This window comes from Clostridium sp. AF34-10BH, assembly GCF_003478095.1.
GTDB lineage: Bacteria > Bacillota > Clostridia > Lachnospirales > Lachnospiraceae > Acetatifactor > Acetatifactor acetigignens.
This window is the reverse complement of record NZ_QUEC01000022.1, coordinates 1-57,671: the sequence shown is the minus strand read 5'-3', so window position 1 is coordinate 57,671 and position 57,671 is coordinate 1. Positions and strand designations below refer to the sequence as shown.

Here is a 57,671-nt window from a genome sequence, read left to right as displayed (position 1 = left end):
TGATCCTGTGTATGGGCGTGGGACTGAAGCTGGCCACTTCCATCAGCCGGAATATCAAGAAGAGTATCGGTATCATGGGGAAGGTCGCAGAGGGTGATCTGACTGTCTGGGTTGATGACAAGATGTTAAAGAGGAAGGATGAGATCGGAGATCTGTCCCGGGTTACCGTAAAACTGAAGGACACTCTGAAGGGTATCCTGAAGGGAATTTCCCAGAATTCCGAGAGTCTGCTGGAGGCTTCCAGGGCGCTGGGAAATGCGGCAGACACTACCAACAGTACCATGAACGAAGTACAGAACGCTGTAAGTCAGGTGGTAGCAAATTCTACGGAGCAGTCTAGAAATTCCGAGAGTACTTCCGAGAATATGCGGATCATGGGAGAGCATATCACAGAGACATCCACAGAAGTGGATACGTTGAACCAAAATGCAGCTTCCATGCAGAAATCCAGTAAAAAGACCGCAGATACGCTGGCACAGCTGTGCCATATCAATGAAGAAGTGGAGCGGATCATCGGAGAGGTCAAGGAGCAGACAGACAGAACCAATGCCTCCATTCAGAAAATCAATGCAGCGATGGAGTTTATAACATCAATCGCGGAAGAGACGAATCTGTTAAGCCTGAATGCTTCCATCGAGGCGGCAAGAGCCGGAGAGAGCGGAAGAGGATTCGCCGTAGTGGCTGACCAGATCAAGAAGCTGGCCGAACAGTCCAACCAGTCCGGTCACGAGATTGAAGAGACCACGAAAGCATTGATGGAAGATTCCGCCCAGGAAATGGAGATCATGCAGCGGATGCAGGAGATCATTACGGAACAGAGCGGCAGCATGCAGGAGACCAGAACCAATGTATCGGAAGTCTTAAAAGAGATCGAGGATTCCATGCAGAGTATTCTGCAGATCAGAGAGAGTACCGGCAGACTGGCCGAGTCCCGTGGAGAAGTCATGGAGGCTGTGGAGCAGCTTTCGCAGATTGCGCATGACAATGTAGATAGTACGCAGCAGACCTATACCGAGACACAGGAGGTTCTGGATACCTTTAAGCAGGTATATGACAGTGCCGGACAGCTGAAGAAGATTGATGATGAGTTGGCGGAGAGCATGCAGTATTTTAAGATGTAACGACTCAGAGAAAAATAAAAACCAGAGACAGCTGTCGAATGCTTGCATTCGTAAGGCTGCTTCTGGTTTTTTACACAAGTTCGTTGTGCGATTCTTGTCGTTTGGCAGGTGGTTTATTCTTCAGATTCTTCCCTGTCCCCGCTTCCGGCAGCCCGGACGGTGATGCCGTTGACTTCGATATTACCGTCCAGCTCGATAACGAGACACTGTCTGCCGTCGATCAGCTTCGTGTTGACGAGATCCGTGCGCTCGGGATTGACTTTGATGACCACATCTGGCGTCTTTACCTCAAAGCTGCGGGGATTGTAGACATTGGTCATCATGAGGGAGGTGGCTTCACCGGCAGTGGCATCGAAACACTGGTCGAAGACCTCCATGCGGTCATTGGCTACACCACTGCTGGCAAAAATGGTTTTTACTTCATTTTTATCTAATACCACAGGCTCGGGATCTTCTTTATGTTCCTGGGCAATCTCATTCATTTTCTCGTGGATATTTTTCACCGTCTCGATATCACAGCTATCGCCCAGAGTCTCCTCCACCAGTGACTGGAAGGTTTCCTTCTGACCGCCTGCGGACAGAGGAAGAGGACAGCCTAACATCAGATCTACGAAGTTCTCCTTTAATTCCTCCGCATCTTTGGAATAGTACAGAGTGCTGTGCAGGTCCGTGCTGCGGTCATTGAATGCGGGGAACAGGAAGGCTGCATCCGGCATACCTACCACCCAGTCGCGGATACGGTTCTGGAAGGTATTTTCCACAGCGTTATAGCTCAATCCCGGCTTGGACAGATCCACGGGGCAGATGCAGGTAAGGATATAGTCATAGACTTCGTCGGAAGCGTCCTCCATTTCGATGCCGTCTCTGGTACGACCCGGTACATCGTAGGCATCGTGGATCAGCAGGATCAGATAATTGCCCACATATTCATAAGACTCGATGATACGGTCATAGAACTGCTCAAGCAATGCATCGTCCTTCAGCCTGCTGTCTCGCAGACGCAGCAGGAATTCCTGCGTGCCGCCCTCCGTTTCACTCTTTAACGGGAATTCCAGATTCAGCAGATTTTTGCCGATGGTGCCGGACAGACTCTTCCGCAGAATCTCGAAGTACTTGAACATCTCTTCCTCCGGCAGTGCCAGAAAGGCCTGCTTTAATTCTGTCTTTTTATTTTTTTCTCCATCCACATAGCATCCGCAGATTCTTGTGATGGAGCAGTTTTTCGGGGTGAACAGCTTTTTGATCTCGCTGATTTCCTGTTTTGTCATGAGAGTACCTTCTTTCGATTTGATGATATCAGTATAGTATAAAAAACGTGATGGGACAAGTGCTCAAGTTGGAAATATGTTGTATAATGGGGGCAAGAGTGATAAAATAATACTGAACATGGTTCTAGTGGTCTAAGAGTAAGACGTTTATCAGATGATAAAAGATAGTGGTGCAAATCCACTCTAAAAGTTCATAAAGTTTATGGATTTTTAGAATGGATTTGCAAAGAGGAATTAGTAAAAATGACATTAATTGTAGGATGGTTGGCTTGTGATCAGAGAGGCCCATGTTCTGCATATATAGCCAGTGATAGTAGAATTTCTGATAATAGGAACTTTTATGATTATAGCCAAAAGACATTTGCATTAAAAAATACTCCTGATATATTAGGGTATTGTGGAGAAACATTATTTACATATCAGATATTAACTCGCTTAACAAGTATGTGCGATGTGGGAATGCTGTTATCAGCAGATATGGATTATCAAGATAGAAGTGAGATTATTTTTAATGAAATCAAAAGAGCACATTCAGCATACAAACTTAATAATGGAATTATTAAAATATATCATATAGGGCGAAATAAAAAAAGAATATTTGATGCGAACGTATACTTTTGGAATGGAATAATATGGGAGAACATAAAAATACATACTGATTTTAAGAAGTCAAAGAACCTTTTTTCAGATGGAAGTGGGAAAAAAGAATATGATGAGAACTTTTTGAGGTTCAAAAATGGAAATAACGAAAGCACAAGTAGAAATTATTTCCATTGCTTTTGTGATATTGTAAAAAATGTCAAGGACAAGCATACAGGAGGGATTCCGCAACTAGTTGGTCTATATAATGGAAGCAAATTCAATGGCATGTATCATGGAACGATTGTAGATGGACAAGCATATTATCAAGGATTAAAAATGGGAAATGTATATGGAATGTCCAATATAAGATGGTACAATGAAAATTTTGAAATATGTGATTGGAATACGAAACAACGCGAAGCTAATGCGATGGTTCAACCAATATCAAAAAAGGCAACTCCCTGACTCTCCATTCTAAAGAAAAAATACAGTAGGGGGAGAGCGAGGTGCTTTTCAAAGGGAAAATAGACTTCCCTTTTGAAATCAGGGTATCTCCAAAATCAGGATAATATAGATTTTATGGCAACAAATTAGCAACAGAAAATCAGTGAGCCAAAATAATATATGTAACAGAGATAAAATAACGGCAGAAAAGAGATGGAAACTAAACAAATACATTTAGTAATATCTTCGGATTTGCCGAGTTTGAATAACGGATTAAAATGCCGAAAGCCTGTATTTATGCGGGTTTCCGGCATTTGTTTTATCGAATGGCTCTAGGTTGGCTCTATTTGTGGGTGGAGTAATGACTTTCATAAATCAATATATTGCTTTGTTAGGTTGATTAGGAGAAAATATGACAGATAATGAAAAGAGATTTATACAAGGTATATTTTCGGGAGACAGTAGTGGTCATGACTATTATCATACAATACGAGTATATAAACTGGCTACTAAAATCGCAAAACAGGAAAATGCAGATGTTAAAATAGTGCAGTTGGCGGCTCTGTTACATGATGTTGACGATATTAAGCTTTCTCCGGACACTTATGTTACCAAGAAAAATGCAGTTGATTTTATGACAATTAACAAAATAGATGGTAAAAAGATAGAGGCGGTATGCAAAATTATAGATGAGGTTTCATTTGCAGGAACTGATTCAGTCGTACCTGATACCATAGAAGGAAAATGTGTGCAGGATGCAGACCGACTTGATACTATAGGAGCTATTGGAATTGCCAGAACATTCGCATATGGTGGTAGTAGGGGAAGAAAGATTTATGATCCGGAAATAAAACCTAAAATGGGAATGAATAAAGAAGAGTATCGGAATAATCAAGATTCTACAAGCATTAATCATTTCTATGAAAAGTTGCTTTTGTTGAAAGACATGATGAATACGACTGAGGGAAAGAAACTGGCAGAACATAGACTGGTTGTAATGCAGGAATTTCTGTATGAGTTTATGCTGGAATGGGAAGGAAAAATGTGATGGAAGTAAAATTTTATGATACAGTTAATGATGAACTATTGAAATTTGCAGTAATTATCTCACAGAGTAACGGCAAGTGGGTTTTCTGCAAACATAAAGAAAGAGATACATATGAAGTGCCGGGAGGGCATAGAGAAGCTGGGGAGGATATTTTTGAAACAGCAAAAAGGGAGTTGCAGGAAGAGACTGGAGCTATCAAATTTGAGATAAAACCAATATGTGTATATTCGGTGACAGGTAAGACTAGAGTAAATGATACCGGTAAAGAAACATTTGGACTGCTTTGTTTTGCAGAGATAACAGAGTTTGCAACAGAATTACATAGCGAAATGGAGAAAGTTGTGCTTATGGATGATTTGCCTGAGAACTGGACATATCCGTTAATACAGCCGAAATTGATAGAAAAGTATTTACGGGTTAAAAGTAATTCTATAATCGGAGCAACAGTAACTGTCACAGTCGATAGACCATTAGGAAGTTATCATCCTGAATATAAGGATATGTATTATCCAATAAATTATGGTTACATTGAAGGAGTTATGGCACCAGATGGAGAGAAGCAGGATGCCTATATATTAGGTGTAAATGAGCCAGTAGGTAAGTTTACAGGTAAAATTATTGCCATTGTTTATAGAAAAGATGATATAGAAGAAAAGTGGGTAGTTGTGCCTGACGGAGTAACTTTTTCAAAGGAAGAAATCAGGAGACAGATTCATTTTCAGGAACAATATTTCGACAGTGAAATTGTGATGTAATATTAAGGAGATTGCTATGTCATTAGGATTAAAAAGAGGAACAGTGCAGCTTGAACCACATGATAAACAGTGGGATGAGGCTGCCATTCAAACAATCAAAAACCTTAAATCTATATTAGGTGATGATGCTGTTGATATACAACATATTGGAAGTACAGCAATACCAGCAATTAAAGCAAAACCGATTATTGATATTGCTGTTGGGGTAACTGATTTTGAGAAAATAATGTCATATAATGAGCAGTTACAGAAGGATGGAATCTTTTATCGTGGTTCGGATGTGGAAAATCAGATTCTTTATGTAATGGGTGATATGGAAAAGGATATCAGGACACACCATATTCATGTTGTGAAGTGGAAGGGAACTGAGTGGAGGAATTATATTCATTTTAGAGATTGTCTAAATGCTAATGAGAATATGGCTTTGCAGTATCAGAGGGTGAAGGAAGAACTGGAAAGTAAGTATGCTGATAATAGGGGATTGTACACTAAAGGAAAGAAAGATATAATAGATATTATTCTAAATAATTAATAATTTTTATTTTGTATGTCTTGACAAAAAATAATTATGAATCTACTATGTTAAAAAGCGATGAAGAGAGATAGTAAATATTTTGGAAATTACAGAGAGGAGTTGCTTGGTGGAAAACTCTATTGAAGAAATATTGAACCAGTCTTGGAGCCGTGTACCGACTGATTTATTCATTAGGCTACACTGGGAACGCCCATTACAGCGTCAGAGTATCGAAAGAAATTTCCGTACTTGCTAAGGTCTATATTGCGAAATATAGATGAATTAAGGTGGTAACACGAAGCTATCAGCTATCGTCCTTAAAGTTAATTTAAGGAGGGTAGCTTTTTTAATACATAAAATAATAGAATCGGAGGAATTAGTGATGAATTATGTTGTTGACAGTTACGAGAATTACAAAGAGGAAAATCGTTTGACTACAAATAATGCAAGAAGAATTGAATTTGTAACAACTACAAGAGTTTTGGATGAGATTATCGGCACCAATAGTAAAATATTAGATTGTGCAGCAGGAACAGGAATTTATGCTTTCTGGTTTGCAGATAAGGGGCATGATGTAACTGCTACAGATATTACGCCAAGGCATATAGACATTATTAATCGAACTCTTACCAATAAAAATTATCATATGAATACTTCTGTTTTGGATGCTACAGATATGTCCTGTTTCGCAGATGATTCATTTGATATTGTTCTCAATATGGGACCATTTTATCATTTGATTACAGAAGAGCAGAGAGAAAAATGCATGAAGGAATGTCTAAGAGTGTTAAGGAAAGGCGGGCTTTTGGTTACTGCGTACATTCCAAGATACTATGTTTTTCAATATATTGCTACGAGCAATGAAAAATATTTGGATGAACACTTGGCGAAACAACTTATTGAAACTGGTGTGCTGAAGCATGATGATGAGAAATGCTTTTGGACAGATACTTATTACTCATCAAAAGAAGAAATGGAATCAATTTACCAAAGATATAGATTAAAAATTGTAGACCATTTCGCCCAAGATGGTTTAGCTCCTCTTTTATCACAAAAGGTTGACAAATGGGATGAAAAACAGTTCAAAACTTGGTGCGACTATCATTATAGTGTATGCCGTGAACAGTCGGTTTTAGGAGCAAGTAATCATGTTATTATAATTGGGAGAAAATAATAAGATTTTGAAAGATATCGTTGCTAAAATACTCATTGCTTTTTCATTAAGAAAGCATATAATGATTAACAGATAAGGAATTGATTATCGGGAGAGTTCCTGCCATATAAGTGGAAGATTTTAAACTCGGGAGGGCTCCTGCCATATAAGTGGAGAATCTTAAATTCTGAGAGAGCAAATAGTAAAATATTTGCTCTCTTTTTGTTTTATACCGAAGAAAGGAAGTATAATGGAAGAATTCAAATTGTACCGTATTTCGGATGAATATGTGGAATGGCTTCGAGAGGATTTCCCGAATGTATATTCCAACAAAGTGAATACAAGGAGCTAAGCAGAAAGCAATGAATGATATGACTGCGGGATATGTGAAATCGGCATTGGACTACAGGGCATTAGAATACAGATGTGATTTATTTGAGCAAAAGAGTAGCAGGTTATAGAATTTTTAGAAATCCTTCATTTTGTTATAATTGTTTTCTGACAAATAAGGTGCTATCATAACATTATCAAGAAAAGCCAATCACCACAGGCGAAGCAAAGTGGATGATCCGGAGACGATTTTCACCGCCCCCGCGCTGGCAGAAAGAAAGAGGCGCGTGTTTATGGAACAACATGATTTAAGTAAGATCCAAAAATTACAAGAGAAAGGAAAATCCGACAAGATCATCAAATATCTGAGTTCTTCCGATGATACCGTGGTGGTAGCTGCACTGGAAGCTCTGAGCCGGATCAAGGATGAAGACAGTGTCAACAGCATTGCCCACATGATCGACAATCCGGATACGAAGATCCGTGTCGAAGCAGCAAAAGCGTTAGGAAGCATCGGCACCGAATATGCCAAGACCTATCTACTGCACAGACTGAATGCAGAACAGGATGAGACCGTGAAGACAGCCATCAAGGAAGCACTTCACACTCTGGCAGAGCATCATTAATTTAATTTGCTTTACTCGTAGTTTTTCTACTTATACATTTTCCCTCTTATTGGCGTCCGGTTCATTCCGGGCGCCTTTTTTGCGAAATTTGGAAAAATCTTGCGACGGGTTCTGCTTGAAGCTACGATGCATATCTATTTATAATAGAACGGTACGTGAAAAAAGTAGTTTTGTAGTCATGGAGGTAGTTTAATGGAAAAATTAAACATTACAACTACAAAGGATAATGAAAAAGTATACAAAATCCTGGGGGATCTGATGAATGCCAACAAGGAATTCCAAATTATGATCACGGTTCCTTCTACGAAAAACGCCAAAGACAGCACAGTAAAAGCGACAGAAAAAAAGGAACAGACCCAGGAAGTCATCCATGACCTGGAAAAGGATGTCACGGATATGATCCATGAGATCGGAGTGCCGGCACATATCAAAGGGTATCAGTATCTGCGGGAAGCTATCATGATGTCGGTAGAGGATCCGGCAATGATCAGTTCTATCACAAAGATCCTGTATCCGACCATCGCCAAGCGGTTCCAGACCACACCCAGCCGCGTGGAGCGCGCTATTCGCCATGCCATTGAGGTTGCCTGGAGCAGAGGGCGCATGGAGACCCTGGATGCCATGTTCGGTTACACGATCGACACGGGCAAAGGCAAACCTACCAATTCTGAATTCATCGCTCTGATCGCCGACAGAATCCGGCTGTCCTACAGATCATGAGAAATTTGAAACGAAAAGTTAGATGAAAAAGTAAATGATGACTGAATAATAGCAATAATTACTTTGTTTTACTTGTATGGTGAAATAAGTAATTATTGCTATTTTTATATAAACTAACTATATGGAAAAACAACGGGATTCAAAATAAAAGATATTGATAAATGAATTTTAAAATGGTATAATTTGTTAAAAAGATGCCACAAATGACTAAGGAAACAACGCTTAACGAATTTAACGATTCAAACGCTTTAAACGAAATACATGAAGTGGAGGAAAAAATGAAGATATCGACAGCAGAAATTAAGATTTATATTATTGAATGCGTAAAAACATATGGCATGTATACTAATGATGATTTTAAAAAATACATAATTCAAAAAAGTGGGAAAATACCTACGAAAAATCAAATTGCCGGAGCTATTGCACAATTAGTTGACTCAAATGATATTTCAAGAGTTGGGAGAGGCTTATATTCTAAAGATATAGAAAGTACATCTGTTAATACGAAAGCATCTTCTAATAATGCTAAAGAGGATACATTAAAAGCTGAAATTTACAATACTTTGAGTAAGGTGGAAAAAGAATTAGTAAGTGCAATAGGTTCGGTTAATGTTTTTGATTTAAATAGTGAAAACTTTGAGATTATAAAGAAGATACGTGGATTAAAAGACACTATAGAAGAAATAAAGGGTCAATGTAAATAGTTGATGATAATTGTGGAAAAGAGGGAATATGCTTCAGGAAAATAGTCGAACAGAATTTAAATCGGAATTAAATGACAAACTGGAAAAAGAAGTTGTAGCATTTCTGAACAATAAAGAGGGAGGAATACTCTATATCGGTTTAGATGATATAGGGAGCCCTATCGGTGTGCCGGAATTAGATTCTACGCAATTGAAAATAGCAGATCGAATAAAAAATAATATTCTTCCATCAACTATGGGATTATTTGATATTGTAACAGAGGAAATAGATAATATTCCAATCATTAAAATTTTGATTTCCAGTGGACTTGAAAAGCCGTATTATATTAAAAAACAAGGGATGTCGCCGAATGGATGTTTTATGCGGATAGGAACATCTACGCAACCGATGCCGACACCGCTGATAGACAATTATTACAGTAAAAGGCTTCATAATACATTAAGAAATATCACATCCCCCAGACAGGATCTGACATTTGCACAATTAAAAATATATTATCAGGAAAGAGGAATGGAGTTAAATGATAAATTTGTAAATTCGCTGGAACTCCTGACCCCGGATGGAAAATATAATTATGTTGCATATTTATTAGCAGATGAAAACGGCATATCAGTAAAGGTCGCAAAATATGCAGGAAAAGATAAAGTAGATCTGATTGAAAATGAAGAATATGGTTATTGTTCTTTGATTAAAGCAACCTATCAAGTGTTGGAAAAATTAAAGATTGAGAATGTTACGAGAACAAAAGTGACAACTGCGCAGAGAACAGAAACAAATCTGGTTGCACCTATTCCTATGCGAGAGGCTGTAATAAATACAATTGTTCATTCTGATTTTACGAGAGAGATCCCTCCGGTTTTTGAAATTTTTAGTGACAGAATGATTTTTACTTCCTATGGAGGATTGATACCGGGACAGAGTGAAGAGGATTTTTTTAGCTGTAGCAGCATGCCAAGAAATCGTGAATTGATGAGAGTATTTAAAGATGTAGGACTTGTGGAACAGCTGGGGTCAGGAATGAGCAGAATTCTCAAAGTATATGATAAGAGCATCTTTCATATTTCAGAGCATTTTATTAAAGTAGAGATTCCATTTTCAACAGAACAAAAAGAGGATACCAATATCATTGCCAATGGCAATGATGTTGGCAATGATATTGGCAATGAAAAGTCGGAAGAAATGGAAACTTTGGAGATCCTAAAAGAAAATCCATTTGTCACAGCAAAACAAATGGCAAAACAAATGAGCATAAGTCCGAGAAAGGTAGCTCGTCTTATAAAGGTACTGAAAGAAGAGGGAAAAATAGTTAGAGTAGGATCGGATCGAAAGGGTTACTGGGAGATTAAAGATTTGTAAATTGCCTTTGAACTCTTTTCTATGAATCGTAAACATGGTATAATCAATCTATATTTTGAATACAAGCCGTAGCATATGTGGAGGGTTTACATGAAAAAAATTCTTTTTGCCGCATCGGAAGGCGTACCTTTTATCAAGACCGGAGGACTTGCGGATGTCGTAGGATCTTTGCCGAAGTATATTGACAAGGAGTATTTTGATGTAAGAGTGTTTATCCCGAAGTATACCTGTATGAAGCAGGAGATGAAGGATAAGCTCAGGTATGTGACACATTTCTACATGGATTTCAACTGGCAGAATGTGTATGTAGGTGTTCTGGAGGCAGAGGAAGCCGGGGTGCATTATTATTTCATTGATAATGAGAGTTATTTCGGTGGTTTCAAGCCTTATGGGGATGATCCCAGATATGAGATCGAGAAGTATGCATATTTCTGCAAGGCAGTGCTGTCGGCATTACCGCTTTTGAATTTCCAGCCGGATCTGATCCATTGCCATGACTGGCAGACCGGTCTGATCCCGGTATACCTGAAGGAGCGTTTCCATGGCGGAGATTTCTACCGCAACATGAAGTCTGTGATCACCATACATAATCTGAAGTTCCAGGGAAAATGGGATGTGAAGACGGTACAGAGCATTACCGGATTGCCGGAGTATTATTTTACCTCTGACAAGCTGGAGGCTTATAAGGATGCAAATCTGTTAAAGGGCGGTATCGTATTCGCGGATGCAGTGACCACCGTAAGTGATACCTATGCGGAGGAGATCAAGACTCCGTTTTACGGTGAGGGCCTGGACGGATTGCTGCGTGCGAGAAGTCATGATCTGCGCGGTATTGTCAACGGCATCGACTATGGAGAGTTCAATCCGGAGACGGACAAAAATATCGTAAAAGCCTATAATGCAGTGAATTTCCGCAAGGAAAAGGTGAAGAATAAGCGAGCCCTGCAGGAAGAGCTTGGACTTCGCGTAGATGATAAGAAAATGATGATCGGTCTGGTATCCAGACTGACAGACCAGAAGGGTCTGGATCTGATCGCTTATGTAATGGATGAACTGTGCCAGGATGATATCCAGTTCGTGGTACTGGGCACCGGTGAGGAACGTTATGAGAATATGTTCCGTCATTTCGACTGGAAGTATGGAGACAAGGTGTCTGCCAACATTTATTATTCGGATGCACTGTCCCATAAAATCTATGCGGCTTGTGATGCTTATCTGATGCCGTCCCTGTTCGAACCCTGCGGCCTGAGTCAGTTGATCGCGCTGCGTTACGGTACCGTACCCATCGTCAGAGAGACCGGCGGACTGAAGGATACCGTACAGCCCTATAATGAGTATGAGAGCACCGGTACGGGCTTCAGCTTTACGAATTACAATGCACACGAGATGCTGAATACGATCCGCTATGCGGAGCATATTTACTATGACAGGAAGAGAGAGTGGAATAAGATCGTGGATCGTGCCATGGCCACCGACTACTCCTGGAAGGTATCCGCCGGGAAATATCAGGAGATGTATGACTGGCTGATCGGATAAAGAACTGAAATAAGGTAAGATAACATATGGCAGATAAGAACAGTTCCAAGAACAATTTTATCATGCAGGCGGGAATTCTGGCGGCAGCCGGAATCATCAGCAGAATCATAGGGCTCCTTTACAGGGGCCCTTTACAGAGTGTCATCGGGAATCTGGGACTTGGTTATTACCAGTCAGCGTATAACTATTATACGATCATTCTGCTGATCTCCTCTTATAGTATTCCCTCGGCAATTTCCAAAGCTATCGCACAGAAGCTGGGAGAGAAGGAATACCGTAACGCCCACAGACTGTTCCACGGAGCCATGATCTATGTACTGATGGTTGGCGGTATAGCCAGCCTTTTTCTGTTTTTCGGAGCGGGATTATTCGTGTCCGGAGCAGCGGTCACAGTACTGCGCACCTTTGCACCGACGATCTTCGTCTATGGTATCCTGGGAGTTTTACGAGGGTATTTTCAGGCACATAAGAGCATGGCGCAGACCTCCGTATCGCAGATCCTGGAGCAGATCGCCAATGCGGTAGTCAGCGTAGGCGCGGCATACCTTCTGATCCAAATGTTTATGGGAACGATGGAGGTTCCGGCGGATCAGGCAGGGCAGGTGATGAGAGCAACCTACGGTGCAGTGGGAAGTGCACTGGGTACCGGTGTCGGCGTATTAGTGGCGCTGCTTTTTATGGCGGGAGTCTATGCTCTGAATCGTGGAATGATCCTGCGCAGAGTGCAGCGTGACAGGCATGAACATGTGGATTCCTACGGACAGATATTCAAGACGATCACACTGGTGGTGACACCGTTTATTTTGAGTACGGCTGTATATAACTTAAGCAGTACGGTCAACAACAGTATCTACACCAAATGGTATCCGTCTCTTCGCAATCTGGATACGGTATCTATTTATGAAAAATATGGTATTTTCTCCGGACAGTCCCTGACAATGTCCAATATTCCCATAGCCTTTGCATCTGCCATGGCTTCTGCCATGATCCCTTCCGTAGCACAGCTGATGGCAGCCCGGGATGTGAAGGGAGCCAGAGAGAAGATCGGACTGGCAGTGAAGACTACCATGGTGATCTCGATTCCCTGCGCTGTGGGACTTTTTGTACTGGCGAAGCCGGTGATCAGTCTGCTGTTCACGAATAAGACGGCAGAGGAATTGAATCTGGCGGCAGCTCTTTTAATGACATTGTCACTGTCGGTTATCTTTTATGCACTGTCGACTCTGAACAGTTCGATTTTGCAGGGACTTGGCAAAGTCAATACCCCGATCATCAATGCGGGGATCTCGCTGGTGGTGCAGACGGTGGCAGCAGTGCTGCTTCTGATGTTCACAAGACTGGATCTGTACAGCATTGCCATCGCTAATACGCTGTATTCCGGTATGATGTGTGTGCTGAACCAGTGGGCGGTAAGAAGAGCGGTAGGCTACCGGCAGGAGATCGTAAAGACTTTCGTCATTCCGGCGTTCGCCTCCGCGTTTATGGGAGCGGCAGCCTGGGCAATCTACGAGGGTCTGTATATGGTGACGAAGTCCATGCGGATCTCTGTCATTCCTGCGATCGTAATTGCTGCTGTAGTCTATTTTGTCATGCTGATATTGATGCGGGGCATCACGGAGCAGGAGCTTCGCAGCTTCCCGAAGGGATATCTGTTAGTGAAGGTAGCGAAGAAGTGCCGATTATTGAGATAATGAGAAGCGATGACAGCTACGATGCTCTAGGTGAAGAAACAGTGAAGAGAATAAGTACAGAAAGGAGTCTGCCTCATGACAATGTTATTGTCGAAGGCAGATTTTTGCGTACATGGGGCGTAGATATAAGGAGCATGCTGATTAAGCCCCGGGGAGATCGAGAGAGCGGGGCGCAGAGAGGCAAAGAAACAAAATAAGCCCTAGGAAGATTGAGGGAGCGGGGCGCAGAGAGGAAAAGAAGCTGATTAAGCCCCGGGGAGATCGAGAGAGCGGGGCGCAGAGAATCAAAGAAGCTGATTAAGCCCCGGGGAGATCGAGAGAGCGGGGCGCAGAGAGGAAAAGAAGCTAAATAAGCCCCGGGAAGATCGAGAGAGCGGGGCGCAGAGAGGAAAAGAGGCTGATTAAGCCCCGGGGAGATCGAGAGAGCGGGGCGCAGAGAGGAAAAGAAACTAAATAAGCCCCGGGGAGATCGAGAGAGCGGGGCGCAGAGAGGAAAAGAAGCTGATTAAGCCCCCGGGGCATGAAACCACGGGGGCACAAAGTCAAGGTATATCATGGAATAGAAATGAAAAACTTTCAAATGTATCAATTATCTCTTGCAGAACGGATCCCCACCATTCTTGAATAATGTGATCATTTCTTGACCGACACTGATAGTGGAGGGCAGATCCGGGACATCCTCTCTGGAGAACCAGACAGCCTCGCCAAGCTCCGATTCCTGCAAAGTAATAGAAGGATCCCCCTCCAGCTTCGCGAAGAAGCCGATCATGGCGGAATCACTGAAGGACCAGGGCTGGGATTTGTAATAGACCAGATCGCTGACCTTTAAACCGACTTCTTCCATGATTTCCCGGCGGGCAGCACCTTTGAAGGTCTCACCGACTTCCACGAAGCCGGCCACCAGTGCCCAGTGACGATAGGAACCGCCGGCGTAACGGGTCAGCAGGATCTTGTCCCGCTCGGTATCCACGATGGCAATAATGACGGCTGGAGAGATCTTGGGATATTCAATCTGACCGCACTCCGGACAGATGCAGGCCCGTTCCGTAGTGCTGGGAACTGTGGGATGCCCGCAGCGGCCACAGAATTTCCGGTCCAGACGGAAACGATTGATCTGGGTGGCAGTGATTCCAGCAAATGCCAGATATTCCGGCTCAAAATTACGGAACATACCGGAGGCGTAGAGGTCTTCTTCCGGGAGCATGAGAGCACCGGCGTCCTCCGTCGTCTTGCGGAAGAATGCTCGGTCATCAATGGAAAAGAGATATTCACAGTCCAGAAAAAAACGTTCCATAGGCTGACGGATTCCCAAGAGTCCATGGACTTCTTCAAAAGTAGGAAGATATACTTGAGAATGCTCCGAGATGCCGGCACCGGCGGAAGTATCCGTTACATCACTGTTTTCTGTATGGGAGGGCAGATAGACCTTTTCTCCGTCAAATAACAGCAGATAATCGGAAGGCTTTGGCTCCTGATTTCGGAATTCCGGATAGTATTTATGTGGTTCAATTTTATGGATCATCATAGGCATTTCTCCTTTTATGGCTATTTTTCAGAAAGTGTTCATAAGAATATAGTAGTCCACCGTGGGAGAACTGTCAAACGTAACAGTTCAGCCGCGCCGTTCACGGGAGTCGCATTAACACGCTTTTATGTCACTTCGTGACTACCTTTGCTCATAGATTGGCGCTTAGCTCCTGCACATATTTGCCCGCAAAATCATGCAAGCATGATTTCTGCTCCCAGATATGTTCAGAACTGAACTGTTGTGGAAATTATTTGAGATTCCGGGATATTTGTGTTAAAATATTTTGTGACTGTTCTGAGGTGTTCATTTCTCGAATGCCCCTGTGAACAGTCACGGAATTTATCAGAAAATACAGCATGAGAGTACAAAAGTGAGTATCTCATGTGGAAACGAGGGATAGTATGTTACAGATGATCTTGCCGGAGGGAAGCAGTTCTCTCCTTGCTTTTTTTGGAATCCTTTTTGCTTTCGGAGCGACAGTACTGGCGACGGCAAAATTAAGCCCGTATCTGCCGAAGGACGCCGGAAGAGAATTTGCCCATGATGGAAAATTGTCCGCGGGAAAGCCAAGAGGCGCCGGAATCATTTTTGTGCTGGCATTTGTGGCATCTGTTTTACTGTTTGCACCCTTAAGCGCAGAGCTGGTGATCTATCTGCTGCTGATCGTGGTATGCATGATGACCGGTTTTCTGGATGACGCCTCCAAGACTCCCTGGGGTGAATACAAAAAAGGGTTTCTGGATCTGTGCGTGGCGGCACTGGTAGCCATCACCTTCCTGAAATACAACTCCAACGTGGTGGAACTGGCACTGTTCCATGTAAAGTTCACGCTGCCTCCCGTAGTATTCGCAATCCTCACGGTGATCCTGGTATGGACCTCCGTGAACGTGACCAACTGCTCCGATGGTGTGGACGGACTCTCCGGAACCCTGTCGATCATTACGATCATGTCCATCTATATCGTGGACCGTATGAAGGACGTCAATGAGACCTATTCTTTCCTGATCCTGCTGTTTGCCGTATGTATTCTGGGCTATTTGTGGTACAATGCCACACCCAGTAAGCTGATGATGGGGGATGCGGGTTCCCGGGCTATGGGATTGTTCATCAGCATCGCTATTTTGAAGAGCGGCTGCCCGTTCCTGTTCATCCCGCTGGCACTGGTGCTGATCCTGGATGGAGGACTGGGACTTCTTAAGGTGTCTCTGCTTCGTTTCCTGAAGATTCATATTTTGAAAAATGTGCGTACTCCCTTGCATGATCATGTGCGTAAGGTGTGGGACTGGTCCAATACACAGACCGTATTCCGTTTTGCCATTATTCAGATCATTCTGTCTCTGGCGGTAATCTACGCAATGCAGTTGTAGAATGCTGGGCACACCGGGACAGCATAGAGACTGCGACCGGTCATCCTCTGCAAGAAAAGAAGGTTGGCTGCCGGAAGGAAAAAGGTCGGCCGTCAGAAGAAAAGAAAGGCGTCTGCCGAAGGAAAAGAAGGTCGGTCGCCGAAGAAAAAGAAGGACGGCTGTTGGTAGAAAATCAGCGTGCCGAGCCGGGAGAAAAACTGTCAATAAATGATATAAGTAATTGAACAGATAGAAATGGAGAAATTATGTACGATGAATTAACCCCCACTGACATTAAGAAAATGGAAGATGAGATCGAGTATCGTAAGCTGGTGGTGCGTCCCAAGGCACTGGAGGACGTGAAGGAAGCCAGAGCCCACGGAGATCTCAGTGAGAATTTTGAATATTATGCAGCGAAAAAATACAAGAATCAGAACGAGAGCCGGATCCGTTATCTGGAGAGAATGATCAAGACCGCAAAGGTGATCTCCGAGAACTCCGCCGTGGATGAGGTGGGCATCAACAACACTGTTACCGTGGAATTCATCGACGACGGCACGGAAGAGGATTACAAGATCGTGACCACCGTTCGCGGAAACTCACTGGAAGGTCTGATCAGCAACGAATCTCCGCTGGGCAAGGCACTGCTTGGCAAAAAAGTGGGTGATGTGGTCCATGTGCAGGTCAATGCCAATGTGGGCTATGACGTAGAGATCAAGGCGCTGAAAAACACTGAGGATGACGGGGACAAGATCCGCAGCTTCTAATGCTTTGCGGACCCCACAAGCTATAGAAAGAAAGGGTAACTATTCAGAGCCTCATAACAATTACAGAATATTCTTGCGGATCCCGGTATTCAATGAATATTTTGCGATAGTTACAGGGCTTGGAACAGATACAAAAAAAGGAATTATAAGAATGAAAAAATATCTGCTGTTTGATCTGGACGGTACACTGACAGATCCCAAAATTGGAATTACGACCTGCGTGCAGTATGCGCTGCACTCTTTCGGTATTGAGGAACCTGATCTGGACAAGCTGGAGCCTTTTATCGGACCGCCCTTACGGGACAGCTTTATGGAATTCTACGGTTTTACCGCTGAGCAGGCGGAGGAGGCCGTGGCAAAATACAGAGAGCGTTTTCAGAATACGGGTATTTTTGAAAATGAAGTTTATGCCGGTATTCCGGAGATGCTGAAGAACCTGCAATCCAAGGGCTATTTTCTGGCACTGGCTTCCAGCAAACCCCAGATCTATGTAGAACGCATACTGGAGCATTTTGATCTGAAAAAATATTTTGCCGTGGTGGTAGGCAGTGAGCTGGACGGCACCAGAGAGACGAAGGATCAGGTGGTGCAGGAGACCCTGCATCAGCTGTTCAAGGAGAATCCCATAGAGCCGGATCAGGTCTACATGATCGGTGACAGAAAGTTCGATGTGGAAGGAGCCAGAGCGTTGGGCGTGGAGAGCGTGGGCGTGACTTATGGCTACGGAAGCAAGGAAGAGTTAAAGGAAGCAAAAGCGGACTACATCGTACAATCCGTGGAAGAACTGGAAAAATTTCTGCTTCGCGGCAGCGAGGAACTGGTGAACAGCAATCCCGACAATAAAAAGAAAAATCCCATGTACCAGAGAATCTGGACCATGGTGTATTCGTTCCTGATGTTTATCCTGGTGCGCAATGCGGTGCAGTATGCGCTGCTGGCACTGTTGTATCAGCTGGCACAGTCTGGTGCTTCCGGTGGACTGGTAGATCTGCTGATCCTGCGGGATGAGACCGGCGCCTATAACGGCTATTCCGGAGATGTGTCCAGTATCATAGCGGCACTGGGCTTCATCGGCGGAGCACTGGCGGTATGGTCCACGGCAAAGCTTCTGATCACGAAGAACAAAGAGGATATGCATTTAAGCCATCTGAAAAAAGAAGGTAAGGCAAAATATGCCCTGCTGGTGGCAGTCACCATCGGTGCCGTTATCGGTTTCAACCTCCTGTTTGAACTTCTGGGAGTGACCAACAAATCCGAAGCCTATACCGAAGTTGCAGCCCAGCAATATTCCGCACACTTTATCGTAGGAATCCTTGTATTCGGCTTCATCTCCCCCATAGCAGAGGAGCTTCTGTTCCGCGGAGTTATCTACGGATATCTCCGCAGATTCATGGATATCAAACTCGCCATAGCCCTGTCTGCTCTGATCTTTGGCGTTTACCACATGAATTACGTCCAGGGCGTGTACGGCTTCCTCATCGGCTGCCTGATGGCATATGCTTACGAATACTTTGGAGAGTTCAAAATGGCGGTCTTTGTCCATGTGGCATCCAATGTCCTCGCCTACTGCCTCTCCTATACCGCCATCGCCGTCACCGGCTTCGTCAGCTGGCCCGTATGCGTGATTTTCCTGACAGTGGCAGCAGTATCCCTCGGGATGCTCCATAAACAGAAAAATATATTTTAGGCAATAAAAAAGTACATTTGTCACCATCCAAATACTTGATAAGATATACAAAGATGGACAACGTAACCCAGCAGCCGAAAACAGGGTAAGGATAAGCAGGCCGTAAGCAGACGTCGGCACTTAGTGACCGTACTTTGGTCACTTACGTGCCGCTACGCTCTGCGACAGAGTGCGAACGTGCCGCGTTCCTTGCCCTGTTCTCGACTGCGGAGATATTATATCTTAAAAGGAGCAACATATGAAATTCAGCATTATCGTAGTATGCCTGAACCCCGGCACCAAACTGAATCAGACCCTTGACAGTATCCTGGCCCAGACCTGCCCAGACTTCGAAGTCATCGTCAAGGACGGTGGCAGCCGTGACGGATCCATAGAGTCCATGCGCACTGACGGGCGGATCCATTTCTACCAGGAACCGGATCACAGCATCTACGAGGCTATGAACCAGGCGGTCTCTCATGTGACCGGAGATTACATTCTGTTCTTAAACTGCGGTGACCTCTTCTATGACAAGGAAGTTCTGGCACACACCGCACAATTCATGGAACAGCACCCTATGAAACTGCAAGGCATCTATTACGGAGATACCTACAGCGCGAAAACGGACACGAAGATATCATCCCCGCCCCGAATCACCGGCTTTGTCTGCTACCGCAACATTCCCTGCCATCAGTCCTGCTTCTATGCCGCAGACCTGTGCCGACAGAAGCCCTACGAACCAAAATACAAGATCCGCGCAGATTATGAACATTTTCTGTGGTGCTATTACCGGGCGAAGGCTCCCATGCAGTATCTGGGGCTTACCGTATCTTCCTACGAAGGCGGCGGCTACTCCGAGACAAAGGAGAACCTGAAACGCAGTGCCACAGAGCATAAGGAGATCACGACAAAATACATGAAACCCGTAGAACTGTTCCGTTACCGCGCTGTGATGGCACTGACCCTGGCACCTCTCCGGACCGCAATGGCAGAAAGCAGACATTTCTCTGCAATCTATCAGGGACTGGCAAGCAAAGTGTATGGTCGAAGACAGGAAAAATAGGGAAAATCCCCAAAGAGTTGTGCTAAAAGCATGGCTTAAAAAAGAAAATTGACACAATTCACAGACAACAGCCGTGCGAATAACTGAATTGACAAATTATCTGACAATTCAAGGAAAAATCTATATTTACAAATGAGAAAAATAGGTGTATAGTACAGAAAAGGTCGCAATGAGGCGCTCGAAAGAGTCTCATTGCGACCTTTTTTAGTTGCAGGAAAGTGCTGAAAGCACAGTCTTGCAAATGAGGTTATGAATAGTAACAGACAGATGAAAAAGAGAGAAATAGAAACCCGGAAAGGAGAACTATATGTTTGATGTAAAACAGGAGCTGCCCAAGGCACCGTTATATCGGGAAGAATTTGAGCATGATAACTGCGGTATCGGAGCCTGTGTCAATATTCACGGAGAGAAGAGCCGCGCGACCGTAGAGAATGCGCTGAAGATCGTAGAGAATCTGGAGCACAGAGCCGGTAAGGATGCGGAAGGCAAGACCGGTGACGGTGTCGGTATTCTGACCCAGATTCCCCACAAATTTTTTGCCAGAGTGACCAGGGCTCTGGGCATGGACATCGGCGGAGAGAGAGAATACGGTGTCGGCATGTTCTTCTTCCCGCAGGAAGAACTGCGCCGCAATCAGGCCAAGAAGATGTTCGAGATCATTGTGGAAAAAGAAGGAATGGAATTCCTCGGCTGGCGTGAAGTGCCTACCTTCCCCAATGTGCTGGGACATAAGGCCGTAGAGTGCATGCCCTATATCATGCAGGGATTCGTGAAAAAGCCTGCCGATGTGGAAAAAGGACTTCCCTTTGACCGCAGACTTTATATTGCAAGACGTGTCTTCGAGCAGTCTTCCGATGATACCTATGTAGTTTCTCTTTCCAGCAGAACGATCGTATATAAAGGAATGTTCCTGGTAGGCCAGCTGCGTACCTTCTTCGCAGATTTGCAGAGTGAAGATTACGAATCCGCCATTGCCATGGTACACTCCCGTTTCTCCACCAATACCAATCCCAGCTGGGAACGTGCTCATCCGAACCGTCTGATGGTACACAACGGTGAGATTAACACTATCCGCGGCAATGCCGACAAGATGCTGGCCAGGGAGGAGAACATGGAATCCGAGCATCTGAAAGGCCAGCTGCACAAAGTACTGCCTGCCATCAGCAAGACCGGTTCCGACTCCGCTATGCTGGACAACACGCTGGAATTCCTGGTAATGAGCGGCATGGAACTGCCTCTGGCGGTCATGATCGCTATCCCCGAGCCCTGGGCGAACAACAAGGCCATGTCCCAGACCAAGAGAGATTTCTACCAGTATTACGCTACCATGATGGAGCCCTGGGACGGCCCCGCATCCATCCTGTTCTCCGACGGAGATATCATGGGTGCGGTACTGGACAGAAACGGCCTGCGTCCTTCCCGTTATCTGATCACTGACGATGATACCCTGATCCTGTCTTCCGAGGTAGGTGTCCTTCCTGTTGATCCCACGAAGATCAAGTTAAAGGAAAGACTTCGTCCCGGCAAGATGCTCCTGGTCGATACCGTACAGGGCAGAGTCATTGACGATGAGGAGATCAAGGAAAAATATGCTTCCAGACAGCCCTATGGTGAATGGCTAGACAACAACCTGACAGAATTGAAGAGTATTCACATCCCGAACCAGCGTGTCCCTGAGTACACCTACGAAGAGCGTCAGCGGATGCAGAAAGCTTTCGGTTATACCTACGATGAGATGAAACAGAGCATTCTGCCTATGGCAAAGAACGGCAGTGAAGCGATTGCCGCCATGGGTGTGGATACGCCGCTTCCCGTCTTAAGCAAGACGAACCACCCGCTGTTTCATTATTTCAAGCAGCTGTTTGCACAGGTAACCAACCCGCCCATCGATGCGATCCGTGAGGAGATCGTGACTTCCACCACCGTATACATCGGTACCGAGGGCAACATTCTGGAGGAGACCCCGAAGAACTGTAATGTTCTGAAGGTCAACAACCCGATCCTGACCAACACGGATCTGTTGAAGATCAAGAACATGAAGGTAGACGGATTCAAAGTAGAAGTCGTACCTATCGTATATTACAAGAACACCAGCTTAGAGCGTGCCATTGACAGACTGTTCGTGGAAGTGGACAGAGCTTACAGAGACGGCGTGAACATCCTGATCCTGTCCGACAGAGGCGTGGATGAGAACCATGTGCCCATTCCTTCCCTGCTGGCCGTATCCGCACTGAACCAGTATCTGGTACGCACCAAGAAGAGAACCAGAGTCGCACTGATCCTGGAATCCGGCGAACCCAGAGAGGTACACCATTTTGCTACGCTGCTAGGTTACGGTGCCTGCGCCATCAACCCTTATCTGGCACAGGATACCATCAAGGAACTGATCGAGAGCAATATGCTGGATAAGGATTACTATGCAGCAGTGGATGATTACAACAATGCTGTCCTCCACGGCATCGTCAAGATCGCATCCAAGATGGGTATCAGCACCATCCAGTCCTATCAGGGTTCCCAGATCTTCGAGGCTATCGGTATTGCACCGGAAGTGATCAGTAAGTATTTCTCCAACACCGTATGTCGTGTGGGAGGTATTACCTTAAAAGATATTGAGCAGCAGGTAGACGACCTGCACTCTCAGGCATTTGATCCTCTGGGACTGAAAAACGATCTGACCTTAAACAGCCCCGGACATCACAAGATGCGCAGCGGCGGTGACGAGCATCTGTACAATCCCGCTACCATCCATATGTTACAGGAATCCACCAGACGCGGTGATTACCAGATGTTCAAACAGTACACTGCCATGGTAAACGACGAAGATTCCATCAAGAATCTCAGAGGACTGATGGACTTCAATTATCCGAAAAAGGGTGTGCCTATTGAGGAAGTAGAGCCGGTAGAGACCATTGTGACCAGATTCAAGACCGGTGCCATGTCCTACGGTTCCATTTCCAAAGAAGCCCATGAGACCATGGCCATCGCCATGAACCATCTGCACGGCAAGAGCAATTCCGGTGAAGGCGGTGAGGACCTGGATCGTCTGACCGTCGGACCGGACGGACTGAACCGTTGTTCCGCAATCAAGCAGGTAGCCAGTGGACGTTTTGGTGTTACCAGCCGTTACCTGGTAAGTGCACAGGAGATTCAGATCAAGATGGCACAGGGAGCAAAACCCGGTGAGGGCGGACATCTGCCCGGAGGAAAGGTATATCCCTGGATCGCCAAGACCAGACACTCCACACCCGGTGTGTCCCTGATCTCTCCGCCCCCTCATCACGACATTTATTCCATTGAGGATCTGGCGCAGCTGATCTATGATCTGAAAAATGCCAACACCCAGGCAAGAATCTCTGTAAAACTGGTATCCGAAGCCGGTGTGGGAACCGTAGCAGCCGGTGTAGCCAAGGCGGGAGCACAGGTCATCCTGGTATCCGGTTATGACGGCGGTACCGGTGCGGCACCGAGAAACTCCATCCACAATGCCGGACTTCCCTGGGAGCTGGGACTGGCAGAGACTCATCAGACTCTGATCATGAACGGACTGCGTAATAAAGTCCGCATCGAGACCGACGGTAAGCTCATGAGCGGCAGAGATGTAGCCATCGCAGCCATTTTAGGTGCCGAGGAGTTCGGTTTCGCTACCGCTCCATTGGTAACCATGGGTTGTGTCATGATGAGAGTATGTAATCTGGATACCTGTCCGGTAGGTGTGGCTACCCAGAACCCGGAGCTGCGGAAAAACTTCCGCGGTAAGCCGGAATACGTGGAAAACTTTATGAAATTTATCGCGCAGGAGCTGCGGGAATACATGGCAGCCCTGGGCGTGCGTACCGTAGATGAACTGGTGGGCAGAACCGATCTGCTGAAGAGAAAAGAGCATCTGACCGATCGTCAGGAGGAAGTGGATCTGACCCAGATCTTAAGCAACCCTTACGAAGGCAGCAAGCAGAAGGTGACCTTCGATCCCAAGCAGGTCTATGACTTCCAGCTGGAGAAGACGCTGGATGAGAAGGTGCTGTTAAAGCAACTGGGCAAAGCTATTGATGCGGGACAGAAGCGCAGCATTGAAGTGGATGTCAGCAACACCGATCGTGCTTTCGGTACGATCCTCGGAAGTGAGATCACCAGAAAATTGGGCGATGATGTGGAAGAGGATACCTACCATGTACTGTGCAAGGGTGCCGGCGGACAGTCCTTCGGAGCCTTTATCCCCAAGGGCCTGACTCTGGAACTGGTAGGCGACAGCAATGACTACTTCGGTAAGGGCTTATCCGGCGGTAAGCTGGTGGTATATCCTCCTCAGGGCAGCAAGTTCAAGGCGGAGGAAAATATCATCATCGGTAATGTGGCACTGTACGGTGCAACCTCCGGTAAAGCATTCATTAACGGTGTGGCAGGCGAACGTTTCTGCGTACGTAACTCAGGTGCTATCGCAGTCGTCGAAGGTGTAGGTGATCATGGCTGTGAATACATGACCGGCGGTCGTGTGGTAGTTCTCGGTATGACCGGTAAAAATTTCGCAGCCGGTATGAGCGGCGGTATCGCTTATGTACTGGATGAAGGCAACGATCTGTACAAGCGCCTGAATAAGGAAATGGTATCTTCCAGTGAGATCACATCCAAATATGATGTGCTGGAACTGAAATCCATGATCCAGGAGCATGTGGCACTGACCAATTCCGCCAAGGGTAAGGAAGTGCTGGACAACTTTGGAGAGTATCTGCCCAAGTTCAAGAAGATCATCCCTCATGATTATGAGAGAGTCTTAAAGACCATCGTCCAGATGGAGGAAAAAGGACTGAGCGCAGAGCAGGCACAGATCGAAGCATTCTATGCCAACACCAGAAAGTAGGAGGGCAGTGTGAAAAGTAATCTTGATAGATTGCTTTTCACACGACTAATTTGTGCCGCGGGCGCCACAAATTAGTTTATCGCAGAACTAAATATGAAATTTAGTTCGCGATTCTTCCGACGCCGAAGCGTCTGCAGAATGGAGAGAGTCATGGGAAAACCAACGGGATTTATGGAATATAAAAGGGAAGTCAGCGTGGCTGAGGATCCTAAGAAGAGAATACAGCATTTTAACGAATTCCATGAGCATCTGCCGAAGGAAAAGCAGCGCTTACAGGGTGCCAGATGTATGGAATGCGGTGTGCCGTTCTGCCAGTCGGGCATGATGATCTGCGGTATGGCCAGCGGATGTCCCCTGCACAATCTGGTGCCGGAGTGGAACGATCTGGTATATACCGGCAACTGGCAACAGGCTTACAACCGCCTGAAAAAGACCAACAATTTCCCCGAATTCACGTCCAGAGTATGTCCGGCTCTGTGTGAGGCGGCATGTACCTGTGGATTGAATGGGGATCCGGTCTCCACCAAGGAGAACGAATATGCAATTATTGAAAATGCCTACAGCGAGGGTTATGCGGCAGCCAAGCCCCCTGTGGTGCGTACCGGCAAAAAGGTGGCAGTCATCGGCAGCGGTCCTTCCGGACTGGCAGCGGCGGATCTGCTGAACCAGAGAGGACATCAGGTCACAGTATTTGAGCGCTCCGACCGTGTGGGAGGACTGTTGATGTACGGCATCCCTAACATGAAGCTGGAGAAACAGATCATTGACCGTAAGATAGCCATCATGAAGAAAGAGGGCGTCACCTTTGTCACCGGTACGGATATCGGTAAGGACATCAAGGCATCCAAGCTGTTACATGATTTTGACCGTGTCGTACTGGCCTGTGGTGCTTCCAATCCCAGAGACATCAATGCGCCAGGCAGAGATGCCAGGGGAATCTATTTCGCGGTGGATTTTCTGAAAGCCAATACCAAGAGCCTGCTGGATTCGAACTTTGAAGATAAAAAATATGTGGAGACCAAGGGTAAGAACGTGGTCATCATCGGCGGTGGTGATACCGGTAATGACTGTGTGGGAACTTCCATCCGTCACGGTGCCAAGTCTGTAACCCAGATCGAGATGATGCCCAAGGCTCCGGACAAGAGAGCAGAGAACAATCCCTGGCCCGAATGGCCGAAGGTCTGCAAGACCGATTACGGTCAGGAAGAAGCCATTGCAGTCTACGGACATGATCCGAGAATCTATGAATCTACGGTTAAGGAATTTATCAAGGATAAGAACGGCAACCTGAAAGCCGTGAAGATCGTGAAGCTGTCCTGGGAAAAGGATCCTGCTACCGGACGCATGAAGATGCAGGAGATTGCCGGAAGTGAGCAGATCCTGGATGCGGAGATCGTACTGATCGCAGCAGGATTTTTGGGAAGTCAGAAATATATTACCGATGCTTTCGGGGTGGAATTAAATGAACGCACCAACGTAAAAACTGCCCCCGGCAAATACCAGACCAGTGTGGAAAATGTATTCGTCACCGGTGATATGCACAGAGGACAGTCCCTGGTGGTGTGGGCGATCCGTGAAGGCAGAGAAGCCGCACATGCTGTGGATGAGAGCCTGATGGGCTACTCTAATCTGGTGATCCAGTAGAGGTATTATTCTCGTAGATGGATCTCAGACCTTTCATAAGAAGATTCTGATCGATATGGATCTTCGTTTCACAATGTGGAATGACGGTCGTTGCGTACCCTCCGGTGGCAACGACCGTTGCTTTTTGCCCTAACTCTGTCTGGATACGGCGGATCAGTCCGTCGATGGCACAGGCGTTGCCCAAGAGCATTCCCCCGGTGATGCATTCCTGCGTATTCGCACCGATGGTGTGGGCGGGCATATGAATGTCCCCTTTCGGGAGCTGGGCGGTCCTGCCTAAAAGTGCCCTGTGGGCGGTTCCAACGCCGGGAAGGATCAGGCCACCTAAAAAGCGACGGTTCTCATCCAACACGTTAAATGTCGTGGCGGTGCCCAGATCAATGGTGATCAGTGGCAGAGGATAGCGGGAAATGGCTCCGGCGATATCTGCCAGGCGGTCGCAGCCCACCTTTTCCGGAAATTCCGTACAGATCTCATAGCCAAGATCCAGTTCATGGGTAAGAAGCAGAGGCTTCTGCCCCATAAAAGCTTCCAGAGCAGAGGAAAAAACGGCTGTCACCGAAGGCACAACCGAGGAGATCACAGATCCCTCAAAGGCTTCGGCGGACAGACCGTGTTTGTCTAAAATCATATTCAGTTTTTTTCTATATCCGGCATCAGACAGGGGACGGCGGGACGATAGCTTCTCAATAAAGAGCAGCTTATTTCCCTGAAATCCCCCGATGCCGATCGTAGTATTTCCGATGTCGATTGTCAGTACCACGGGTATACTCCTGTTATGCTGCAGACTCTGCTTTCTGATATACAGGAATGACTTTTGCCTTGATCAGTGCCAGCCCTACCGCTCCGGTCAGGAACGTGGATGCACACATCTCGAAGACCGCATTCACACCTACAAAAGAGCAGATGAATAAAATCGCGTTTTTACCACCCATCAGTCCCTGCACATAGGAAGTATTGCCGAACAGCAGTACTAAAAGGGACATGAAAAATGCGGTGTTGAAAAATGCGCTGCAAAATCCGGTGATCATGCAGGCGATTCTGTCTCCTACGGCTTTGCGGCTGTAACGGAAGACATATCCCAACAGAAATCCGTCCAGAAGTCTGGGGATGAAACGCTGGATGAAGGCCAACACAGGGTTGATGCCAAAAAGCATTGCTCCCATGGCGCTGGTGCCTCCCACGCCGATGCATTGCAAAAAGCTGGTCAATCCGAATACTGCTCCCATGGCGGCTCCGCCTACAGGGCCAAGAGTGATTGCAGCCAGTGCAACGGGGATGACATTGAAGGTGATTGCCAGGGGGCCGATGTTCAGGTACCCGAGCGGGGTATAAGCCATCAGCAAAAGTACCGCAGCAAACAATCCCATCAACGTGAGTCGCATTGTCTTACTTTGTTTGTTCATATGAAATTTTCCTCCTTGTTACCATTCTCCCTCTGGGAGATACAATACAAGCTGCCCCGGTGATTCGGGACACTCCTACTGTTTATATCATATCCCGGACAAAAAGAAAAGTGATATTTGCATAAAATATGCACTTATGGTATTTTAGGAGTACAGTTTTGAAGTATTTTTGATAAATCAGGCAAAAGGAGACGACTATGCTGAAGGGAAAGACCGTAGTTCTGGCAATCTCGGGAAGTATTGCTGCATATAAAATGGCCAATGTAGCGCGGATGCTGTTAAAACAGCACTGTGATGTGGAAGTGCTGATGACACAGAATGCCACGCAGTTCATTAACCCCATTACTTTTGAAAGTCTGACGGGACATAAATGTCTGGTGGACACCTTTGACCGCAATTTCCAGTACAGTGTGGAACATGTGGCACTGGCAAAGCGGGCGGATGTGGTTCTGGTGGCACCGGCTTCTGCCAATGTGATCGGCAAGATTGCAAACGGCATCGCAGATGATATGTTGACTACTACGGTCATGGCATGTCCCTGCAAGAAGATTGTGTCCCCTGCCATGAATCATAATATGTATCACAACCCCATCGTGCAGGATAATATCGAAAAATTAAAGCATTTCGGCTATGAGATCATCACTCCGGCCACGGGAATGCTGGCCAACGGCGATATCGGTGACGGCAGAATGCCGGAGGAGTCCGTACTGTTCGAAGCCGTGGTGAAGGAGATCGCCTGCGAGAAGGATCTGGCGGGCAAAAAGGTGCTGATCTCCGCAGGTGCCACCAGAGAACCCATTGACCCGGTGCGTTTTATCACGAATCACTCCAGTGGAAAAATGGGTTATGCCCTGGCGAGAGCTGCAATGCACCGCGGCGCAGAAGTGACGGTGGTGGCAGCCCATACGGATGTGGAGCCGCCTTTGTTTGTAAATGTGGTGCCGGTACAGACGGCAGAAGAGATGTACGATGCAATCGTGTCCAGAGCGCAGGACTATGATTTTGTCATCAAGGCAGCAGCCGTGGCAGACTACACCCCGGCAGTGACAGCAGACAATAAGATTAAGAAAAAAGACGGAGACATGTCGATCCCTCTGGTGCGGACGAAGGATATTTTGAAGACCCTTGGGGAAGACAAGAGACCGGGACAGATTTTGTGTGGATTTTCCATGGAGACGGAAAATGTACTGGAGAATTCCCGGAAGAAGCTGGAGAGCAAGCACTGTGACATGATCTGTGCCAACAGTTTGAAGAGCGCAGGAGCGGGCTTTGGCACGGACACCAATATTGTGACACTGATCACAAAGAATTCCGAGGAGAGCCTGGAACTGATGAGCAAGGAACAGGTGGCACATAAAATTCTGGATAAGTTGCTTGCAATAGTTCAGCCATAGAACAGCAGAACGAATGCGAGGGGGCTTGCACACAAAGCGTTAATTCTGTAGAAAAATCATTTGCTTCTATGCAAAAAGATGGTATGATAGAAGCAATGATGTATAGCCGCGTAGACGGCGGATTGAGAGGACGAAATGGACAAGATTATTTTGACAGGTGACAGACCTACCGGAAGATTACATGTGGGACATTATGTAGGCTCCCTGAGAAGACGTGTAGAGCTGCAGAATTCCGGTGAATATAAGAAAACTTTTATCATGATCGCAGATGCACAGGCACTGACGGACAATATCGAGAATCCCGAGAAGGTGCGTCAGAATATTATCGAAGTGGCGCTGGACTACATGTCCTGCGGACTGGATCCCAGTAAGGCAACAATCTTCATCCAGTCTCAGATTTCCGAGCTGTGTGAACTGACCTTCTATTACATGGATTTGGTAACCGTAGCCAGATTACAGAGAAACCCGACCGTAAAGAGTGAGATTCAGATGCGTAACTTCGAAGCCAGCATCCCTGTGGGATTTTTTACCTATCCCATCAGCCAGGCTTCCGATATTACCGCTTTCAAGGCGACCACCGTTCCCGTAGGTGGTGATCAGCTGCCCATGATCGAACAGACCAGAGAGATCGTACACAAATTCAACACCGTATATGCACCGGTACTGGTAGAGCCCAAGGCATTGTTGCCTGAAAATGAGGCATGTCAGCGACTGCCCGGCATCGATGGCAAGGCGAAAATGAGTAAATCCCTTGGCAACTGCATCTATCTGGCAGACAGCGCAGACGATGTACGCACCAAGATCATGAGTATGTACACCGATCCCGAGCATCTGTTGGTCAGCGATCCCGGACATCTGGAGGGCAACACGGTATTCACTTACCTGGATGCTTTCTGCAAGCCGGAGCACTTCGAGAGATACCTGCCGGATTACGCAAATCTGGACGAGTTAAAGGCGCATTATACCAGAGGCGGTCTGGGTGACGTGAAGGTGAAGAAGTTCCTGAACAACGTAATGCAGGAGACCTTGGAGCCCATCCGTAACCGTAGAAAAGAACTGGAGAAGGATATTCCCGCAGTATATGAGATCCTGAAGAAGGGCAGTGACGAGGCCCGTGAAGTGGCAGCACAGACCCTGTCTGAGGTAAAGAGCGCTATGCGTATCAATTACTTCGACGATGCAGAACTGATCCGTATGCAGAGTGAGAAGTACGAAGGACAATAAGAATAGTAAAAGATAACAAAAGGACGTTTCCGGAAAAACCGGAAGCGTCCTTTTTTGGGGGATTAATTGCTGTAATCTACGTATATGGAATTTTTTCCAAAGTATTGGGCGGTCTTTTTACTGGTGGGATCCTCCGGGTCTCCGGGGAGATCACCGGTATAGATCATGGCAGGCTGATGGATAAACGGCGTCAGAACCACATCCGTAATCTCCGGATTATTCAACAGAAGCAGTCGTTCTTCGTATTCTGCAGCATAGGCAGCGGCTTCCCCGTCTGCCAGCACCTGGATCGCTTTTGCGGCGGAGGTCTCCTGCCATACTCCGGTGAAAAGGATGACGGCCAACAGGACCGTCATGGCGACATAACGGGCAATTTTCAACTTGCCGAGGACCGCCATTTTCTCCGGAGTATTCTGACGCATTCGCAGCTTCCGGACTATATATCCGAGCCAGTAGAAGAACACAGCAAAACTGATCAGCAGAAACGTATAGTAGACAATGGCTACGGCCCGGCCGGGTCCTGTGGAGTTCATGGTATAGAACAGAGGACAGGACATGGAGCAGAACAATCCGTAGGAATATCCGGTAAAAAGGAGGGGATGGGAGAAAAATCCCCAGTTTTTCTTCTGTAAAATGCGCAGGAAGACCGGCAGCAGAAGCAGGGCGGCAAGCAGCCACCACAGTCCGGTCCAGGCGAAGGTATAGCGGACACCCTGCAACAGGCACTTTGCAATGGCTTTCCACGCGGGAATTTTCCACATGCCGTCCTGCCGCACCTGATTGCCGGGGGCCATGGCACTGACGGCAAAAGATAGCAGGAGAACAGCAGAGGTAATTCCGCAGACATAAGTCTTTTTATTTCTCTGCAACAGCAGTAGAAAGGTTACGGTTACCACAAACAGCATGCAGGGGAGAAGGGACACGTAATTGCCACCGCCTAAGAAAATTGCGAACAGGAGAAGCGGAAGCATCAGTATCTTTTTCCCATTGTACAGGTAGCGAAGCAATGTGCCCAGGAAAAACAGGGTCACGGCAAAGAAACCGGTGTAATACATGGAGCCGTTGTACCAGTAAAAGCTGTCGCTCTGAAAGGCCACTGTCTGGATGCACAGGAAACTGAATACTGAGGAAATCGTGATCCATTCCCCACATGTTCCCGGCAGGAAATGGCAGACCAGAGGCCGTAGCAGATAGAAAATGCTGCCGCACAGCAAAAGAAGGATCACAAAAGTCACCAGATGATAGGCGGTATTGGAGAAGGCATTGGGCGCAAGATACATCAGAAACAGCGCTGAATAGGTTCCCTGCCAGATCTGATAGCTTTTGGCGACACCGGCACAGGCGGCGGAAATGGCCTGTGGTATGCTTCCGGTCTGCTGCCAGACCAGATGGGCTTCCGTACCGTAATAATAATCATCCCCGGTGGGATAATTGTAACGCCCCAGCCATACCAGAGGAACCAGGCTGACGAGCAGGACCGCGAGGAAAATATAAGGTTTCCATTTGGCAAATTTATTTTTCATAGAGAATATAACTCCTGAGAGGTTTTTATAATGCTACAGTCAGTATAACATACCTGCAAAGACAGGAAAAGGTACTTGTTTTGCAAAGGAGGGAAGTATATAATCAGCTTAAAGATGGCGGAAGGAGGGCATGCCATGGAAGAAAAGGGTGTCAGAGACCGGAAAAGGGAACCGGAAGAATATAATTTTGACTATGAAGAACTTGCGGATGCAGAGGTGGATTCTGAACAGGCGGGACGACGTGATGATGCTGTATGGGAAACAACCTGTGATACAGAGGATCCGTATACTGTGGAATCGGAGGACTTTACGGAGGATGAGGACTATGGCGAGTACCCGGAAGGGGATGACCTGGATGACTTCGACGAGGGGGACGGGATCGGCTTCCGGTTCCGGCCATGGATGATTCCGGCTTTTGCGGGCATGATGGTTCTGGCGGTCCTGATCTGTATTCCGCTGTGGAAACTGAGCCATCATGACAGAACTACGGAAAATAATGAATTCGCGGCGGTGACAACAGAAGCGCAGAGCTCAGAACAGGCTTCTGCAGAGACCCCGGAGACCGGGATCGCATCGGAAAAGGTGGCAACGGCGGAAGCGGAGACTACACAAATTCCCGAGACGGTTACTCCAGAGCCTGCGGCAGCAGTGACAGAAGCACCGCAACCGACACCTACACAGGCTCCGGAAGCACAGCCGCAGCCGACAGAGGCACCGGTGGCAACCGAAGTCCCCGCTACCAATAATACGGGGGATGCCCTCGCGGAGGGAAATTCCATGACGTTCGGTGATGTGAACGAGACTGTCACTGCCAAGGATGTGAGTAATCTTCGCAGTACACCCTATACCGGAGATGAGGGCAATGTGGTAGGGCAGCTGAAGAACGGAGAGACTCTGGTACGCACCGGAAGGAACGATTCCACCGGATGGTCCAGACTGGAATACAACGGTCAGACGGTTTATGCAGTATCAGCATATCTGACCACGGATCTTACCTATAAGACCCCGGAGAAGCCGACATATCCCAACCGCGTCAGCACCCAGGACGGCAGAGTGATCGTCTTTACGGATTGTGATGATTATATTACCCCCAAAGATCTGATCAATCTGCGGACGGAACCAAGCACCAGCGAGGGAGAGAGCACTGTACGCACCCAGGTGCGGAACGGAACCAATCTGCATCGTACCGGCTACAGTGAAGGATCTGGCTGGTCCAGAGTGGAGTACAACGGTGAGATCCTGTATGCCGTGACCAGCTATGTGATCTCTGGCAGTGCTCCGGAATGACCGACGTATTCGGAAGATAGAATGTAAAAGAAGCTGTACCGTAGGGGGCAGCTTCTTTTACATTAAGATTCTATATAGAGAAAAGTATAAGGGGATGGCAAAAATTATTTCGGTCTTACGGTAAGTCTCTGGATCAGACCGTTTTCATCGGTCTCACGAACCGTGGCGATGGCCATGATGTTGTAGCCTCCGAAGTTGGCAATGAACTCGGCCTGCTCATCATTTACGACCTCAGCATCCAGAATGGAGTAGCGGCGGAAGCCGAATTTGTTACGGAAGAACATATTGATGGCCTCTTTTCCGTAGATATGATATTCCTGCTGGGAAGCGGAGGTGGTACAATAGTCACACAGAATGCCATCAGGGGTGAACAACTCTGCAAGTCCGGCAAAATCTTTATTTTCCATAGCTTCTACATATTTTTCAATGGGTCTCATAGCGTGTTCCTCCTTAATATACCTTTTCAGAATTTAACAGTGCGTCAGTACCGCCGTCTACGAACATGATGTTGCCGTTGACACCTCTGGCGGAATCGGATGCCAGGAATACCATCACCTCAGCGATCTCTTCGGGAGCCATCAGACATTCCTGACCGTACTTGGTGGGAATGGGGAGGGCATTCAGTGCCATTTTCGCTGTGGTGCTCATGGTAGCGGTCATGGCAGTATGTACGTTGCCGGGAGCTACCGCATTGATGCGGACACAGTTGGCAGCCCAGGTAGCGGAGACTCTGCGGACCCATCTGGCCAGAGCATATTTGGTGGATACATAGAGACTGTTGCCCACGGAGAGGTTGGTGGAATCCATGGAGGATACCAGGCTTAATACTCTCTTTTCATCACCGATATTGTTCAGCAGATCTACGATATCTTTACGTCCCGCACCCTGGGAAATGGTGTTGGATATGGTGACTACGCAGCTGCCGTGTTTTTTCTTAAGGAGGTCATAGACGCCCTTTGCAATGGCTACGGTTCCGAAATAGTTCAGGGAAATGATCAGTTCCAGATTGCCGCAGGCACCGGAGACACCGGCATTGCAGATCATGCCGTCCAGACCTTCGGGATGCAGCTCATGCAGCTTGTCTACAGCGGCCTGTCTTCCTTCCGGGGTTGCCAGGTTCACGCAGATATCGCCGTCCTTCAGATCGATATTGATGACTTCGTGTCCTTTTTGAAGTAACAGTTCTTTTGTCTTGGCGCCGATTCCGCTGGATGCGCCGGTGATTGCATATACGCCCATGTTAAATCCTCCCTTGTTTTCCGAAGGAAAATCCTGCTCTTCTTGAGGAGCTGCCCTCTTGAGGAGTCACCCCCTTGGCGGGGGGAGAATCTGTCCTTCCTGCTTGCTTTTACTTTATGAGTTCATTATAATAAAATCTGATATCTTTTAAATAACCAAAATAAGAAAAAAAGAGGATACCAGATGCTGACCTATGATCTGACTGCCCGTGGCAGAAAAACCATGTATGAATACTTATATGAAGCGATGAAAGCTGACATCTTGAGCGGCCGGCTGACTGCCGGTGAGAAGCTTCCTTCGAAGCGGGCGTTTGCCGAGCACTTACAGGTCAGTGTCAAGACCGTGGAGAATACCTATGAACAGCTGCTGCTGGAGGGCTATATCCGGTCGGAGGAAAAGAGAGGGTATTTTGTCAACCGTCTGGAAGTGAAGAACGTCTCCGCCCCAGCCTATGCATCCTTTGTGACCCGTTTCCGGGAGGAAGAATATCTGGCGGATCTGACGGCCAACAATATTCAATATGATAAGTTCCCCTTTGCCACCTGGGCGAAGATCATGCGGCAGACCCTGACGGATTATGATACGTCTCTGCTTAAGACGGTTCCTTTTAACGGAGTGGAAAAACTAAGGGTGGCCATTGCAGAGCATTTGTATCGGTACCGTGGCATGCATGTGTCACCGGATCATATTATTGTGGGAGCGGGAACAGAATATCTCTACAGTCGTCTGCTACAGTTATTGGGCAAAAATGCAAAATTCGGTGTGGAAAATCCTGGGTATCGCAAGATTACGAAACTGTATGATGTGGGCGGTGTGACCTGGGATTATGTGGACATTGACGGTCAGGGAATGAAAGTGGAACAGCTGGATCAAAAGGGTATTACCGTGGCGCATGTATCGCCGGAACATCATTTTCCCATCGGACTGGTCATGCCAGTGGGAAGACGGCAGGAACTGCTTCGCTGGGCGGCGGAGGAACCGGAGCGCTATATCGTGGAGGACGATTTCGATTGTGAATTCCGCATGGTGGGAAAGCCGGTTCCCTCCATGCAGTCCATGGACCGCAACCACAGAGTTATTTACATCAACACTTTTTCCAAGACCATGGTGCCATCCCTGCGTATCGGCTATATGGTGCTGCCGGAGAAATTGATGGAACGCTATATTTCCACTATGAATTTTTATTCCTGCACGGTATCCGGTTTTGAACAGTATGCCATGGCAGCGTTTCTGGAAAAAGGGTATTTTGAACGCCATATCCGGAGACTGCTCAACGATTACAGAGGGCAGCGGGAGCGGATCTGCCGGATGTTTCGGGAGTCACCTTTAAGTCAGATCAGCCAGATCTATCAGGATGATGCCGGGACTCATTTTCTGCTGCATGTGCGGACGGAACTTAGTGATGTGGAGATCAAGTGGGCGGCCAGACAGCGGGGAATTCTCGTGAACTGTCTGTCGGAATATTGCTTTGCGGATGCGCAGAAATATCGGGGAATTCTGGTCATTCACTATTCGGATATGGCGGATGAGATATTACAGAAGGTGATTGGGGCGCTGGAGGAGATATTTTGTAACTATTCAGAGCCATGAAAAACTGCATTCTGCGAATGCTTGCATTCAGGCAGATAAGCAGTTTTATATGGCGAAGTAACCACATGAGCAAAAGGAAAGCTACGAAGTAGCGGTTTTGCGAATGGGGTTCTGAATAGTTACAATTTTTTGTAATTCATAATTCTTCCCTAATGCGGGAACACTGACAAAAAAGAATGCAGTGTTATCGCATGGAAGGAGAAATTATGAATCAGAGAGTGGGAAGAAGCAGTATCCGTCTGGCACAGCCGGTGTGTGTGATCGCCGGTGCCAGTATCGTGGGAAAAAAAGAAGGCGAAGGACCGTTAGGCACCCTGTTCGACATGGTGGGAGAGGATGATCTCTTCGGCTGTAAGACCTGGGAAGAGGCGGAAAGTAATCTCCAGAAGGACGCAGTCTACATGGTCATGGAAAAGGCCGGATGGAAAGCGGAGGATGTGTCGTATCTCTTCGCCGGTGATCTGTTGGGGCAGTGCATTGCCACTTCCTTCGGTATCTCCGCTTACAATATTCCTCTGTTTGGAGTCTACGGTGCCTGCTCTACCTGCGGGGAAGCGCTGACACTGGGAGCTGTGATGACAGCGGGAGGCTATGCGGAGCATGTGGTCTGTGTGACCTCCAGTCATTTTGCCAGTGCGGAGAAGGAGTTCCGTTTTCCGTTAGATTATGGGAGCCAGAGACCTCTGTCTGCCAGCTGGACGGTGACGGGAAGCGGAGCCTTTGCATTGGGACTAAATCAGAAGTGCAGAGCCCACATTACCGGCATGACTCCCGGAAGGATCGTGGATTACGGCCTGAAAGACTCCATGAACATGGGAGCATGCATGGCCCCGGCCGCTGCAGACACCGTTGCCCGTCACATGGAAGATTTTCATGTGACCCCGGAAGAATATGACCGGATCATCACCGGGGATCTGGGAAGCGTGGGACAGACGGTATTGATCGATCTTTTGCGGGAAAAGGGAATTGACATCGCCGACCGGCACATGGACTGCGGTATCGAGATTTTTGACGCAGAAGCCCAGGACACCCACGCCGGAGGCAGCGGCTGTGGATGCAGCGCTGTGACCCTGGCGGCATACATCCTGCCGAAGCTGGAATCCGGCGAGTGGAAAAAAGTCCTCTTTCTACCCACCGGCGCCCTGCTCAGTAAGACCAGTTTCAACGAAGGTAAAAGCGTGCCGGGGATCGCACATGCGGTAGTATTGGAGAGTCCGGCGGTGAAATAGGGAAAAGCAGCAGGTCAGAAATGAAACACACTCTTGCAAGCGCTGTAAGTTACTGGTAAAATAAACCTCAAACGGCGAAAACACATTATGCCGGGAATGGCTGGTGAGTCAAAATGCGCAGGATAGAATTTAAGATGGAGCGGCCGGGACTGTTGGAGGTCGGACAGAAGATCACAGTGACCGAGGGACTTCTGCCCAGTAACTATTATTATACGATAGACCCGTCTCTGGCCATGTCCCCCAATATTCCTTTTCGTTATCGGTTGAAGAATCGCGAAGGAGTTGTGGCGGATATCGTGGAGAATTCCAGAGGATTCTACGTGACGGCGGAATTTGATGAGCCGGAGGTAGATATGACGAAGTAAACGCTATGTGCATGCTGCATCGGATTTTGGATGTGCCAGGATCCGGAGGCATCCTCAGGGCGTAATTATAGGAAGAAGAGGAGAATATTATGTTACAGAAGATTTCAACAGACAAAGCACCCGCAGCAATCGGACCTTATTCCCAGGGAATCGTACTGGGCAATATCTTTTTCGCATCCGGTCAGATCCCTATTGATCCTGCAACCGGAGAGATCCACGGCACCACGATTGAAGAGCAGGCAGAGCAGGTAATGAAGAACATCGGCGAGCTGCTAAAGGCAGCAGGTACCGGCTACACCAGAGTAGCCAAGACCTCCTGCTTCCTAGCAGACATGGGCGATTTCGCAGCTTTCAATCAGGTCTATGCAAAGTACTTTACTGAGAATCCTGCCAGAAGCTGCGTTGCAGTCAAGACCCTTCCCAAGAACGTATTATGTGAAGTGGAAGTCATTGCGGAAGTATAAAGTGTAAGTAACCACCATGAGCAAATAGCATGATGTCGGGGTCAAAATCCCCACAGAGGCAGTTCTGCAAATGGGGCGCTACGAAGGTTATAAAGAAGAACAGGACGGAAGATCGTCGCTTACAGGCGGCGATTTTCTTGTGTATAGGTAAGGTGGACAGAAATTTATGAAAAACAATATTACTCTGATCGGCATGCCGGGTTCGGGAAAAAGTACGGTAGGCGTGGTTCTGGCAAAGCGCCTGGGCAGACGTTTTGTGGATTCGGATCTGGTGATTCAGGAAAGACACGGTAAATTATTGCATGAACTCATCACGGAACACGGCGTGGAGGGCTTCTGGCAGATTGAGAGCAACGTAAATGCCTCTCTGAATCTGGAAAACAGCATCATTGCCACCGGCGGAAGCGCCTGCTACGAGCCGGAGGGTATGCAGCATCTGCGGGATATCAGCACCGTGGTATATTTGAAGCTTCCTTATGAGGAAGTGGAACAGCGGCTGGGAGATCTGAATGCCAGAGGTGTGACCCTGCAGCCCGGTCAGACATTGAGGGACCTGTACGAGGAGAGAACCCCTTTGTATGAAAAATATGCGGATCTGATCATAGACTGTAGCAGAAAAATGCTGCGGGATGTAGTGGCGGAGATTGCTGAGAGATATAAGAAACAGCCCTGACAAGATCACATAACCGTAAAGCAGCATGGAACGAAAAATATAAGGAATGGAAAATACAGCTATGGAAAATACGAGAACAAAAACTACGAGAAACAGCCTGATCCTGCTGTTAACGGCTGCCATCTGGGGCATGGCATTCGTCTCCCAGAGCAAGGGCATGGACTATATGCATCCGTTCACCTTTAACGGTGTCCGTTCCCTGATCGGTGCCGCCAGCATTCTGGTGTATATTCTGATCAGCAGAAAGATTGCAGGGGACAAAGCTGCGCCCCTTGACTGGAAACTGAATGTGAAAGCAGGACTTTTGTGTGGCATTTTCCTAACGATCGCCAGTACCTTGCAGCAGTTCGGTATTAAATACACCAGTGTCGGTAAGGCGGGATTTATCACAACGCTATATATCATTTTTGTCCCCATGTTCGGTATCTTTTTGAAGAAAAAAGTGGCGCCGGTGGTCTGGGTGGCAGCAGTCATGGCAGCCGTGGGCATGTATCTGCTCTGCATGACCGAGTCCCTGCGTCTCGGAGCCGGAGATATCATGGTATTTTTGTGTGCCATTGCATTTGCCATACAGATCATGACCGTTGACCATTATGCAGCAAGAATTGACGGAGCTGTGGTATCCTGTATCCAGTTCACGGTCTGTGGAGTGGTCTGCTGCATCGGAGCACTCATCTGGGGACAGCCCACCTTCGGTCAGCTGCAGGAAGGCCTGGGAGCCCTGTTATATGCCGGTGTTTTAAGCTGTGGTGTGGGTTATACCTTACAGATCGTAGGCCAGAAAGGACTGAATCCTACGGTGGCGGCACTGATCATGAGCCTGGAATCCGTCATTGCCACGATCTCCGGATGGATCGCCTATAAGATCGGATTTCTGACGACTGATCAGACACTGACAGCCAGGCAGATCGCAGGCTGCGTTATCGTATTTGCGGCGGTGATCCTGGTACAGCTTCCGCCGGAATGGTTTCGTTTTGGCAAAAAGAATGCATCAATAAAGAATGCATAATTTTAAGAAAAAGTGCAGAGACTGTCCTTAAACAGATAGTAAGGGGGAAATGCAGAGAATGGATTATATCAATGCTTTCTGGGTGGGCGGTCTGATCTGTGCTGTGGTGCAGATATTAATGGAAAAGACGAAGATGATGCCGGGACGCATCATGGTGCTTCTGGTGGTCACCGGTGCGGTGATCAGTGCACTTGGCTGGTATGAACCGTTTCAGGATTATGCAGGAGCCGGCGCCAGTGTACCGTTGCTTGGATTTGGAAATGTATTAATGAAGGGCGTGAAAGAAGCGGTGCAGGAACAGGGATTCTTAGGACTGTTTGCCGGAGGATTCAAGGCCGGAGCCGTGGGAACCTCCGCAGCGCTGATCTTCGGTTATCTGGCGAGCCTGCTCAGCAAACCGAAGATGAAGGAGTGACCGTCAGGAACCGCTCCTACGAATGATTCGAAGAACTGGGGATACCCCGGAGAGCGGGATCAGAGTTCTTCGTAGGAGATACCCTTCAGATCCAGATATTTTTTTAATGCCTTGTCCCATGCGGTGTCGGCACTTTTATCCATGGTGAAGACCTGGTAGGCACATCCGGTGGTGAGAACGGTTTTTTCCCCGTCGTAGCGGATATTTAATACCAGCGCCCGGATGACGCCCGGATCGACCTGGGCTTTTGTAAGCATGGCGGCGGCTTTATCCGGCTGCATATGAAGCACGAATTTAAAATACAAAGGAGTGTGTTTTCCCTTGATGAGGTCAAAGCACAGTCCTTTTATTTTGCTCCAGGACTGCAGCTCCCAGGGGATACAGTCTGCACTCCGTTCCTCTGCGGGATAGAAGTCCTTGTTGATATGCCCGTCAATGGTAACGGTGAGAGCCGTGCTGACGGTGGCTTCTTCCAACAGGAAAGGATCGAAAGTATCCGCTACCAGCAGGTGGTTCATAAAATTCTTCATGGATGTAATCTGTAATGCGATCATAGGGACTCCTTATATGTTTGTGAGAAGAACTCTGTGAGGAGCTTCGGTCGAAACGGAACAATCCGTAGGCATCAAAGTCGGGGACTTTTGGCCCCGGCATCATAATATGCTGACTATATAGAGATAGTATAAACGAAGTCCGCCGAAAAGGGAATATGAATATTTTGTGTAAAGGCTTTACGAACGGAATGTTTCGTGTTATTATAAGTAGTATTAAAAACTACATAGTATGGTTTTTAAAAAATGAAAATAATTGTAACTATTCAGTGCCCCATTCGCAGAATGACTCTTTGGGAGTTATATTTTTGAATAGCTGCAATCAATAATATGGAGATTAATATGAGTTTTAAAATCGTAGTAGACAGCTGTTGTGAATTGCCGGAAGAATATTTGCAGGATTCCCGGTTCGAGATCGTGCCTTTGGGACTGGAAGTGGGAGATTACCAGATTCAGGATGATGAGAATTTTGATCAGGCGGAATTCCTGAAAAAGGTGGCAGAGTGTCCGAAATGTCCCAAGTCGGCATGCCCTTCCCCAGAGCGTTTCAGGGAAGCCTACCACACAGAAGCAGAGCATGTGTATGTGATCACTTTATCCTCCCACCTCAGCGGAAGCTACAACAGTGCGGTGCTTGGTATGAATCTGTATCGGGAAAAATACGGGAAGAAGCAGATCCACGTCATCGATTCCGAGTCCGCCAGCTGTGGTGAGACCCAGATCGTGAAGAAACTGGTAGAACTGGAAGAGCAGGGCCTTTCCTTCGAAGAAATCGTGAAGCAGATCGAAGAGTTCCGCAGCAATGTGCATACCTATTTTGTACTGGATAATCTGGAGACGCTGCGCAAGAACGGCAGACTGACCGGTGTGAAAGCACTGGTGGCATCCACGCTGAACATCAAGCCGATCATGGCCGGAGACAAGGGCAGTATCGTGCAGAGAGGCCAGAGCGTCGGCATGAAGAAAGCACTCCGAAGAATGGCGGAGATCGTTCTGGAAGAGGCAGGGGATACGAAGGAACGTTTCCTGATGATCACCCACTGCAATGCTCCTGACCGCGCCGAGACCATGAAGAAGCTTCTTATGGAAAAGGCAGAGTTCAAAGGATGCCTGATCATGGACACCCGCGGTGTCAGCAGCATGTACGCCAACGATGGCGGCGTGATCGTGACGGTGTAAAAAGATTAATATCATAGGCAATATAGCTCCGGCGGATTAGCCTGTCATTTTTTGTTTCTGACAGCCTGTTCCGCCTGGGCTTTTGTTTTCCTGAAAACTAGGAAAAACAGGCGATTTCCGAGGAAAAAGCGTTCCGAAAGCGGCCAGAAAAGGTGAGTTTCCTTCAAAAGTGGGTATTTGGTCGGAAAAGGTGGAAAAAATTTCTTCTGGCAAGGAAAAATCCACTATTTTGAGCCTGTTCTATCATTGTAAAAGGAACGGTTTTGTATCAAAAACAGGAAAATGCTGCAAAAAAATACAAAAACACAGGATTTTCAGGAAATTGGAGAAGATATTTTCGTTAAAGATACGTTTTTGGCTGTTTTTGTACAAAAAAGTGGCAGAACAGTGACTTTTTTGTATGAAATCGGTTATTTTATGGGGATTTACGAAAATACCTGATTCTATCGGATTCCCTACGAAGGATCCGATGAGATTGTCTGGCAGAAAAACCGATGTCAAGAGAGTATTGCTACGGATGTAGCAGAAAAAGCAAAAAATGTAAGAGCTTACATCTATGTGAGCCAAACATCCTCATGCATATTCCACAAAAAGATAGATAAAAAATTAACTTTCCTAAAAACTATTGATAGTTTTTATTATTTAGGATACAATTGCACATATACAAAAATCAGTAGCCGACAAGAAACGGCTATTTTTTAAAAAACAAAATGTAAGCGCTTACACGGCGTAACAGGCAGCCAGCTCAGGTGGCCAATGCCATAGTACGTGTCAGTAAAACACCGCGCCCGCAGACGGAGAGCAGCACGCCATAGCCGTTGCCGGCAGCGCCCGTGGCGCAGGGCATAAAAGTAACGCAGGCATCAGCCCGCAGAATGGAGAAGATTATGAGCCGATTGAAGATAGCTACCCCGAATAAAGCACAGCTTACGGTGGAACGCCTGTACAAAGATCTGGAGAGAAGAATTATCGCCAGCCCGCCCGGATTATGTCCGGTGGACCTGCAGCTTTCTTTTCTGAAAATGTGTCATGCCCAGACCTGTGGTAAATGTGTGCCCTGCCGTGTGGGACTGGGGCAGTTGCAGAACCTGATGGAGGATGTATTGGCAGGCAAAGCCACCCTGAAGACACTGGATCTGATCCGGGATACCGCTTCCGACATTGTGGACTCCGCTGACTGTGCCATCGGTTACGAGGCGGCCCATATGGTACTGGCCGGACTGGAAGGCTTCCGTGAGGATTATGTCTACCACATTGAACATGGCGGAAAATGTTCCTGCCATATTACCCAGCCGGTTCCCTGTGTGGCGCTGTGCCCCGCAGGTGTGGATATCCCCGGTTACATAGCACTGGTGAAGGAAGGGCGTTATGCAGATGCCGTGAAGCTGATCCGCAAGGACAATCCTTTCCCCACCGCCTGTGCCCTGATCTGTGAGCATCCCTGTGAGGCAAGATGCCGCCGCAACATGATCGATAGTGCCATCAATATCCGCGGCCTGAAGCGTATGGCAGTGGACAATGCCAGAGCCAACACGGTTCCTGTGCCTGAGAAAGCGGAGAGCACCGGTAAAAAAGTAGCAATCATCGGCGGAGGCCCCGGCGGACTGTCTGCGGCATATTATCTGGAGCTGATGGGACACCATGCCGTGGTATTTGAGGAAAAGAGCAAGCTGGGCGGTATGCTGCGCTACGGAATTCCCAACTATCGTTTCCCAAGAGAACGCTTACAGGAGGATATTGACACTATTCTGTCCACCGGAGTGGAAGTGAAATTGAACACCAGAGTCGGCAACGGCGAAGGTGAGATTTCTTATAATAAGCTGCACGAAGAATACGATGCAGTCTATATTGCCATCGGTGCCCATACGGATAAAAAGATCGGTATCGAGGGAGAGGATGCCAACGGTGTCATGTCTGCAGTGGAAATGCTGCGCCGCATCGGTGACGATGACATGCCGGACTTCAAGGACAAGACCGTAGTCGTAGTCGGCGGCGGTAACGTAGCCATGGACTGTACCCGTTCCGCCATTCGTCTGGGTGCGAAAAAGGTGGGAATTGCCTACCGCAGAAGACAGACCGATATGACGGCGCTTCCTGAAGAAGTGGAAGGCGCCATCGCAGAGGGCGCAGAGCTTTACAGCCTGAAAGCACCTCACAAGATCGAAGCCGACGAGAACGGCAATGTGACGGCTCTGTGGGTAGAAACTCAGATCATCGGCCCAATCGATGCCTGGGGACGAGCCCGTCCGATCCAGGCGGATGTGCCTCTCCTTCGAATCCCCTGTGATATCGTCGTGGTGGCCATCGGTCAGGGTATCGAGACCCGCCATTTCGAGGAGGCGGGTCTCTCCGTAAAACGAGGCACCATTACTGCCATGAGTGACAGTGAAGTCAAGGATGTCCACGGTGTATTTGCCGGTGGTGACTGTGTGACCGGTCCGGCTACCGTCATCCGTGCCATTGCCGCCGGAAAAGTAGCTGCAGCCAATATCGATGAATATCTGGGTTACCACCATGTAGTACCCTGTGATGTGGAGATCCCGCCGGTATCCTACGAGGACAAGGAACCCTGCGGACGGATCCAGCTGAGTGAAAAGGAAGCCGGAGAGCGCAAGACGAATTTCGATGCATTTGAATGCGGCATGACGAAGCAGGAAGCCTGCCAGGAAGCGGGCAGATGCTTACGCTGCGATAAATACGGCTACGGAAGCTTAAAGGGCGGCCGAGCTGCCATCTGGTAAAAAGAGGAGCAAACAATGGGCGAGAAAATGATAAACCTTACAATAGACGGCGTGCAGCTGCAGGTCCCGGAGGGAACCAGCGTCATGAGTGCGGCAGCAGGCGTGGGAATCGAAGTACCGCATCTGTGCTTTTTAAAAGACATCAATGAGATCAGTGCCTGCAAGGTCTGCGTGGTGGAAGTGCAGGGAAAAAGCAAGCTGATCACAGCCTGCAACAGCCCGGTGGAAGAGGGAATGGTAGTGTATACCAATTCTCCGAAGGTACGCCGTGTGCGCAAGACAAATGTGGAACTGATCCTGTCCCAGCATGATTGTCACTGTGCCACCTGTGTCAGAAGCCGTAACTGTAATTTACAGCAGATTTCCAACGATCTGGGAATTCTGGAAGTACCTTTTACCGAGGAGGTTCCCGAGACACCCTGGGATCATTCTTTCCCTCTGATCCGGGATTCCAGAAAATGTATTAAATGTATGCGCTGTGTACAGATCTGCGATAAAGTCCAGGCCATGCATGTCTGGGATGTACAGAACACCGGATCCCGTACCACAGTAGATGTGGCGGATAATAAGACCATCGATTGCTCCGACTGTACACTGTGTGGACAGTGTATTACCCATTGTCCTACCGGAGCATTGCGGGAACGAGACGATACATACAAGGCTTTCGAGGCACTGGCGGATCCCGAGAAGGTCACAGTAGTCCAGGTGGCACCGGCGGTAAGAACCGCATGGGGCGAGGAACTGGGACTGAATGCGGAGGAAGCTTCCGAGGGCAAAATGGTGGCAGCGCTGAAGCGCATCGGTTTTGACTATGTATTTGATACCAACTTCGCAGCGGATCTGACGATTATGGAAGAGGGAAACGAACTGCTGGAGCGGCTGGACAATTCCCGGAAATACGCATGGCCCATGTTTACCTCCTGCTGTCCCGGCTGGGTAAGCTTCGTGTCCAAGAAGTATCCGGAGTATCTGCGGAATTTGTCCACGGCAAAATCCCCCCAGCAGATGTTCGGTGCCATGGCGAAGACTTATTTTGCACAGAAGAAAGGGATTGATCCCAATAATATCTGCTGTATCTCCATCATGCCCTGCGTATCCAAGAAGAGAGAGGCTTCTCTTTCTTATATGAAGAGCGCCGGAGCCGGACAGGATGTGGATATTGTACTGACCACAAGAGAATTCGTGCGGATGATCCGTGCCGAGCATATCAATACCCGGTTCTTAAAGGAGCAGGCTTTTGATTCTCCTCTGGGAGAAAGCACCGGTGCCGGAGTGATCTTCGGCGTCACCGGCGGTGTCATGGAGGCAGCACTTCGTACCGCATATGCAGTAGTGGAAGGCAAGAATCCGGAAGCAGATGCTTTCCGGGCAGTCCGGGGAAGAGACGGCAGAAGAGAAGCAGACTTCACACTGGGAGATCAGACCTTACATACCTGTACTGTCAGCGGACTGGCCAATGCGGAGAAGCTGATGGAGGACATTAAGGCAGGAAGGGTATCCTATGATTTCGTGGAAGTCATGGCATGCCCCGGTGGTTGTGTCGGAGGCGGCGGACAGCCCATCCACGACGGATGCGAATTCGCGGAGCGGCGCGGAGGCACCCTGTACCGTCTGGACAGTGAGAGAAAGCTTCGCTTCTCCCATGAGAACCCCGAGGTACAGAAGGCCTACGAAGAGTTCCTGGGCAAGCCCCTCAGCCGCACCGCCCATAAGCTTTTGCATTCCGAACACGTGAACGAACTGTACTTTGAAACACATAACTACTTGTAATACCAGGTGACCGATTTAGCCGCAGGGCATGCTTGCATGCGCCTGCGGCTGAATCAGGGAACCGCCCAAACATGAGGAAGAAGCGATTTGCGAAGCAAATCAGCGGAATCCGAATGTTTGCAAGACCCTATTGACATTTTTTCACACAGGGTCTATACTGTGTATAGTTTAAAGATGATTACTAGAGTAAGAGTGGACGCGCGCCACTCTTTCTTGTTGTTGTAACGACAGCTCATATCAGTAAAGGAGGGCCTACATGTCCAAACGAGAGGACTACGAAAACAGAACCGAAGAACTGCTGACGCCCATCGCAGAAGTAAGTCAGGTGGAGATCTATGATGTGGAGTATGTAAAAGAAGGCAGTGACTACTATCTGAGAGCTTACATCGACAAGCCGGAAGGTGTGAACATTCTGGATTGCGAGAATGTCAGCAGAGCATTATCCGAAGCTCTGGACAAGGCTGATTTCATTCCGGATGCTTACATTCTGGAAGTCAGCAGCCCGGGACTGGGTAGAACACTGAAAAAGGATAAGCATTTGCAGAAGAGCATCGGTGAAGAAGTAGAGATCAAGCTGTTCAAGCCCATTGACAAATGCAAAGAGTTTTCTGGCATTCTGGAGAGCTTCAATGCAGATAACATTACGATCACGGAAAACGGCAGCCCGAGAACTTTTGCCAGAGCAGACATTGCCCTGATCCGTCTTGCATTAGATTTTTGATACTATTCAGAGCCAAAGGGCGAAGGAATAGTTATAGCTTGTAGAATAAGAAGAAACCATACACTAAGAAAAGGCGAAAGCCGGAATGGAGGAAATAATGAATAAGGAATTAATGGAGGCACTGGACGTTCTGGAGAAGGAGAAGGAGATCAGCAAGGAGACCTTGTTTGAAGCCATCGAGAACTCCCTGATGACAGCCTGCAAGAACCATTTTGGAAAGGCTGACAATGTCCATGTGGAGATTAATAGAGAAACCTGCGATTTTCTGGTATATGCTGAGAAGGAAGTCGTTCCCACGAAGGATGATGTGGAGGATGACTGCCTGCAGATTGCTCTGGAGGATGCACAGGAGATTTCCAAGAGAGCACAGGTGGGCGACATGATCCATGTGGAGATCAAGTCCAAGGAGTTCGGCCGTATCGCTACCCAGAATGCCAAGAACGTGATCTTACAGAAGATCCGTGAGGAAGAGAGAAGCGTGATCTACAACCAGTACTACGAGAAGGAAAAGGATGTTGTGACCGGCGTAGTACAGCGTTATGTAGGCAAGAACATCAGCATCAATCTGGGTAAGGCAGATGCCATGCTGACCGAGAACGAGCAGGTAAAGGGCGAAGTATTCAAGCCCACCGAGCGTATCAAGGTTTACATTGTGGAAGTAAAGAACACCCCGAAGGGACCCCGCATCAATGTCAGCCGTACCCATCCGGAACTGGTAAAGAGACTGTTCGAGTCCGAAGTTACCGAGATCAAGGACGGTACCGTAGAGATCAAGAGCATTGCCAGAGAGGCAGGAAGCCGTACCAAGATCGCTGTATGGAGCAATAACCCCAATGTAGATGCTGTCGGCGCCTGTGTAGGTATGAATGGTGCCCGCGTCAATGCTATCGTGGAAGAGCTGCGCGGTGAGAAGATCGATATCGTGAACTGGGATGAGAACCCCGGTAACCTGATTCAGAATGCACTTTCTCCTGCCAAGATCGTAGCAGTATTTGCAGATCCCGATGAGAAGACCGCAAAGGTAGTCGTACCCGATTATCAGTTGTCTCTGGCTATCGGTAAGGAAGGTCAGAACGCAAGACTGGCAGCAAGACTGACCGGCTACAAGATCGACATCAAGTCCGAGACTCAGGCCAAGGATGCTCCCGGCTTCCGTTATGAGGACTATGTGGATGATTACGAAGATGATACCGTAGACGATTTTGATGGAGAGCAGGAATAATCAATGGCAAAAAAGATTCCACTGAGGCAGTGCGTAGGCTGCGGAGAAATGAAAGGCAAAAAAGAAATGCTGCGTGTCCTGAAAACACCGGAAGATGAGATATGTCTGGATGCAACCGGCAAAAAAAACGGACGTGGTGCATATATATGCAGACAGAAGGAATGTCTGCAGAAAGCCCGGAAGAATAAAGGATTAGAACGTTCTTTCAAGATGAGTATTTCTCCTGAGGTATATGATACACTGGAAAAGGAGTTTGATCAGCTTGAAACAGAATAAGATTTATTCCCTTTTGGGACTTGCGATGAGGGGGCGTAACCTGGTAAGCGGTGAATTCCAGACGGAGGACGCTGTGAAAAAAGGTTCTGCCATGTTGGTGATCGTTGCAGAGGATGCATCGGCCAATACGAAAAAGTTGTTTCACGACAAATGTTCCTATTATGAAGTCCCGGTATATGAATATGGCACGAAGGAAGAACTCGGCTGGGCCATCGGCCGGAACTTAAGATCTTCGGTAGGTGTGTGTGATGCGGGACTGGCAGATGCACTCATCAAGCAATTGGAAGCGAATTTGCCCGGTTAGGCAGAATGGAGGAAAGCATGGCGAAAATCAAAGTACATGAACTCGCAAAAGAATTGGAACTACAGAGTAAGGATATATTAAGTTTTTTACAGGAAAAAGGAATTGAGGCAAAGGCAGCACAGAGCTCGCTGGAAGAGGATGCGGCAGCACTGGTACGCAACAGCCTCGGAAAGAAAAAAGCAGCTGCACCCGCAGCACAGAAAGCTCCGGTAAATACCGAAAACGCAAAGCCTGCTGAGGAAAAGGCTCAGGCACCCGCAGGGGAAGCAAAGGCTCAGGAAACGAAAGTTTCCGAGGAGACCAAATCTACTGAGGAGACGAAAAAGAAGAAAAAGATTATTTTCGTTAGCAACCCTCAGAATTCCAAGATGCCCGGACAGCGTCAGGGTGGTCAGAGTGGACAGGGACAGAGAAATGCAGGCGGACAGCGTCCGAATCAGGGCGGCAGATACCAGAACAATGGTTACCAGAATAATTCCTACGGCAACCGTGTTCAGGCACAGGCTCCCGTACGTCCCATCAAGCCGCTGACCCCTCCGTCTCCCACTCCCAGCGTGGCAATGGTACCCGGCAACCGTGGACAGCAGCCTGCGAAAAAGCCTCAGACACAGGCACCGGTAAAGGAGCAGGCAGTACAGAATACTGCAGCCGCACAGGCACCTCAGGCAGCACAGCCTGCACAGAATGTGGCACAGACCAGACCGGCAGACAGACCTCAGAACGGTAACCGTGACAACCGCGATAACCGTCAGGGCGGTTACGGTCAGAATAATCGTGACAACCGTGGACAGAACGAGCGTGGCCAGGGCGGTTACAACCGTGACAACAGAGACGGCAATCGTGACAATCGTCAGGGTGGCTACGGACAGGGTAACCGTCAGGGCGGACAGAATGGTAACAGAGGAGGTATGGGCAATGGCAGACCTCAGGGAGGCGGATTTAACAGACAGGGTCGTCCGGGTATGGAAGGCGGTCAGGGTGATCGCCGCGGTAACGGCAATGGTGAGCGCGGTTACGGCAATAACGGCCGCGACGGAAGAGGCAATGGCGGATCGGGTAATCGATTCGGAGATAACAGACAGAATAAGGGCTTCGCTCCGGAACCTGCAGGCAAGGATCTTGAGAAGAAGCGCGAAGATGAAAAGAGACGTTTCAGCCAGGAGAAGGACAACAAGCGTTCCAAGAAGGACCATATCTACGAGGACGAGGACGCGCTGAAGAACAAGCCCGGACGTTTCATCAAGCCGGAAAAGAAGAAGGAAGAGGTACAGGAAGAGCAGATCAAGGTGATCGTGCTGCCGGAATCCATTACCATCAAAGAACTGGCTGAGAAGATGAAGTTACAGCCCGCAGCCATCATCAAGAAGCTGTTCCTGGAAGGTAAGATTGTAACCGTGAACCAGGAGATCTCCTATGAAGATGCAGAGAACATTGCCATGGAATATGACATTCTCTGTGAAAAAGAGGTCAAGGTAGATGTCATCGAAGAGCTGTTGAAGGAAGATGAAGAGGACGAGGCAGATCTGGTGGAGAGACCTCCCGTAATCTGTGTTATGGGTCACGTTGACCATGGTAAGACTTCCCTGTTAGACGCTATCCGGAAGACCAACGTAACCGATCGTGAGGCAGGTGGTATCACCCAGCACATCGGTGCTTATACTGTAAATGTGGGAGACCGTAAGATCACCTTCTTAGATACTCCCGGACACGAAGCATTTACCGCCATGCGTATGCGTGGTGCCAATGCGACCGATATCGCTATCCTGGTAGTAGCAGCGGACGACGGCGTAATGCCCCAGACCGTAGAGGCAATCAACCATGCAAAGGCAGCAGGTGTGGAGATCATCGTAGCAGTGAACAAGATCGATAAGCCCTCAGCCAACATTGACCGTGTAAAACAGGAGCTGGCAGAGTACGAGCTGATCCCCGAGGATTGGGGCGGAAGTACCGTCTTTGCACCGGTATCTGCGAAGAGCGGAGAAGGTATCGACCAGCTGCTTGACATGATCCTGCTGACCGCAGATATCATGGAACTCAAGGCCAACCCCAAGAGAAAAGCAAGAGGTCTGGTCATCGAGGCAGAGCTGGATAAGGGACGCGGTCCCGTGGCTACCGTACTGGTACAGAAAGGTACCCTGCATGTGGGAGATTTCATTTCCGCAGGCGTGGCACACGGTAAGGTAAGAGCCATGATCGATGATAAGGGACGCAGAGTAAAAGAAGCAGGACCGTCTACCCCTGTAGAAATCCTGGGCCTCTCCGATGTTCCCAGTGCAGGAGAAGTATTCCTGGCTCATGATAATGATAAGACAGCAAAATCCTATGCGGAGACCTATCTGGCACAGAACAAGGAAAAGATGCTGGAAGAGACCAAGGGCAGAATGTCCCTGGATGATCTGTTCAGCCAGATCCAGGAGGGTAATCTGAAGGAACTGAACCTGATCGTCAAGGCTGACGTACAGGGTAGTGTCGAGGCTGTAAAACAGTCCCTGATGAAGCTGTCCAACGAAGAAGTAGTAGTTAAATGTATCCACGGCGGCGTAGGTGCCATCAATGAGTCCGACGTATCTTTAGCAAGTGCGTCCAACGCGATCATCATCGGATTCAACGTTCGTCCCGATGCGACTGCCAAGGCAACCGCAGAGAGAGAGGGCGTGGATGTACGTCTGTACAAGGTCATCTACCAGGCTATCGAAGATGTGGAAGCTGCCATGAAGGGTATGCTGGATCCCGTATACGAGGAGAAGGTTATCGGTCATGCAGAGGTTCGTCAGATCTTCAAGGCATCCGCTATCGGTAACATCGCAGGTTCCTATGTTCTGGACGGTGTGTTCCAGAGAGGCTGTAAGGTTCGTATCACCCGTGAGGGCGAGCAGATCTTCGAAGGCAACCTGGCTTCCTTGAAGAGATTTAAGGATGATGTGAAGGAAGTTAAGGCCGGATATGAGTGTGGTCTCGTATTCGAAGGCTTTGACAAGATGCAGGAGCTGGATATCGTAGAAGCATATATCATGGTGGAAGTACCACGGTAGGTTACTAGAACGCATCCGTTCGCAGATGCATTCCGCTTACCCACGCTCGCGCTCTGCAAAAAACGTAGCGGACACTAAGAATCTTCCTGCGCTTTGCTTGCAAGATTCAAGTGCCGACGTTTTTCAACGGGGTTACGCGAAACGCATTCTGTTCGCGGATGCTCGCCAAGACGTCTACGATACCCGCAGGAAAGAATTAAGAAGGAATAAGAATGAGAAAGAATAGTGTGAAAAATACCCGTATCAACGGGGAAGTACAGCGCGTTCTGGCAGAGATCATCCGGGGCGGTCTCAAGGACCCCCGGATCAGTCCCTGGACCAGTGTGGTCGCTGTGGAAGTGGCACCGGATCTGAAGAGCTGTAAGGCATGGATCAGCGTGCTGGGAGACGAGGAAGTCAGAAAGTCTACCCTGCAGGGACTGAAGAGCGCCGAAGGCTTTATCCGCAGAGAACTGGCTCGTACCATCAATCTGCGTAATACTCCGGATATCACTTTTGTGATGGATCAGTCCATTGAATACGGTGTCAATATGTCCCACAAGATCGATGAGGTCATTGCAGCGGATGAACAGGCACAGAAGCCGGAAAATGAAGTGGTGGAAGATACGGAAGAAACAGAGGAAGGTGACGAGTAATGGATTTGCGTGAAGAATGTCTGGGTGCGAAAAAGATCGGCATCAGCGGACATATTCGTCCGGATGGAGACTGTGTGGGTGTATGTCTTTCCTTACAGATGTATCTGCGTAAACTCCTTCCCGAAGCGGAAGTTACCGTATATCTGCAGAAGCCGTCCGAAGAGTTTACCTATCTGAAAGGATACGATGAGATTCAGACCGAATGTCCCGTGCAGGAGCCTTTTGATGTGTATTTTGCGCTGGATTGCAGTGGGGATCGTCTGGGAGGTGCGGAGACGTATTTCCAGAATGCGAAAAAGAAGATCAACATTGATCATCACATCAGCAATTCCGGTTGCGGTGATGTGAATCTGGTCCGTCCGGAAGTGGGAAGTGCCTGTGAGGTGCTGTATCACATTATGGATGCGGAACTTATTGACAAGGATATTGCGGAAGCGCTGTATACCGGCATCATCCATGATACCGGTGTATTCCAGTATTCCAATACGACACCGGAGACGTTGCAGGCAGCAGCGTTTCTGATCTCCTTCGGATTCAATTTCCCGAAGCTGATCGAGGAAAGCTTTTACCAGAAGACCTATCTGCAGACCCAGATCATGGGCAGAGCTCTGATGGAGAGCATTCGTTTCATGGACGGACGCTGCATCGTGAGCATGGTGGACCGCAAGACCATGGAATTCTACAATGCGGTACCGGGAGATCTGGACGGCATTGTGAACCAGTTGCGCAATATCAAGGGCGTGGACTGTGCGATTTTCATGTATGAGACCAACGTACTGGAGTACAAGGTCAGCATGCGTTCCAATGAGAAAGTAGATGTGGCGAAGGTGGCATCTTTCTTCGGAGGCGGCGGACATGTACGTGCCGCAGGCTGCACTATGAAGGGAACCTTCCATGATTGTGTCAACAATTTGTCACTGCACATCGACAAACAACTGCGGGGAGAACAGGATTAATGGACGGCATCATCAATGTATATAAGGAAGCGGGCTTTACCTCCCATGATGTGGTAGCCAAGCTTCGCGGGATCTGCCGGCAGAAAAAGATAGGGCACACAGGTACACTGGATCCACAGGCTACCGGTGTGCTTCCTGTATGTCTGGGGAATGCTACCAGAGCATGTGAAATGCTGACGGACAGGACCAAGGAATATGTGGCAGAACTTCTGCTGGGACAGATCACAGATACCCAGGATATCACGGGAACCGTTCTGGAAGAGCGGGAAGTGGCGGTGAGTGAAGCACAGGTACGTGAAGTGATCGCCGGTTTTGTCGGCGGCTATGACCAGATCCCACCCATGTATTCTGCACTGAAGGTCAATGGGAAAAAGCTCTATGAGCTGGCCAGAGCGGGCAAAGAAGTGGAACGGCAGGCAAGACATGTGGATCTGCCGGCAATCGAGATTCTGGAAATAAAGTTTCCCGTGGTAAAATTCCGCGTGGAATGTTCCAAGGGAACCTATATCCGCAGTCTCTGTGCCGATATTGGGGAAAAACTGTGCTGCGGCGGCACCATGCAGAGCCTCGTTCGCACCAGAGTCGGGGAATTCCGGCTGGCAGATGCCCTGACACTTGCACAGCTGCAGGAACTTCGGGACACGGAGAGGCTGGAGGAAGCACTGCTTCCCACAGACCGTATTTTTTCGGATTTTCCCATGTTGCATGTGGAGGAAAAGTGGCGGAAACTGATCGATAACGGGAATGCTTTTTATCCGGGACAGACTGTGGAACAGACCACACATCCGGCAGGAGAGTGGGTGCGCATCTACAGAGAGGATGACAGCTTCGTGGGCATTTATGCGTATGATGAAACGAAGGAATGGTACAAGCCCGTGAAGATCTTCCCAAGTAATACAGAAAGCAGGAAATAGACTTGGAAATCATTGCAGGAACAACAGACTTTTATCTGGAAAAAGATACAGCAGTAGCCATCGGTAAATTTGACGGAGTCCATCTGGGCCACAGGAGACTTTTGGAAGAGATTCTTGGCCGAAAAAAATATGGGCTGGCGGCGTGCGTGTTCACCTTTGACCCTACACCGGCAGTGCTGTTCGGCCTGTCTGACGGTAAAGAACTGACCACCAGAGAGGAAAAAAGACGCCTGTTTGAACGTCTGGGAATCGACACTCTGATCGAGTTTCCTCTTACGAAGGAGACTGCAGCCACAGAGCCAGAGCGTTTTGCAACAGAGATTCTGGCCAAACAGATGAATACCCGGTTTGTGGCGGCAGGCGAGGATCTGTCTTTTGGCAAGAACGGCGCAGGAAATGCCGAACTTCTGGAGAGAATGGCGCCGCATCTGGGCTTTTGCGTCCAGACCATAGAGAAGATCGAAGTGAACGGCATCGAAGTCAGTTCCACTTACATCCGCAAGCTGGTGGAAGAGGGCCGGATGGAAGAGGCCGAAGAGATGCTGGGAATGCCTTATACACTGGTGGGAGCAGTGGAGCATGGCAATCATATCGGACATACCCTGGGATTTCCAACGGTGAATCTGCTGCCTCCCGCAGGCAAACTTCTGCCGCCCAACGGAGTTTACTATGCGGCGGTGCGCCATAATGGAAAGGTCTATAAGGCCATCAGCAATGTGGGAACCAAACCCACGGTTTCTTCTGAAAAAGTGATGGGGGTGGAATCTTATCTGTATGATTTTGACCAGGACATCTACGGGCAGGAGATCGAGGTGGCTTTGAAAAGATTTCGGCGCCCGGAACGCAGATTTGGATCGCTGGAAGAACTTAAGGAGCAGCTGGACCGGGATATTGCGGATGGACGAAATGCGTAGGAAAAACAGCTGTTTTACGCAAACACGGTAGAAATTGCGTAAAGTTTTGTAAAGAAAAGTAAAAGAAAAGTTAAAGAAAAGTAAAATTTACATTGCAAGTTTTTATTCTATCTCGTAAAATATATTTTGGATTGTTTATATAAGAATAAATTTGAAAATTATTGTTTTGGTTTTTCGGAAGAGAATCAAGAGAGATTGAGGGATTAAAAATGAGCTTTGGAACAATATTGACAATGGCAGGAGGTCTGGGACTGTTTTTATTCGGAATGGAACTGATGAGTGATTCCATTGAGAAGGTAGCAGGTGCCAGACTTCGTCGTATTCTGGAAATCTTTACCACGAACCGTTTCATGGGTATGATCGTCGGTATTATTTTTACCGGTATCATCCAGTCCTCTTCGGCATGTACGGTTATGGTCGTCAGCTTCGTTAACTCTGGTCTGATGAATCTGTATCAGGCGGCGGGCGTTATCCTCGGTGCAAACATCGGTACTACCATTACTTCACAGCTGGTATCTTTTAATTTATCCAAAATAGCACCGCTGATCCTGCTGGTGGGTGTGGTCGTGATGATGTTTACGAAGAAGGAAAAGGTCCGTAAGGTGGCGGAAGTGGTCGTTGGTTTCGGTATCCTGTTCGTAGGCCTGAGCACCATGTCCCAGGCTATGGCGAACATGAAGAATGAGCCACAGGTGGTCAATCTGCTGATGTCTCTGAAGAACCCGTTCTTAGCCACATTGATGGGATTTGCTCTGACAGCCATTATCCAGAGTTCGTCCGTAACGGTCAGCATTGTGTTGTTGCTGGCTAATCAGGATCTGCTGCCGTTACCTATTACGCTGTACATTATCCTGGGATGTAATATCGGTGCTTGTGCTACCGCAATGTTAGCTTCCATGACCGGTAAAAAGGACGCAAAGAGAGCAGCACTGATCCATCTGCTGTTCAATATTATCGGTACGGTTATTATCTACATTGCCCTGTTTGTGGCAGGAGACCAGATCGTGGAATTGATCAAGTCCATTTCCGCAGATAACGGTCGATTCGTAGCAAATGCACATACGCTGATCAAGATTGCGCAGGTAATTATGCTGTTCCCGTTCACCGGATGGCTGGTCAAGATGACTTACCTGATCGTACCAGGCGAGGATCAGAAGGTTGGCTACAGAGAGAGCTATCAGTTAAAATACATCGGCGACAAAGTGGTGTTCAACCCTGCTACCGCAGTGGTAGAGGTTATCAAAGAGCTGGAGCGTATGGCTTCTCTGGCAGAGGAGAACTTAAACCGTGCCATGAATGCCCTGATCACGCTGGATGAAGAGGACATTGAGGAAGTCTACGAGGTAGAGAAAAATATCAACTTCCTGAATCATGCCATCACGGATTATCTGGTGAAGATCAACCAGACCACGCTGCCCATCGAAGACTTGAACAGTCTGGGTGCCCTGTTCCATGTGGTGAACGATATCGAGCGTATCGGTGACCATGCGGAGAACGTGGCGGATGCTGCCAGACAGCGTAAGGAAGAAGGCGTTTCCATCAGTAAGGAAGCCCAGAAGGAACTGGGAGATATGTTGGAAATGGTCAACAAGATCATCCGTTATGCTGTAGAAATGTTCGCCAAGAGCGATGAATCCCATATGCAGGAGATCGTTACTCTGGAGGATCAGGTAGACGAGAAGGAACGCGAACTGCAGAAGAAACATGTAGAGCGTCTGACCAAGGGAGAGTGTTCTCCCGAAGCCGGCATGATCTTCTCCGATATCGTATCCGGACTGGAGAGAGTAGCAGACCATGCCACCAATATCGCTTTTGCCATTACCACAGAAGAGGATGCCGAAGACGGCGATATCAAACGGTAATTAACTAGAAAGTTAGCATAGCTACGAGCCATGCAAAAATAGAGTGGAACACCTCGAT

The 57,671-nt window shown here is 47.9% G+C and carries 48 protein-coding genes, 1 pseudogene and 1 other annotated feature (1 of these 50 running past the window's edge); of the genes and pseudogenes, 41 read left to right on the top strand and 8 right to left on the bottom strand.

Annotated features, from left to right (window positions below):
* Nucleotides 1-1,121: the 3' portion of a methyl-accepting chemotaxis protein gene (locus DWZ61_RS13920; protein WP_118539194.1), read on the top strand. The gene continues 577 nt to the left of window position 1, outside the view; 1,121 of the gene's 1,698 nt are visible here — the last part of the coding sequence; its start codon lies off the left edge, out of view; it ends in the stop codon at nt 1,119-1,121.
* 113 nt (nt 1,122-1,234) lie between these two features.
* Here the strand turns inward: DWZ61_RS13920 and DWZ61_RS13915 are convergent, their stop codons facing one another.
* Nucleotides 1,235-2,389 (bottom strand): DUF4317 domain-containing protein, encoded by a 1,155-nt coding sequence (locus tag DWZ61_RS13915; protein ID WP_118539192.1) that lies wholly within the window; start codon nt 2,387-2,389, stop codon nt 1,235-1,237.
* A 243-nt stretch (nt 2,390-2,632) separates the two neighbouring features.
* On the opposite strand from DWZ61_RS13915, the gene DWZ61_RS13910 reads away from it, so the two are divergent.
* From DWZ61_RS13910 to DWZ61_RS13860, 11 genes and pseudogenes are all read left to right on the top strand, one after another.
* Nucleotides 2,633-3,436, top strand: coding sequence for a hypothetical protein (locus DWZ61_RS13910; protein WP_118254306.1), 804 nt, complete (start codon nt 2,633-2,635; stop codon nt 3,434-3,436).
* A 391-nt stretch (nt 3,437-3,827) separates the two neighbouring features.
* Complete coding sequence (locus DWZ61_RS13905; RefSeq protein WP_118539190.1) at nt 3,828-4,463, top strand: HD domain-containing protein; 636 nt, start codon at nt 3,828-3,830, stop codon at nt 4,461-4,463.
* The gene (locus tag DWZ61_RS20470; RefSeq protein ID WP_118539188.1) at nt 4,463-5,218 is read left to right on the top strand and encodes an NUDIX domain-containing protein; all 756 of its coding nucleotides are present in this window, start codon (nt 4,463-4,465) and stop codon (nt 5,216-5,218) included. Before DWZ61_RS13905 ends, DWZ61_RS20470 begins: the two co-directional genes overlap by 1 nt.
* 16 nt (nt 5,219-5,234) lie before the next feature.
* On the top strand, nt 5,235-5,750 hold the full coding sequence (locus tag DWZ61_RS13895) for a GrpB family protein (RefSeq protein ID WP_118539186.1): 516 nt from the start codon (nt 5,235-5,237) through the stop codon (nt 5,748-5,750).
* 51 nt (nt 5,751-5,801) lie between these two features.
* Nucleotides 5,802-6,054 (top strand) — a binding site (T-box leader).
* Between the two features lie 60 nt (nt 6,055-6,114).
* Nucleotides 6,115-6,906, top strand: a complete 792-nt coding sequence (locus tag DWZ61_RS13890; RefSeq protein WP_227733208.1) for a class I SAM-dependent methyltransferase — start codon at nt 6,115-6,117, stop codon at nt 6,904-6,906.
* Between the two features lie 602 nt (nt 6,907-7,508).
* On the top strand, nt 7,509-7,841 hold the full coding sequence (locus DWZ61_RS13885; RefSeq protein ID WP_117466182.1) for a HEAT repeat domain-containing protein: 333 nt from the start codon (nt 7,509-7,511) through the stop codon (nt 7,839-7,841).
* A gap of 375 nt (nt 7,842-8,216) precedes the next feature.
* A pseudogene (locus tag DWZ61_RS13880) lies at nt 8,217-8,561 on the top strand (sporulation initiation factor Spo0A C-terminal domain-containing protein); the annotation flags it as partial.
* Nucleotides 8,562-8,764: 203 nt separating this feature from the next.
* Nucleotides 8,765-9,265 (top strand): hypothetical protein, encoded by a 501-nt coding sequence (locus DWZ61_RS13875; protein WP_227733207.1) that lies wholly within the window; start codon nt 8,765-8,767, stop codon nt 9,263-9,265.
* A gap of 28 nt (nt 9,266-9,293) precedes the next feature.
* Complete coding sequence (locus DWZ61_RS13870; RefSeq protein WP_118539180.1) at nt 9,294-10,622, top strand: RNA-binding domain-containing protein; 1,329 nt, start codon at nt 9,294-9,296, stop codon at nt 10,620-10,622.
* A 90-nt stretch (nt 10,623-10,712) separates the two neighbouring features.
* The gene (glgA, locus tag DWZ61_RS13865; RefSeq protein WP_117466179.1) at nt 10,713-12,158 is read left to right on the top strand and encodes a glycogen synthase GlgA; all 1,446 of its coding nucleotides are present in this window, start codon (nt 10,713-10,715) and stop codon (nt 12,156-12,158) included.
* Nucleotides 12,159-12,184: 26 nt separating this feature from the next.
* On the top strand, nt 12,185-13,849 hold the full coding sequence (locus DWZ61_RS13860; protein WP_118539178.1) for a polysaccharide biosynthesis protein: 1,665 nt from the start codon (nt 12,185-12,187) through the stop codon (nt 13,847-13,849).
* Between the two features lie 589 nt (nt 13,850-14,438).
* Here the strand turns inward: DWZ61_RS13860 and nudC are convergent.
* On the bottom strand, nt 14,439-15,374 hold the full coding sequence (gene nudC / locus DWZ61_RS13850; protein ID WP_347475450.1) for an NAD(+) diphosphatase: 936 nt from the start codon (nt 15,372-15,374) through the stop codon (nt 14,439-14,441).
* Between the two features lie 404 nt (nt 15,375-15,778).
* Between nudC and DWZ61_RS13845 the strand changes: the two genes are divergently transcribed.
* The 6 genes from DWZ61_RS13845 to DWZ61_RS13820 all read left to right on the top strand — a co-directional run bounded on the left by DWZ61_RS13845 (nt 15,779) and on the right by DWZ61_RS13820 (nt 26,718).
* Entirely contained in the window at nt 15,779-16,744 is a 966-nt protein-coding gene (locus DWZ61_RS13845; protein ID WP_118539176.1) for a phospho-N-acetylmuramoyl-pentapeptide-transferase, read from the top strand.
* A gap of 245 nt (nt 16,745-16,989) precedes the next feature.
* Nucleotides 16,990-17,490 carry a transcription elongation factor GreA gene (gene greA / locus DWZ61_RS13840; protein ID WP_118539174.1) on the top strand — a complete coding sequence of 167 codons (501 nt, stop codon included), beginning with the start codon at nt 16,990-16,992 and terminating at the stop codon, nt 17,488-17,490.
* 151 nt (nt 17,491-17,641) lie between these two features.
* Nucleotides 17,642-19,177, top strand: a complete 1,536-nt coding sequence (locus DWZ61_RS20465) for an HAD hydrolase-like protein (protein ID WP_118539172.1) — start codon at nt 17,642-17,644, stop codon at nt 19,175-19,177.
* Nucleotides 19,178-19,415: 238 nt separating this feature from the next.
* Nucleotides 19,416-20,219: a glycosyltransferase gene (locus DWZ61_RS13830; protein ID WP_022313132.1), complete on the top strand. Its 804-nt coding sequence runs from the start codon at nt 19,416-19,418 to the stop codon at nt 20,217-20,219.
* Nucleotides 20,220-20,526: 307 nt separating this feature from the next.
* Nucleotides 20,527-25,074 (top strand): glutamate synthase large subunit, encoded by a 4,548-nt coding sequence (gene gltB / locus DWZ61_RS13825; protein WP_118539170.1) that lies wholly within the window; start codon nt 20,527-20,529, stop codon nt 25,072-25,074.
* A 150-nt stretch (nt 25,075-25,224) separates the two neighbouring features.
* Nucleotides 25,225-26,718, top strand: a complete 1,494-nt coding sequence (locus DWZ61_RS13820; RefSeq protein ID WP_117466172.1) for a glutamate synthase subunit beta — start codon at nt 25,225-25,227, stop codon at nt 26,716-26,718.
* Here DWZ61_RS13820 and DWZ61_RS13815 read toward each other — a convergent pair.
* On the bottom strand, nt 26,699-27,481 hold the full coding sequence (locus DWZ61_RS13815) for a type III pantothenate kinase (RefSeq protein WP_022313409.1): 783 nt from the start codon (nt 27,479-27,481) through the stop codon (nt 26,699-26,701). The two genes, DWZ61_RS13820 and DWZ61_RS13815, sit on opposite strands and share 20 nt — an antisense overlap.
* A 13-nt stretch (nt 27,482-27,494) precedes the next feature.
* Entirely contained in the window at nt 27,495-28,124 is a 630-nt protein-coding gene (locus DWZ61_RS13810) for an ECF transporter S component (protein WP_022313408.1), read from the bottom strand.
* 197 nt (nt 28,125-28,321) lie between these two features.
* Here DWZ61_RS13810 and coaBC point away from each other — a divergent pair, with 197 nt between their 5' ends.
* Nucleotides 28,322-29,518: a bifunctional phosphopantothenoylcysteine decarboxylase/phosphopantothenate--cysteine ligase CoaBC gene (coaBC, locus tag DWZ61_RS13805; protein ID WP_118539168.1), complete on the top strand. Its 1,197-nt coding sequence runs from the start codon at nt 28,322-28,324 to the stop codon at nt 29,516-29,518.
* Nucleotides 29,519-29,653: 135 nt separating this feature from the next.
* Complete coding sequence (trpS, locus tag DWZ61_RS13800; RefSeq protein WP_022313406.1) at nt 29,654-30,742, top strand: tryptophan--tRNA ligase; 1,089 nt, start codon at nt 29,654-29,656, stop codon at nt 30,740-30,742.
* A gap of 62 nt (nt 30,743-30,804) precedes the next feature.
* On the opposite strand, the gene DWZ61_RS13795 is transcribed toward trpS, so the two are convergent.
* Nucleotides 30,805-32,265 carry a DUF6056 family protein gene (locus DWZ61_RS13795; protein WP_118539166.1) on the bottom strand — a complete coding sequence of 487 codons (1,461 nt, stop codon included), beginning with the start codon at nt 32,263-32,265 and terminating at the stop codon, nt 30,805-30,807.
* 135 nt (nt 32,266-32,400) lie between these two features.
* Here DWZ61_RS13795 and DWZ61_RS13790 point away from each other — a divergent pair, with 135 nt between their 5' ends.
* Nucleotides 32,401-33,552, top strand: coding sequence for an SH3 domain-containing protein (locus DWZ61_RS13790; RefSeq protein WP_147354718.1), 1,152 nt, complete (start codon nt 32,401-32,403; stop codon nt 33,550-33,552).
* A gap of 104 nt (nt 33,553-33,656) precedes the next feature.
* On the opposite strand, the gene DWZ61_RS13785 is transcribed toward DWZ61_RS13790, so the two are convergent.
* On the bottom strand, nt 33,657-33,989 hold the full coding sequence (locus DWZ61_RS13785) for a nuclear transport factor 2 family protein (RefSeq protein WP_118539162.1): 333 nt from the start codon (nt 33,987-33,989) through the stop codon (nt 33,657-33,659).
* 13 nt (nt 33,990-34,002) lie between these two features.
* On the bottom strand, nt 34,003-34,791 hold the full coding sequence (locus tag DWZ61_RS13780; protein ID WP_118539160.1) for an SDR family oxidoreductase: 789 nt from the start codon (nt 34,789-34,791) through the stop codon (nt 34,003-34,005).
* Between the two features lie 183 nt (nt 34,792-34,974).
* Here DWZ61_RS13780 and DWZ61_RS13775 point away from each other — a divergent pair, with 183 nt between their 5' ends.
* The 7 genes from DWZ61_RS13775 to DWZ61_RS13745 all read left to right on the top strand — a co-directional run bounded on the left by DWZ61_RS13775 (nt 34,975) and on the right by DWZ61_RS13745 (nt 40,536).
* Nucleotides 34,975-36,381: a PLP-dependent aminotransferase family protein gene (locus tag DWZ61_RS13775; RefSeq protein ID WP_227733197.1), complete on the top strand. Its 1,407-nt coding sequence runs from the start codon at nt 34,975-34,977 to the stop codon at nt 36,379-36,381.
* A 206-nt stretch (nt 36,382-36,587) separates the two neighbouring features.
* Entirely contained in the window at nt 36,588-37,610 is a 1,023-nt protein-coding gene (locus DWZ61_RS13770; protein WP_118505145.1) for a stage V sporulation protein AD, read from the top strand.
* Nucleotides 37,611-37,723: 113 nt separating this feature from the next.
* Complete coding sequence (locus DWZ61_RS13765; protein ID WP_022153424.1) at nt 37,724-37,975, top strand: hypothetical protein; 252 nt, start codon at nt 37,724-37,726, stop codon at nt 37,973-37,975.
* A gap of 89 nt (nt 37,976-38,064) precedes the next feature.
* Nucleotides 38,065-38,439, top strand: coding sequence for a RidA family protein (locus DWZ61_RS13760; RefSeq protein ID WP_022312675.1), 375 nt, complete (start codon nt 38,065-38,067; stop codon nt 38,437-38,439).
* Between the two features lie 166 nt (nt 38,440-38,605).
* Nucleotides 38,606-39,112: a shikimate kinase gene (locus DWZ61_RS13755; protein WP_022313590.1), complete on the top strand. Its 507-nt coding sequence runs from the start codon at nt 38,606-38,608 to the stop codon at nt 39,110-39,112.
* Nucleotides 39,113-39,173: 61 nt separating this feature from the next.
* Nucleotides 39,174-40,121, top strand: coding sequence for a DMT family transporter (locus DWZ61_RS13750; RefSeq protein WP_118505149.1), 948 nt, complete (start codon nt 39,174-39,176; stop codon nt 40,119-40,121).
* Between the two features lie 58 nt (nt 40,122-40,179).
* Nucleotides 40,180-40,536, top strand: coding sequence for a SpoVA/SpoVAEb family sporulation membrane protein (locus tag DWZ61_RS13745; RefSeq protein WP_118505151.1), 357 nt, complete (start codon nt 40,180-40,182; stop codon nt 40,534-40,536).
* Between the two features lie 59 nt (nt 40,537-40,595).
* Here the strand turns inward: DWZ61_RS13745 and DWZ61_RS13740 are convergent, their stop codons facing one another.
* Nucleotides 40,596-41,090 carry a DUF5721 family protein gene (locus DWZ61_RS13740; protein WP_118505153.1) on the bottom strand — a complete coding sequence of 165 codons (495 nt, stop codon included), beginning with the start codon at nt 41,088-41,090 and terminating at the stop codon, nt 40,596-40,598.
* 339 nt (nt 41,091-41,429) lie between these two features.
* On the opposite strand from DWZ61_RS13740, the gene DWZ61_RS13735 reads away from it, so the two are divergent.
* From DWZ61_RS13735 to DWZ61_RS13675, 13 genes are all read left to right on the top strand, one after another.
* Entirely contained in the window at nt 41,430-42,266 is an 837-nt protein-coding gene (locus DWZ61_RS13735; RefSeq protein ID WP_022313022.1) for a DegV family protein, read from the top strand.
* Nucleotides 42,267-43,153: 887 nt separating this feature from the next.
* Entirely contained in the window at nt 43,154-45,007 is a 1,854-nt protein-coding gene (locus DWZ61_RS13730) for an NAD(P)-binding protein (protein WP_118539216.1), read from the top strand.
* Nucleotides 45,008-45,034: 27 nt separating this feature from the next.
* Nucleotides 45,035-46,777: an NADH-dependent [FeFe] hydrogenase, group A6 gene (locus tag DWZ61_RS13725; RefSeq protein WP_118539214.1), complete on the top strand. Its 1,743-nt coding sequence runs from the start codon at nt 45,035-45,037 to the stop codon at nt 46,775-46,777.
* A 256-nt stretch (nt 46,778-47,033) separates the two neighbouring features.
* On the top strand, nt 47,034-47,498 hold the full coding sequence (gene rimP, locus DWZ61_RS13720; protein ID WP_117466160.1) for a ribosome maturation factor RimP: 465 nt from the start codon (nt 47,034-47,036) through the stop codon (nt 47,496-47,498).
* Between the two features lie 97 nt (nt 47,499-47,595).
* On the top strand, nt 47,596-48,720 hold the full coding sequence (gene nusA / locus DWZ61_RS13715; RefSeq protein ID WP_022313423.1) for a transcription termination factor NusA: 1,125 nt from the start codon (nt 47,596-47,598) through the stop codon (nt 48,718-48,720).
* Between the two features lie 3 nt (nt 48,721-48,723).
* Nucleotides 48,724-48,996, top strand: a complete 273-nt coding sequence (locus DWZ61_RS13710) for a YlxR family protein (protein WP_022313422.1) — start codon at nt 48,724-48,726, stop codon at nt 48,994-48,996.
* Nucleotides 48,983-49,300, top strand: coding sequence for a ribosomal L7Ae/L30e/S12e/Gadd45 family protein (locus DWZ61_RS13705; RefSeq protein ID WP_022154232.1), 318 nt, complete (start codon nt 48,983-48,985; stop codon nt 49,298-49,300). The genes DWZ61_RS13710 and DWZ61_RS13705 overlap by 14 nt, the downstream gene beginning before the upstream one ends.
* 17 nt (nt 49,301-49,317) lie before the next feature.
* Nucleotides 49,318-52,332, top strand: a complete 3,015-nt coding sequence (gene infB / locus DWZ61_RS13700) for a translation initiation factor IF-2 (protein WP_118539158.1) — start codon at nt 49,318-49,320, stop codon at nt 52,330-52,332.
* Nucleotides 52,333-52,544: 212 nt separating this feature from the next.
* Entirely contained in the window at nt 52,545-52,967 is a 423-nt protein-coding gene (gene rbfA, locus DWZ61_RS13695) for a 30S ribosome-binding factor RbfA (RefSeq protein WP_117466158.1), read from the top strand.
* Nucleotides 52,967-53,923 (top strand): bifunctional oligoribonuclease/PAP phosphatase NrnA, encoded by a 957-nt coding sequence (locus DWZ61_RS13690; protein ID WP_118539156.1) that lies wholly within the window; start codon nt 52,967-52,969, stop codon nt 53,921-53,923. The genes rbfA and DWZ61_RS13690 overlap by 1 nt, the downstream gene beginning before the upstream one ends.
* Nucleotides 53,923-54,837, top strand: a complete 915-nt coding sequence (gene truB, locus DWZ61_RS13685) for a tRNA pseudouridine(55) synthase TruB (RefSeq protein ID WP_117569056.1) — start codon at nt 53,923-53,925, stop codon at nt 54,835-54,837. Before DWZ61_RS13690 ends, truB begins: the two co-directional genes overlap by 1 nt.
* A 2-nt stretch (nt 54,838-54,839) precedes the next feature.
* Entirely contained in the window at nt 54,840-55,751 is a 912-nt protein-coding gene (locus tag DWZ61_RS13680) for a bifunctional riboflavin kinase/FAD synthetase (protein WP_118539154.1), read from the top strand.
* A gap of 209 nt (nt 55,752-55,960) precedes the next feature.
* Nucleotides 55,961-57,613 carry a Na/Pi cotransporter family protein gene (locus DWZ61_RS13675; RefSeq protein WP_117569054.1) on the top strand — a complete coding sequence of 551 codons (1,653 nt, stop codon included), beginning with the start codon at nt 55,961-55,963 and terminating at the stop codon, nt 57,611-57,613.
* Nucleotides 57,614-57,671: the final 58 nt, after the last annotated feature.

What these genes read in the sequence shown, in the direction of transcription:
- DWZ61_RS13915 (WP_118539192.1), bottom strand. Translation starts at nt 2,389, where the DNA reads ATGACAAAACAGGAAATCAGCGAGATCAAAAAGCTGTTCACCCCGAAA.
- DWZ61_RS13910 (WP_118254306.1), top strand. Translation starts at nt 2,633, where the DNA reads ATGACATTAATTGTAGGATGGTTGGCTTGTGATCAGAGAGGCCCATGT.
- DWZ61_RS13905 (WP_118539190.1), top strand. Translation starts at nt 3,828, where the DNA reads ATGACAGATAATGAAAAGAGATTTATACAAGGTATATTTTCGGGAGAC.
- DWZ61_RS20470 (WP_118539188.1), top strand. Translation starts at nt 4,463, where the DNA reads ATGGAAGTAAAATTTTATGATACAGTTAATGATGAACTATTGAAATTT.
- DWZ61_RS13895 (WP_118539186.1), top strand. Translation starts at nt 5,235, where the DNA reads ATGTCATTAGGATTAAAAAGAGGAACAGTGCAGCTTGAACCACATGAT.
- DWZ61_RS13890 (WP_227733208.1), top strand. Translation starts at nt 6,115, where the DNA reads ATGAATTATGTTGTTGACAGTTACGAGAATTACAAAGAGGAAAATCGT.
- DWZ61_RS13885 (WP_117466182.1), top strand. Translation starts at nt 7,509, where the DNA reads ATGGAACAACATGATTTAAGTAAGATCCAAAAATTACAAGAGAAAGGA.
- DWZ61_RS13875 (WP_227733207.1), top strand. Translation starts at nt 8,765, where the DNA reads ATGACTAAGGAAACAACGCTTAACGAATTTAACGATTCAAACGCTTTA.
- DWZ61_RS13870 (WP_118539180.1), top strand. Translation starts at nt 9,294, where the DNA reads ATGCTTCAGGAAAATAGTCGAACAGAATTTAAATCGGAATTAAATGAC.
- glgA (WP_117466179.1), top strand. Translation starts at nt 10,713, where the DNA reads ATGAAAAAAATTCTTTTTGCCGCATCGGAAGGCGTACCTTTTATCAAG.
- DWZ61_RS13860 (WP_118539178.1), top strand. Translation starts at nt 12,185, where the DNA reads ATGGCAGATAAGAACAGTTCCAAGAACAATTTTATCATGCAGGCGGGA.
- nudC (WP_347475450.1), bottom strand. Translation starts at nt 15,374, where the DNA reads ATGATGATCCATAAAATTGAACCACATAAATACTATCCGGAATTCCGA.
- DWZ61_RS13845 (WP_118539176.1), top strand. Translation starts at nt 15,779, where the DNA reads ATGTTACAGATGATCTTGCCGGAGGGAAGCAGTTCTCTCCTTGCTTTT.
- greA (WP_118539174.1), top strand. Translation starts at nt 16,990, where the DNA reads ATGTACGATGAATTAACCCCCACTGACATTAAGAAAATGGAAGATGAG.
- DWZ61_RS20465 (WP_118539172.1), top strand. Translation starts at nt 17,642, where the DNA reads ATGAAAAAATATCTGCTGTTTGATCTGGACGGTACACTGACAGATCCC.
- DWZ61_RS13830 (WP_022313132.1), top strand. Translation starts at nt 19,416, where the DNA reads ATGAAATTCAGCATTATCGTAGTATGCCTGAACCCCGGCACCAAACTG.
- gltB (WP_118539170.1), top strand. Translation starts at nt 20,527, where the DNA reads ATGTTTGATGTAAAACAGGAGCTGCCCAAGGCACCGTTATATCGGGAA.
- DWZ61_RS13820 (WP_117466172.1), top strand. Translation starts at nt 25,225, where the DNA reads ATGGGAAAACCAACGGGATTTATGGAATATAAAAGGGAAGTCAGCGTG.
- DWZ61_RS13810 (WP_022313408.1), bottom strand. Translation starts at nt 28,124, where the DNA reads ATGAACAAACAAAGTAAGACAATGCGACTCACGTTGATGGGATTGTTT.
- coaBC (WP_118539168.1), top strand. Translation starts at nt 28,322, where the DNA reads ATGCTGAAGGGAAAGACCGTAGTTCTGGCAATCTCGGGAAGTATTGCT.
- trpS (WP_022313406.1), top strand. Translation starts at nt 29,654, where the DNA reads ATGGACAAGATTATTTTGACAGGTGACAGACCTACCGGAAGATTACAT.
- DWZ61_RS13795 (WP_118539166.1), bottom strand. Translation starts at nt 32,265, where the DNA reads ATGAAAAATAAATTTGCCAAATGGAAACCTTATATTTTCCTCGCGGTC.
- DWZ61_RS13790 (WP_147354718.1), top strand. Translation starts at nt 32,401, where the DNA reads ATGGAAGAAAAGGGTGTCAGAGACCGGAAAAGGGAACCGGAAGAATAT.
- DWZ61_RS13785 (WP_118539162.1), bottom strand. Translation starts at nt 33,989, where the DNA reads ATGAGACCCATTGAAAAATATGTAGAAGCTATGGAAAATAAAGATTTT.
- DWZ61_RS13780 (WP_118539160.1), bottom strand. Translation starts at nt 34,791, where the DNA reads ATGGGCGTATATGCAATCACCGGCGCATCCAGCGGAATCGGCGCCAAG.
- DWZ61_RS13775 (WP_227733197.1), top strand. Translation starts at nt 34,975, where the DNA reads ATGCTGACCTATGATCTGACTGCCCGTGGCAGAAAAACCATGTATGAA.
- DWZ61_RS13770 (WP_118505145.1), top strand. Translation starts at nt 36,588, where the DNA reads ATGAATCAGAGAGTGGGAAGAAGCAGTATCCGTCTGGCACAGCCGGTG.
- DWZ61_RS13765 (WP_022153424.1), top strand. Translation starts at nt 37,724, where the DNA reads ATGCGCAGGATAGAATTTAAGATGGAGCGGCCGGGACTGTTGGAGGTC.
- DWZ61_RS13760 (WP_022312675.1), top strand. Translation starts at nt 38,065, where the DNA reads ATGTTACAGAAGATTTCAACAGACAAAGCACCCGCAGCAATCGGACCT.
- DWZ61_RS13755 (WP_022313590.1), top strand. Translation starts at nt 38,606, where the DNA reads ATGAAAAACAATATTACTCTGATCGGCATGCCGGGTTCGGGAAAAAGT.
- DWZ61_RS13750 (WP_118505149.1), top strand. Translation starts at nt 39,174, where the DNA reads ATGGAAAATACGAGAACAAAAACTACGAGAAACAGCCTGATCCTGCTG.
- DWZ61_RS13745 (WP_118505151.1), top strand. Translation starts at nt 40,180, where the DNA reads ATGGATTATATCAATGCTTTCTGGGTGGGCGGTCTGATCTGTGCTGTG.
- DWZ61_RS13740 (WP_118505153.1), bottom strand. Translation starts at nt 41,090, where the DNA reads ATGATCGCATTACAGATTACATCCATGAAGAATTTTATGAACCACCTG.
- DWZ61_RS13735 (WP_022313022.1), top strand. Translation starts at nt 41,430, where the DNA reads ATGAGTTTTAAAATCGTAGTAGACAGCTGTTGTGAATTGCCGGAAGAA.
- DWZ61_RS13730 (WP_118539216.1), top strand. Translation starts at nt 43,154, where the DNA reads ATGAGCCGATTGAAGATAGCTACCCCGAATAAAGCACAGCTTACGGTG.
- DWZ61_RS13725 (WP_118539214.1), top strand. Translation starts at nt 45,035, where the DNA reads ATGATAAACCTTACAATAGACGGCGTGCAGCTGCAGGTCCCGGAGGGA.
- rimP (WP_117466160.1), top strand. Translation starts at nt 47,034, where the DNA reads ATGTCCAAACGAGAGGACTACGAAAACAGAACCGAAGAACTGCTGACG.
- nusA (WP_022313423.1), top strand. Translation starts at nt 47,596, where the DNA reads ATGAATAAGGAATTAATGGAGGCACTGGACGTTCTGGAGAAGGAGAAG.
- DWZ61_RS13710 (WP_022313422.1), top strand. Translation starts at nt 48,724, where the DNA reads ATGGCAAAAAAGATTCCACTGAGGCAGTGCGTAGGCTGCGGAGAAATG.
- infB (WP_118539158.1), top strand. Translation starts at nt 49,318, where the DNA reads ATGGCGAAAATCAAAGTACATGAACTCGCAAAAGAATTGGAACTACAG.
- rbfA (WP_117466158.1), top strand. Translation starts at nt 52,545, where the DNA reads ATGAGAAAGAATAGTGTGAAAAATACCCGTATCAACGGGGAAGTACAG.
- DWZ61_RS13690 (WP_118539156.1), top strand. Translation starts at nt 52,967, where the DNA reads ATGGATTTGCGTGAAGAATGTCTGGGTGCGAAAAAGATCGGCATCAGC.
- truB (WP_117569056.1), top strand. Translation starts at nt 53,923, where the DNA reads ATGGACGGCATCATCAATGTATATAAGGAAGCGGGCTTTACCTCCCAT.
- DWZ61_RS13675 (WP_117569054.1), top strand. Translation starts at nt 55,961, where the DNA reads ATGAGCTTTGGAACAATATTGACAATGGCAGGAGGTCTGGGACTGTTT.